At 72.6% G+C, this 57,059-nt stretch carries 48 protein-coding genes (2 of these 48 only partly in view); 30 read left to right on the top strand and 18 right to left on the bottom strand.

Translation table 11 applies throughout. The features are described from left to right. Positions 1-1,005: the 3' portion of a glycosyltransferase 87 family protein gene (locus tag ACIHEJ_RS19590; RefSeq protein WP_400137040.1), read on the top strand. 138 nt of this gene lie to the left of the window's left edge; 1,005 of the gene's 1,143 nt are visible here — the last part of the coding sequence; the start codon falls outside the window, past its left edge; its stop codon occupies positions 1,003-1,005. On the opposite strand, the gene ACIHEJ_RS19585 is transcribed toward ACIHEJ_RS19590, so the two are convergent. Beyond that, the gene (locus tag ACIHEJ_RS19585; RefSeq protein WP_400137038.1) at positions 957-2,606 is read right to left on the bottom strand and encodes a DNA repair helicase XPB; all 1,650 of its coding nucleotides are present in this window, start codon (positions 2,604-2,606) and stop codon (positions 957-959) included. The genes ACIHEJ_RS19590 and ACIHEJ_RS19585 overlap by 49 nt on opposite strands. A 72-nt stretch (positions 2,607-2,678) precedes the next feature. Continuing rightward, positions 2,679-5,234 (bottom strand): helicase-associated domain-containing protein, encoded by a 2,556-nt coding sequence (locus ACIHEJ_RS19580; RefSeq protein WP_400137036.1) that lies wholly within the window; start codon positions 5,232-5,234, stop codon positions 2,679-2,681. Positions 5,235-5,384: 150 nt separating this feature from the next. On the opposite strand from ACIHEJ_RS19580, the gene ACIHEJ_RS19575 reads away from it, so the two are divergent. Further along, on the top strand, positions 5,385-6,383 hold the full coding sequence (locus ACIHEJ_RS19575; protein ID WP_400137033.1) for a hypothetical protein: 999 nt from the start codon (positions 5,385-5,387) through the stop codon (positions 6,381-6,383). Between the two features lie 202 nt (positions 6,384-6,585). Next, entirely contained in the window at positions 6,586-7,203 is a 618-nt protein-coding gene (locus ACIHEJ_RS19570; RefSeq protein ID WP_400137031.1) for an HAD family hydrolase, read from the top strand. On the opposite strand, the gene ACIHEJ_RS19565 is transcribed toward ACIHEJ_RS19570, so the two are convergent. After that, complete coding sequence (locus ACIHEJ_RS19565) at positions 7,179-7,430, bottom strand: hypothetical protein (RefSeq protein ID WP_400137028.1); 252 nt, start codon at positions 7,428-7,430, stop codon at positions 7,179-7,181. The two genes, ACIHEJ_RS19570 and ACIHEJ_RS19565, sit on opposite strands and share 25 nt — an antisense overlap. A gap of 166 nt (positions 7,431-7,596) precedes the next feature. Here ACIHEJ_RS19565 and ACIHEJ_RS19560 point away from each other — a divergent pair, with 166 nt between their 5' ends. After that, a complete protein-coding gene (locus tag ACIHEJ_RS19560) occupies positions 7,597-7,980 on the top strand; it encodes a cold-shock protein (RefSeq protein ID WP_400137025.1) in 384 nt (127 codons plus the stop codon). Between the two features lie 3 nt (positions 7,981-7,983). Here the strand turns inward: ACIHEJ_RS19560 and ACIHEJ_RS19555 are convergent, their stop codons facing one another. From ACIHEJ_RS19555 to ACIHEJ_RS19540, 4 genes are all read right to left on the bottom strand, one after another. Next, a complete protein-coding gene (locus tag ACIHEJ_RS19555; protein ID WP_400137023.1) occupies positions 7,984-8,895 on the bottom strand; it encodes a 1,4-dihydroxy-6-naphthoate synthase in 912 nt (303 codons plus the stop codon). Continuing rightward, positions 8,882-9,631: a futalosine hydrolase gene (locus ACIHEJ_RS19550; protein ID WP_400137020.1), complete on the bottom strand. Its 750-nt coding sequence runs from the start codon at positions 9,629-9,631 to the stop codon at positions 8,882-8,884. The genes ACIHEJ_RS19555 and ACIHEJ_RS19550 overlap by 14 nt, the downstream gene beginning before the upstream one ends. Then, complete coding sequence (locus tag ACIHEJ_RS19545) at positions 9,604-10,101, bottom strand: DUF2771 domain-containing protein (protein ID WP_400137017.1); 498 nt, start codon at positions 10,099-10,101, stop codon at positions 9,604-9,606. Before ACIHEJ_RS19545 ends, ACIHEJ_RS19550 begins: the two co-directional genes overlap by 28 nt. Positions 10,102-10,830: 729 nt before the next feature. Next, positions 10,831-12,225 carry an MFS transporter gene (locus tag ACIHEJ_RS19540; protein ID WP_400137014.1) on the bottom strand — a complete coding sequence of 465 codons (1,395 nt, stop codon included), beginning with the start codon at positions 12,223-12,225 and terminating at the stop codon, positions 10,831-10,833. Positions 12,226-13,178: 953 nt separating this feature from the next. On the opposite strand from ACIHEJ_RS19540, the gene ACIHEJ_RS19535 reads away from it, so the two are divergent. From ACIHEJ_RS19535 to ACIHEJ_RS19515, 5 genes are all read left to right on the top strand, one after another. Then, positions 13,179-14,105 carry a DUF3027 domain-containing protein gene (locus ACIHEJ_RS19535; RefSeq protein WP_400137011.1) on the top strand — a complete coding sequence of 309 codons (927 nt, stop codon included), beginning with the start codon at positions 13,179-13,181 and terminating at the stop codon, positions 14,103-14,105. Between the two features lie 283 nt (positions 14,106-14,388). After that, complete coding sequence (locus tag ACIHEJ_RS19530; protein ID WP_400137009.1) at positions 14,389-17,517, top strand: sacsin N-terminal ATP-binding-like domain-containing protein; 3,129 nt, start codon at positions 14,389-14,391, stop codon at positions 17,515-17,517. Between the two features lie 113 nt (positions 17,518-17,630). Continuing rightward, complete coding sequence (locus ACIHEJ_RS19525) at positions 17,631-17,753, top strand: hypothetical protein (RefSeq protein ID WP_400137006.1); 123 nt, start codon at positions 17,631-17,633, stop codon at positions 17,751-17,753. Between the two features lie 41 nt (positions 17,754-17,794). Beyond that, complete coding sequence (locus ACIHEJ_RS19520) at positions 17,795-18,703, top strand: hypothetical protein (RefSeq protein ID WP_400137003.1); 909 nt, start codon at positions 17,795-17,797, stop codon at positions 18,701-18,703. Between the two features lie 205 nt (positions 18,704-18,908). Beyond that, entirely contained in the window at positions 18,909-19,739 is an 831-nt protein-coding gene (locus ACIHEJ_RS19515; protein WP_400137000.1) for a hypothetical protein, read from the top strand. Here ACIHEJ_RS19515 and ACIHEJ_RS19510 read toward each other — a convergent pair. Both ACIHEJ_RS19510 and ACIHEJ_RS19505 read right to left on the bottom strand, forming a co-directional pair. Next, positions 19,705-22,143: an HAD-IC family P-type ATPase gene (locus tag ACIHEJ_RS19510; RefSeq protein ID WP_400136997.1), complete on the bottom strand. Its 2,439-nt coding sequence runs from the start codon at positions 22,141-22,143 to the stop codon at positions 19,705-19,707. The genes ACIHEJ_RS19515 and ACIHEJ_RS19510 overlap by 35 nt on opposite strands. A gap of 81 nt (positions 22,144-22,224) precedes the next feature. Beyond that, on the bottom strand, positions 22,225-22,488 hold the full coding sequence (locus ACIHEJ_RS19505) for a DUF2530 domain-containing protein (protein ID WP_400136994.1): 264 nt from the start codon (positions 22,486-22,488) through the stop codon (positions 22,225-22,227). A gap of 162 nt (positions 22,489-22,650) precedes the next feature. On the opposite strand from ACIHEJ_RS19505, the gene ACIHEJ_RS19500 reads away from it, so the two are divergent. Then, entirely contained in the window at positions 22,651-24,102 is a 1,452-nt protein-coding gene (locus ACIHEJ_RS19500) for an NCS2 family permease (protein ID WP_400136991.1), read from the top strand. Between the two features lie 19 nt (positions 24,103-24,121). On the opposite strand, the gene ACIHEJ_RS19495 is transcribed toward ACIHEJ_RS19500, so the two are convergent. Continuing rightward, positions 24,122-24,304, bottom strand: a complete 183-nt coding sequence (locus ACIHEJ_RS19495; protein WP_356942591.1) for a ribbon-helix-helix protein, CopG family — start codon at positions 24,302-24,304, stop codon at positions 24,122-24,124. Between the two features lie 154 nt (positions 24,305-24,458). On the opposite strand from ACIHEJ_RS19495, the gene ACIHEJ_RS19490 reads away from it, so the two are divergent. Continuing rightward, the gene (locus tag ACIHEJ_RS19490) at positions 24,459-24,896 is read left to right on the top strand and encodes a MarR family winged helix-turn-helix transcriptional regulator (RefSeq protein ID WP_400136988.1); all 438 of its coding nucleotides are present in this window, start codon (positions 24,459-24,461) and stop codon (positions 24,894-24,896) included. A 101-nt stretch (positions 24,897-24,997) separates the two neighbouring features. Next, positions 24,998-26,269, top strand: coding sequence for an MFS transporter (locus ACIHEJ_RS19485; protein ID WP_400136985.1), 1,272 nt, complete (start codon positions 24,998-25,000; stop codon positions 26,267-26,269). Between the two features lie 54 nt (positions 26,270-26,323). Here the strand turns inward: ACIHEJ_RS19485 and ACIHEJ_RS19480 are convergent, their stop codons facing one another. Then, a complete protein-coding gene (locus ACIHEJ_RS19480; protein ID WP_400136982.1) occupies positions 26,324-26,839 on the bottom strand; it encodes a GNAT family N-acetyltransferase in 516 nt (171 codons plus the stop codon). Between the two features lie 64 nt (positions 26,840-26,903). On the opposite strand from ACIHEJ_RS19480, the gene thpR reads away from it, so the two are divergent. After that, on the top strand, positions 26,904-27,476 hold the full coding sequence (gene thpR / locus ACIHEJ_RS19475; RefSeq protein ID WP_400136979.1) for an RNA 2',3'-cyclic phosphodiesterase: 573 nt from the start codon (positions 26,904-26,906) through the stop codon (positions 27,474-27,476). 227 nt (positions 27,477-27,703) lie between these two features. Here the strand turns inward: thpR and ACIHEJ_RS19470 are convergent, their stop codons facing one another. Next, positions 27,704-28,699, bottom strand: a complete 996-nt coding sequence (locus ACIHEJ_RS19470; protein ID WP_400136976.1) for an aldo/keto reductase — start codon at positions 28,697-28,699, stop codon at positions 27,704-27,706. Between the two features lie 488 nt (positions 28,700-29,187). Between ACIHEJ_RS19470 and ACIHEJ_RS19465 the strand changes: the two genes are divergently transcribed. Further along, positions 29,188-29,928: a hypothetical protein gene (locus ACIHEJ_RS19465; RefSeq protein ID WP_400136974.1), complete on the top strand. Its 741-nt coding sequence runs from the start codon at positions 29,188-29,190 to the stop codon at positions 29,926-29,928. On the opposite strand, the gene ACIHEJ_RS19460 is transcribed toward ACIHEJ_RS19465, so the two are convergent. After that, positions 29,925-30,518, bottom strand: a complete 594-nt coding sequence (locus ACIHEJ_RS19460) for a Uma2 family endonuclease (protein ID WP_400136973.1) — start codon at positions 30,516-30,518, stop codon at positions 29,925-29,927. The genes ACIHEJ_RS19465 and ACIHEJ_RS19460 overlap by 4 nt on opposite strands. An 87-nt stretch (positions 30,519-30,605) precedes the next feature. Continuing rightward, positions 30,606-31,289 carry a GDSL-type esterase/lipase family protein gene (locus ACIHEJ_RS19455; RefSeq protein WP_400136971.1) on the bottom strand — a complete coding sequence of 228 codons (684 nt, stop codon included), beginning with the start codon at positions 31,287-31,289 and terminating at the stop codon, positions 30,606-30,608. Positions 31,290-31,387: 98 nt separating this feature from the next. Between ACIHEJ_RS19455 and ACIHEJ_RS19450 the strand changes: the two genes are divergently transcribed. Beyond that, entirely contained in the window at positions 31,388-32,350 is a 963-nt protein-coding gene (locus tag ACIHEJ_RS19450) for a WD40 repeat domain-containing protein (protein ID WP_400136968.1), read from the top strand. A gap of 67 nt (positions 32,351-32,417) precedes the next feature. Here ACIHEJ_RS19450 and serC read toward each other — a convergent pair whose 3' ends face one another. Beyond that, complete coding sequence (serC, locus tag ACIHEJ_RS19445) at positions 32,418-33,536, bottom strand: phosphoserine transaminase (protein WP_400136965.1); 1,119 nt, start codon at positions 33,534-33,536, stop codon at positions 32,418-32,420. 156 nt (positions 33,537-33,692) lie between these two features. Between serC and ACIHEJ_RS19440 the strand changes: the two genes are divergently transcribed. The 14 genes from ACIHEJ_RS19440 to ACIHEJ_RS19375 all read left to right on the top strand — a co-directional run bounded on the left by ACIHEJ_RS19440 (position 33,693) and on the right by ACIHEJ_RS19375 (position 52,918). Beyond that, positions 33,693-36,593, top strand: coding sequence for an FAD-binding and (Fe-S)-binding domain-containing protein (locus tag ACIHEJ_RS19440; protein ID WP_400136962.1), 2,901 nt, complete (start codon positions 33,693-33,695; stop codon positions 36,591-36,593). Further along, a complete protein-coding gene (locus ACIHEJ_RS19435; RefSeq protein ID WP_400136959.1) occupies positions 36,590-37,354 on the top strand; it encodes a metallophosphoesterase family protein in 765 nt (254 codons plus the stop codon). The genes ACIHEJ_RS19440 and ACIHEJ_RS19435 overlap by 4 nt, the downstream gene beginning before the upstream one ends. Before the next feature lie 209 nt (positions 37,355-37,563). Beyond that, positions 37,564-37,695 (top strand): hypothetical protein, encoded by a 132-nt coding sequence (locus ACIHEJ_RS19430; RefSeq protein WP_400136956.1) that lies wholly within the window; start codon positions 37,564-37,566, stop codon positions 37,693-37,695. A gap of 114 nt (positions 37,696-37,809) precedes the next feature. Continuing rightward, the gene (locus tag ACIHEJ_RS19425; protein ID WP_400136953.1) at positions 37,810-39,810 is read left to right on the top strand and encodes an ABC transporter ATP-binding protein; all 2,001 of its coding nucleotides are present in this window, start codon (positions 37,810-37,812) and stop codon (positions 39,808-39,810) included. Between the two features lie 124 nt (positions 39,811-39,934). Beyond that, a complete protein-coding gene (locus tag ACIHEJ_RS19420) occupies positions 39,935-40,897 on the top strand; it encodes an EamA family transporter (RefSeq protein WP_400136950.1) in 963 nt (320 codons plus the stop codon). A gap of 118 nt (positions 40,898-41,015) precedes the next feature. Beyond that, the gene (locus tag ACIHEJ_RS19415) at positions 41,016-42,734 is read left to right on the top strand and encodes an NAD-dependent malic enzyme (protein ID WP_400136947.1); all 1,719 of its coding nucleotides are present in this window, start codon (positions 41,016-41,018) and stop codon (positions 42,732-42,734) included. A gap of 132 nt (positions 42,735-42,866) precedes the next feature. Next, positions 42,867-43,661: a TIGR03084 family metal-binding protein gene (locus ACIHEJ_RS19410; protein ID WP_400136945.1), complete on the top strand. Its 795-nt coding sequence runs from the start codon at positions 42,867-42,869 to the stop codon at positions 43,659-43,661. Then, positions 43,658-45,334, top strand: a complete 1,677-nt coding sequence (locus tag ACIHEJ_RS19405; RefSeq protein WP_400136942.1) for an acyclic terpene utilization AtuA family protein — start codon at positions 43,658-43,660, stop codon at positions 45,332-45,334. The genes ACIHEJ_RS19410 and ACIHEJ_RS19405 overlap by 4 nt, the downstream gene beginning before the upstream one ends. Further along, the gene (locus tag ACIHEJ_RS19400; RefSeq protein ID WP_400136939.1) at positions 45,331-46,929 is read left to right on the top strand and encodes an acyl-CoA carboxylase subunit beta; all 1,599 of its coding nucleotides are present in this window, start codon (positions 45,331-45,333) and stop codon (positions 46,927-46,929) included. The genes ACIHEJ_RS19405 and ACIHEJ_RS19400 overlap by 4 nt, the downstream gene beginning before the upstream one ends. Positions 46,930-46,937: 8 nt before the next feature. Next, a complete protein-coding gene (locus ACIHEJ_RS19395) occupies positions 46,938-48,791 on the top strand; it encodes a biotin carboxylase N-terminal domain-containing protein (RefSeq protein WP_400136936.1) in 1,854 nt (617 codons plus the stop codon). A gap of 7 nt (positions 48,792-48,798) precedes the next feature. Continuing rightward, positions 48,799-49,989 (top strand): acyl-CoA dehydrogenase family protein, encoded by a 1,191-nt coding sequence (locus tag ACIHEJ_RS19390; RefSeq protein ID WP_400136933.1) that lies wholly within the window; start codon positions 48,799-48,801, stop codon positions 49,987-49,989. 19 nt (positions 49,990-50,008) lie between these two features. Beyond that, a complete protein-coding gene (locus ACIHEJ_RS19385; protein ID WP_400136930.1) occupies positions 50,009-51,580 on the top strand; it encodes a 4-coumarate--CoA ligase family protein in 1,572 nt (523 codons plus the stop codon). Next, positions 51,577-52,314: an enoyl-CoA hydratase family protein gene (locus ACIHEJ_RS19380; protein ID WP_400136927.1), complete on the top strand. Its 738-nt coding sequence runs from the start codon at positions 51,577-51,579 to the stop codon at positions 52,312-52,314. The genes ACIHEJ_RS19385 and ACIHEJ_RS19380 overlap by 4 nt, the downstream gene beginning before the upstream one ends. Positions 52,315-52,318: 4 nt before the next feature. Then, complete coding sequence (locus ACIHEJ_RS19375; RefSeq protein WP_400136924.1) at positions 52,319-52,918, top strand: TetR/AcrR family transcriptional regulator; 600 nt, start codon at positions 52,319-52,321, stop codon at positions 52,916-52,918. A gap of 378 nt (positions 52,919-53,296) precedes the next feature. Here ACIHEJ_RS19375 and pdxH read toward each other — a convergent pair whose 3' ends face one another. Next, complete coding sequence (pdxH, locus tag ACIHEJ_RS19370; protein WP_400136921.1) at positions 53,297-53,983, bottom strand: pyridoxamine 5'-phosphate oxidase; 687 nt, start codon at positions 53,981-53,983, stop codon at positions 53,297-53,299. 184 nt (positions 53,984-54,167) lie between these two features. On the opposite strand from pdxH, the gene ACIHEJ_RS19365 reads away from it, so the two are divergent. Further along, positions 54,168-55,268 carry a citrate synthase 2 gene (locus ACIHEJ_RS19365; protein ID WP_400136918.1) on the top strand — a complete coding sequence of 367 codons (1,101 nt, stop codon included), beginning with the start codon at positions 54,168-54,170 and terminating at the stop codon, positions 55,266-55,268. 82 nt (positions 55,269-55,350) lie between these two features. On the opposite strand, the gene ACIHEJ_RS19360 is transcribed toward ACIHEJ_RS19365, so the two are convergent. Both ACIHEJ_RS19360 and ACIHEJ_RS19355 read right to left on the bottom strand, forming a co-directional pair. Then, positions 55,351-56,385 carry an isopenicillin N synthase family dioxygenase gene (locus tag ACIHEJ_RS19360; RefSeq protein ID WP_400136915.1) on the bottom strand — a complete coding sequence of 345 codons (1,035 nt, stop codon included), beginning with the start codon at positions 56,383-56,385 and terminating at the stop codon, positions 55,351-55,353. 229 nt (positions 56,386-56,614) lie between these two features. Then, positions 56,615-57,059, bottom strand: the 3' portion of a protein-coding gene (locus tag ACIHEJ_RS19355; RefSeq protein WP_400136913.1) for a hypothetical protein. It continues 128 nt past the right edge of the window; the window shows 445 of its 573 coding nt (coding positions 129-573); its start codon lies beyond the right edge, outside the window; its stop codon occupies positions 56,615-56,617.

Below are 57,059 nucleotides of genomic sequence, written 5' to 3'. Positions count from 1 at the left end.
CTGTACGGCTTCACCGTCACCCGCTGGCGGCTCCCCGCCACCTACCCGCCCTTCGCGGCCCTGCTGTTCGTCCCGGCCACCTGGCTGCCCGTCCCGGCACTGAAGGCGGCCTTCCTCGCGGGCAACGCGCTCCTGCTCGCGAGCCTGATCGCCCTCTCGGCCCGTCTCGCGTCCCGCCCCCCGCTGCCACTGCCCCTGCTCACCACGGCCACGGCAGCCGCCCTCTGGCTCGAACCGGTCTTCCAGACGGTCCTGTTCGGCCAGATCAACCTCGCCCTCGCCTGCCTGATCCTGTGGGACCTGACCCGGCCCCCGGGAGCCCGGGGCAAGGGCGCGGCCGTGGGCATCGCGACCGGCATCAAGCTCACGCCGGCCGTCTTCGTGCTCTACCTGTTCCTCAGGGGCCGCGGAAAGGAGGCCTGGACGGCGACGGCGTCCTGCACCGGCACGGTCCTGCTCGGCACCCTGCTGCTGCCCTCGGCGAGCGTCGACTTCTGGACCCGGGAGCTCTATCGGACCGGCCGGGTGGGCAAGGCGTGGATCGTGGACAACCAGTCCCTGCAGGGCCTGGTCGCGAGGGCGCTCGGCACCCCGGCCCCGGGGCTCGCCTGGCTGCTTCCGGCGGCGGCCGTGGGAGCGGCGGGCCTGTATCTGGCGGCGCGCGCCCGCGAGGACCGGCACGGCATCCTGCTCGCCGCGGTCACGGCCCTGCTGGTCTCCCCGATCAGTTGGTCCCACCACTGGGTGTGGTGCGTCCCGCTGCTCGCGGTGCTCCTGACCGAGGGCCGCCTGCGCCTCGCGGCCCTGACGGCGGCGGTCTTCACGGCCCGCACCCTCTGGCTGGTCCCGCACGAGGGCGACCGTGACCTCCACCTGCCCGGCTGGCAGCAGGTGCTGGCCGCGCCGTACCCGCTGCTGGGGCTGGCGCTGGTGGCCGGGGCGGCGCTACGGGCGGCTCAGCCGGTGCCCTCGGACAGGATCTCGTCGGCGTCCACGATGCGGTAGGCGTAGCCCTGTTCGGCCAGGAAGCGCTGGCGGTGGGCGGCGAAGTCCTGGTCGATGGTGTCGCGGGCGACGACCGAGTAGAAGTGGGCCTGGTGGCCGTCGGCCTTGGGCCGCAGGACGCGGCCGAGGCGCTGGGCCTCCTCCTGGCGGGAGCCGAAGGTTCCGGACACCTGGACGGCGACGGTGGCCTCGGGCAGGTCGATGGAGAAGTTCGCCACCTTCGACACCACCAGCACGCTGAGCTCGCCCTCGCGGAAGGCGTCGAAGAGCTTCTCGCGCTGGGCGTTGGAGGTCTCGCCCTTGATCACCGGAGCGTTCAGGTGCTCGCCCAGCTCGTCGAGCTGGTCGATGTACTGGCCGATGACGAGGATCTGCTGCCCGGCGAACCGGCGGACGATCGCCTCGGTGACCTTCCGCTTGGTGTCGGTGGTGGCACAGAAGCGGTACTTCTCCTCCGTCTCGGCGGTCGCGTACGCCAGCCGCTCCGAGTCGGTGAGGTTGACGCGGACCTCGACGCAGTCGGCGGGCGCGATGTAGCCCTGCGCCTCGATCTCCTTCCAGGGCGCGTCGAACCGCTTCGGCCCGATGAGCGAGAACACGTCCGACTCACGGCCGTCCTCACGGACGAGGGTGGCCGTCAGCCCCAGCCGCCGGCGCGCCTGCAGATCGGCGGTGAACTTGAAGACGGGAGCCGGAAGCAGATGCACCTCGTCGTAGACGATCAGACCCCAGTCCCGGGAGTCGAACAGCTCCAGGTGCGGATAGACGCCCTTCCGCTTGGTCGTCAGCACCTGGTAGGTGGCGATGGTGACCGGGCGGATCTCCTTGCGCGTGCCGCTGTACTCGCCGATCTCGTCCTCGGTCAGCGAGGTCCGCTTCACCAGCTCGTGCTTCCACTGCCGGGCGGAGACGGTGTTGGTGACCAGGATCAGGGTGGTGGACTTCGCCTGGGCCATGGACCCGGCGCCCACCAGCGTCTTGCCCGCACCGCAGGGCAGGACGACGACACCGCTGCCGCCGTGCCAGAAGTTCTCCACGGCCTGCTTCTGGTACGGCCTGAGCGCCCAGCCGTCCTCCAGCAGCTCGATCGGGTGCGCCTCACCGTCGACGTACCCGGCGAGGTCCTCGGCCGGCCAGCCCAGCTTCAGCAGCGTCTGCTTGATCTGCCCGCGCTCGGAGGGGTGCACGGCCACGGTGTCCGGGTCGATCCGGGCGCCGACCAGCGGGGCGATCCGCTTGGACTTCAGCACCTCCTCCAGCACCGGCCGGTCGGTGGTGGTGAGGACGAGTCCGTGGGCGGGGTGCTTGCTGAGGGTGAGACGGCCGTAGCGGTCCATCGTCTCGGCGATGTCCACGAGCAGCGCGTGCGGCACGGGGTAGCGGCTGTACTGCACGAGCGCGTCCACGACCTGCTCGGCGTCGTGCCCGGCGGCGCGGGCGTTCCACAGGCCGAGCGGGGTGACCCGGTAGGTGTGGATGTGCTCGGGTGCCCGCTCCAGCTCGGCGAAGGGCGCGATGGCCCGACGGCAGTCGTCCGCCCGCTCGTGGTCGACCTCGAGGAGCAGGGTCTTGTCGGACTGGACGATCAGTGGACCATTCACGCGCGGCACACCCTTTCCACAACGGTCAAACGTCCAGTGTGCCCTATACGGCTCTTTCGCCGCCGATCATGGTCAGTCGTCCGCCAGCTCCGCGACCCCTGTGATCCGGTGCAGCGGGAACGTCCGCACCTCGTCCGCCGTGTGGTCGTACGCCGTGACGAAGCCGCCCTCGACCCGGACGGGGGCGATGACGCGCTGGCTGGCCGCGCCCTCGGCGTTCACGTAGCCGATCCACAGGGATCCGCCGGTCAGCACGGCGGCCTGCATGGTGGCCAGGGTCTCGGCCGAGGAGGTGCGGGGCAGCTCGTCGCCCGCCGGCAGAACCCCGGCCCCGGTGGCCTTGCGCGGGGTGGTGGCGGCCAGGTCACCGGCCCGGATCGCCCGGATCGCCGCCGCGAGGAGCGTGCCGTCGGGCGGCGGTGGGCCGTCCGGCACCGGCTCGGGCGCGGTGCGCGGCGGGGTGCGGTGGGCGTGCGCGCGGGTGATCAGGACATCGCCCTCTGCGGACTCGGCGGCGGGCGCGTAGCCCATCGCGCGCAGCCCCTCCAGCAGTGCGGCCGGGTCGGCCTGGGTGGCCAGCACGGTCGGGGCGAGGCGGCGCAGCCGCAGGGCGGCGGCGCGCTTGTCGGCGAGGATCTCGTTCAACAGGGCGTCGTCGTCGCAGCGGACGTACGCCGAGGCCGCGCCCACCCGCAGATGACCGTGCTTGCGGGCCACGTCGTCGATCAGGTAGGCGAGCGGCTGCGGGACCGGGGTGCGGGAGTGCTGGGCGAGGAAGGCGTGCAGGTCGGCGGCGGTGCGTCCGGCGTCCAGGGCGCGGCGCACCGAGGCCGGCGTGAACCGGTAGACGGTCGCGCCGCCCTTGGACTCCACGTCCGCGAGCACACCCAGCGTCGCGGCGAGCGGGCGCTCGAGGGGGCCGGGCGCCACCGCCGTCAGGTCCGCCTGCAGCAGGACGTGGTCCAGGGGCGCGGGCAGCAGCGGGGCGAGCAGCCGGGTCGCGGCGGCCGTCGCCACGGCCTGCTCGGCCGGGGAGAGCGGGGCGGGGACGGCGGCCGGCCGATGGTGGTGGTGCACGGGGAGCTTGTCGCCGGGACCGGAGGGCTCGGCAGCGGCCGCGGGCTCGGCGGAGGGGGAGGAGACGGGGGCGCCCAGCAGCGCCCGGCCGTGCGCGGACAGCGCGCCCCGCCCGGTCACGCCCAGCTGTTCCGCCTCCGCCACCACCCAGCGGGCGAGCCGGGACCGCAGGTCCTCCTCGCCCTCCCGTTGCGGTCCGCGCAGCGGCCGTTCCCAGCGCAGCCGGGCCAGCACCGACTCGGTGTCCGGGGCGGCACCCTCCGGCAGCCCGGCCAGCAGGGTGAGCACCCGGTGCCGTACCTCCGGCGCGGCGGAGCGGTCGAGCCCCGGGCCCAGCGCGGACAAGGTCCGGTCCTTCGCGTCCCGGCCGCCGACCAGCCCCGGCGTGCGGGTGGCCCCCAGCCATGTCTCCGCGAGCCGGGCCCAGCGTTCGGCGGGGGGCCGTTCCAGCCACTCGTCGTAGGCCGGAGTGGGCGCGTACCGCTCGTCGGCCTCGCCGTCGGAGGCGACCAGACCGGCCGCGTAGGCCAGCTCGATCCAGAAGGCGGCGACCGGCTCGGACACGTCCAGGGCGACGGCGGTCCGCTTCAGGTCGCGGACGCTCAGCCCGCCCGCCCGCAGCACGGCGGGCCCGCCCTCGTCCCACTCCTTCAGCAGTTCCTCGACGGTGGCGAGCGCGGTGTACGCCTGCCCGGCCGCGGTGGCGTCCACGACCTGGGGATCGTGCCTCGCGGCCGGTTCCACGACGGGCGGCAGCGGCTCGGGTGCGCGGTGGGCGCTGCCCTCGCGCAGGTGCAGGGCCACCTCCCGGGGCAGGACCACCGTGCCGGGCGCGGTTGGCAGCAGCAGGCCGCGGTCGAGCAGCCAGCGCAGATGGGCCGCCGGGTCGGCGGTGACCTGCCCGTACGGCGGCCCCCACACCAGCCGGGACAGCACCTCGCGGGCGGGCTCCGGGGCTCCCTCGAGCAGCCGGGCCATCTTCTTCCGGTCACCGAACAGTGTGGTCAGCGCGGCCACGGCGGACACCGAGTCGTGCGTCGAGGGCAGCCCGGCCGTCGTGACGATCTCCTGGATCCGGCCCGGCGACATGCCCGAGGTGGCCTCCTGCACGGTCGGCCCCAGACCGGTCGGAGAGGGGTGCTGGGGGGACGGTGCGAGCAGCTCGCGGGCGGTCCGGACGAGCCGCAGCCGCTCGTCGTCGCCCCACACCAGCGCCTGCTCGCGCAGGGTGCCGAGGGCACGGGGAAGCGCGTCGGCGACCGTCTCGGCCCTGGCGTCCCCGGCCATCAGCCCGAGCAGGGTGGCGTAGGAGGCCGGGTCCGGGGCCACTGCCAGCGCCTCCGCCGTCTGCAGCGCGAACCGGTCCAGCCGCTCCAGGGCCCGCAGCACCGACGCCCGCGTACCGGCGCGGGTGGCCAGCTGGGTGAGGTCGGTCGGCACGGGGGTGATGAGGTCCGGACGGCTGCGCAGCAGCACGGCCAGCGAGGCGTCGTCCCGCGCACGGAGCGCCTCCGCCAGCGAACGGGGGGCTGAGTTGGCCTCAGGGCTCATCCGGCCAACGGTAGCGGGTTACCTCCGGTGCTTCAGCCGATGGGGAGCGGCTCGGCGGGAGTTCCGGGGGAAGACCGTCGGCTCCGGACGACCGGCGAGAAGCGGTACCGTCCTCACGGGGTCTCACAGCCGTCACCCCGGAGGGGTTCCGTGGGGATCGAGAGCGATCAGGTCGTGTACGAGTATCTGAGCCGCGTCGGCGACATCGCCCAGCAGCGTCAGCTGCCGTCGGCCACGCGGATGCGGCTCGTCTCGGAGTTGCGGAACGAGATCGACCGGCGCCGGGCCGCGGCGACCGTGGACTCGCCCGCCGCCGTCCGCCGCATCCTGGACCACCTGGGCACACCGGGCGCGGTCGTGGAGGCCGCGGGCGGTACGACGGACACCGGCCGGTTCCCGCCGCCGCCCGCCGCCGCCGTCCCCGCGCAACCCGCGCCGAGGGAGCCCGGGCAGACCGGCACCGAGCGGCCCAAGGGCCTGCGCCGGGTCGTCCCCCGCCCGCGGCCCGCCGAGCCCGAGCCCCCCGCGCCGCGCGCCGCGCCGGCCCCGCCGCACCTCGCCGCCGCGCACGAGCTGGGGGACAGCGCCGTGCAGCCCGACTGGTGGCGGATCGGCGGCGGGCCGTTCGCCGAGACCGATCCGGTGCCGGGGTTCGTCGGCGGGGTGGAGATCCCCGAGCTGCTGAGGAGGCCACCGCAGGATGCGGGGCCGGACACGGAGAAGGCCGCCGCTCCGGCGACCCCGGCAGCGGAACCCGAGCCCACCGAGGTGGCGCCCACCCCGCGCCGCCGGTTCCTCCCCCGCCCGTCCGCCGGCTGGACCAACCCCCTTCTGCTGCTGGCCGCCGCCGCGCTGGTCGCCGGCGCGGTCCTCGGCAACTGGTTCGCGCTGATCCTCGGCTGGCTGATCGCCTACGGCTCCCGCCGGCTGACGCCCGCGGAGACCAAGTGGGCGGTGATGGTCCTGCCGGGCGCCGCGCTCACGGCCGGTCTGGTGTGGCTGTGGGGCAGACAGGCCGGCCGCTGGGGCGAGCCGATCGCTAAGGGCCACATGAGCGAGGCTGTCGCCGAGACATGGCCGTGGGTGGTGAGGGGGGCGGCGGTGGCGTCGGCGCTGTATGTGGTGTGGCGGTCGCAGCGGGGCAAGTGAGCGGTGCCGCAACCGCGGTGCAGCGCCGTGCGGCCGACGGCGCTGCGGCTCCCCCCTCCCGGGAGGCGCGGGGCTGCCGTCGGCATGCGGCTCCGCCGCGTGGGCGCGAGCAACCACTGCCGACCCGCCCCGGCAGCGGACCCGGACCCCACGGCGCCGACACACCGAACCGCGGGAGGCACCCGCTGACACAATCACCCATATGACTCTCACCGTCGGCTTCGACCTGGACATGACCCTCATCGACTCCCGCCCCGGCATCCGCGCCTGCTACCTGGCTCTGTCGGAGCGGACGGGCACGTACATCGACGCCGACCTGGCGGTGACCCGGCTCGGGCCGCCGCTGGTGGAGGAGTTGGTGAACTGGTTCCCGGCCGACGAGGTGGCCGCGATGGCCGACCTGTACCGGGAGATGTACCCCGTCATCGCCATCACCACGACGCCTGCCATGGACGGCGCCCGGGAGGCGATAGCCGCGGTGCGGGCGGCCGGTGGACGGACGATGGTGGTCACCGCGAAGTACGAGCCGAACGCCAAGCTGCACTTGGCCCACCTCGGCATCGAACCCGACGTCGTCGTCGGCGACCTGTGGGCCGAGCAGAAGGCGGAGGCGCTGAGCGAGTACGGCGCGGGCGTGTACGTCGGCGACCACGTCGGTGACGTGCGGGGTGCCCGTACGGCGGGCGCGCTCTCGGTGGCCGTGGCGACCGGACCCTGCCCCGCGGACGAGCTGCGCGCGGCCGGGGCGGACGTCGTGCTGGACGACCTGTCCGCCTTCCCGGCCTGGCTCGACGGCTACCGCGAGGCGTCCCGCGCCTGACGGCGACCGGCGGCGATCGACCGCAGGACACCCGCGCCTGCGATCAGGAAACCGACGGCCATGAGCATGCTCAATCCGAACATGTAGGTCGGAAATGGTTTCGCCCCGAGGAACAGCGGGGCCACCGTGACGAGGGTGGCCACGGCCCCGAGGAAGAACACGACGACACCGGCGCGGATCAGGCGGTCACCGGGCACGGCGGAATTCGGTTGGGTTTTGTCACGCACCGGACCAGGGTAGTTCCCAGCGCGAGGGAACAACCGGGGGACGTCTTGTCACCCGCCCGAAGACCATTAGCCTTGGTAGCAGCGGGTCACCGACGACCCGCTCTAGTGCTATCAAGAGCCGTTTCAGAAGTAGTTTCCCCAACAAGTACGAGGACGAGGACAGACGGTGCCGACCGGGCGTGTCAAATGGTTCAACAGTGAGAAGGGCTTCGGCTTTCTCTCCCGCGACGACGGCGGTGACGTCTTCGTCCATTCCTCGGTTCTCCCCGCCGGAGTCGATGTACTCAAGCCGGGACAGCGCGTGGAGTTCGGCGTCGTCGCCGGTCAGCGCGGTGACCAGGCGCTCTCCGTGACGGTGCTCGACCCGACCCCGTCGGTCGCCGCGGCCCAGCGCAAGAAGCCGGACGAGCTGGCGTCGATCGTCCAGGATTTGACGACCCTGCTCGAGAACATCACGCCGAATCTGGAGCGGGGTCGTTATCCGGACAAGGCCGCCGGCAAGAAGATCGCGGGCCTGCTGCGCGCGGTCGCCGATCAGCTGGACGTGTGATCCTCAGGGGAAACGCAGTGCATCCGGGCCGAGGGGCGGTACCAGCCCCTCGGCCGCCGCGCGTGTGAGCAGTCCCCGGACCGCCGCATAGCCGTCCTCGCCGAGGGCGGACGTGAACTCGTTGACGTACAGGCCGATGTGCTGGTCGGCGACGGCCGGGTCCATCTCCTGGGCGTGCTCCATGACGTACGGCCGGGAGGCCTCGGGGTCGTCCCAGGCGGCGTGCACGGACGTGCGGACGGCCTCGGCGAGCCGGGTCAGCTCGGCGGCCCCCAGCGCCCGCCTGGCGATGATCGCGCCCAGCGGGATCGGCAGCCCGGTGGTGTGCTCCCAGTGCTCGCCCAAGTCGGCGAGCTTGTGCAGCCCGTAGTTCCGGTAGGTGAAGCGGGCCTCGTGGATGACCAGTCCGGCGTCCACCTTGCCGTCGCGCACGGCCGGCATGATCTCGTGGAACGGCATGACCACGATCTCGCCGACCCCGCCGGGCTGGGTGTCGGCCGCCCAGAGGCGGAAGAGCAGGTAGGCCGTGGACTTCTCGCTCGGGACCGCGACCGTACGCCCGGTCAGTCCCCCACTGCCGAAAGCGGGGGAGGTGCCCCCGGCCTCCGGCTCCCGCGTGAGCACCAGCGGCCCGCAGCCCCGCCCCAGCGCACCCCCGCACGGCAGCAGCGCGTACTCGTCGAGGACGTACGGCAGGACGGCGTACGACACCTTCAGCACGTCGAACTCGCCGCGCTCGGCCATGCCGTTGGTGACGTCGATGTCGGCGAAGGTCACGTCCAGCGCGGGGGCGCCGGGGACGCGGCCGTGGGCGAGGGCGTCGAAGACGAAGGTGTCGTTCGGGCAGGGCGAGTACGCGATCCGAAGGGACCGCTGCTCACCGGTCGTCGCGCCGGTCGTCTCACTGGTCGTCATGGGGGTTCCAACTCTCCAATGCGGGGGTGAGCTTCCCGAAGGCCTCGGTGAGGGCGGCGAGGGCGTCACCGATGCGCCAGGCGGCGCGGTCGCGGGGGCCGACCGGGTTGGAGACCGCGCGGATCTCCAGGACGGGCACCCCGTGCGCGCCGGCCGCCTCGGCCACGCCGAACCCCTCCATGCCCTCGGCGAGCGCACGCGGGTGCCGGGCGCGCAGCTCGGCGGCGCGGGCGGCGGTGCCGGTGACGGTGGAGACGGTGAGGACGGTGCCGGTAAGGGCGCCGGTGGCCTTGGCCGCGACCCGTACGAGTGAGGCGGGCGGGGTGTGGGTGACGGTCCCGAAGCCCAGTTCGGTGACCGGGAGGAAGCCGTCGGCGGTCTCGGCGCCCAGGTCGGCCGCGGTGATCGCGTCGGCCACGACTAGCGAGCCGACGGGCGCCCCGGGCGGGAAGCCGCCGCCGATCCCGGCCGAGACGACCAGGTCGTACGGGGCCGCCCCCAGGGCGGCGGTGGTGAGGGCCGCGGCGGTGGAGGCGCCGGCGAGGGCCGGGCCGACCCCGGCGGCGAGCAGATCGCAGCCCGCGGCCGTACGCCACAGGACCGCGCCCGGCAGCTGCACCTGGGCGCCGTCGCCGGGGAACGCCTGCGCCACCGCGTCCCGCTCGACCGGGACCGCGGTGGCCACGAGGACCCGTACGGAAGACGTGATCAGGCCTTCTTCAGCTTGAACGACCACAGGCCCTTGTTCGCCTTGTCGCCCATCCGGATCGACAGGGTGTTGGTGTTGCCCTGGGTGCCGTACTGGGAGTTGAAGAACGCGCTGCTCGGGATGGTGCGGTACGTCTCCTTGCTGACGTCGGTGAACTGCTGTCCGTTCACCAGCAGGACCCAGCCGGCGTCCGCGACCTTCGGGTCGACACCGATGCGGACCGTCTCGTCCTGGCCCACCTTGATCGACTTGCTGTCGCCGACGTTCTTGACGCACTTCGTCAGCGCCTTGGCGTCCAGCGCATCGCCGTCGTTGTAGCAGAGGGCCTCGGAGCTGACCGAGTCCCGGCCGACGGTGACCGTCGCGACGGGCGTCGGCTTGTCGCAGGCCGACAGGACGAGCAGTCCGGCGGAAACGGCGCCGGCGGCGGCGACGGCGCGGCGGCGTCGCACGACGCGGTGGAGATCAGCGGCTTCGCCGCGGGGCAGCGTGGTCATGCCCGAAGGCTATCGGGCGCCCCGAGCCGTCCGCCCACGTGGGGTGCGGCGTGCCCGGTTCGTTACGCCACTCGCGCCGCCGACGGGACGCGGTGCCGGACACGGCCGGCCGCTCGGGTTCCCGGCGGGGCCGCTTGTCCGCCGGGCCGGGCGGAGGCGGGCTTGTCAGCCGGGCCGGGTGTCGGATCCCCGGTGGGTCGCTGCGGGCTGGGGCGGGGCCCGGAGCGGGCCGCGTGGACCTGGGCCGGGCGTGGTGTCTTCCGGGCCGGGTTACGCACGGCCGCGGTGGGCCGTCTCCGCCTGGAGCAGCGGCTCGCGCGCGGGCTGGGCGCGATGTCCGTCCGAGGGGGAGGCCGTTCGCGTCCTCGGCCGGGCACGGGGGCGGGCGCGGCCGCCGCTCGCGCCTCCGGCCGGGCCGGTGCCCGGTGCGGCAGGCTGCGCGCGCGTCCGGCCGGGTACGGGATCCATGGGTCCGTGTGGGGCGGGCCGTTCGCGCCCCGGGGCAGGCGTGGTGTCCGCCGGGGTGGGCCGTTCGGATCCTCGGCCGGGCACGGGGTCCGCCGGGTCGGGTGGCGTGGGCCCGGGGTGGGGCGTTGTGCTGGGGTGTCTTGGGTGGCGTGGGCCGGGGTCGGGCGTTGTGCTGGGGTGTCTTGGGCGGCGTGGGCCGGGGTCGGGCGTCGTGCCGGGGTGTCTTGGGTGGCGTGGGCCCGGGCGCCGTCTGCGGGTGGGTCAGGCCACGCGGGGGCGGGGGCGGCCGCCGTGTCGGGCCGACGCCAGTAGCCCCTTCAGCGTGGTCAGCCAGCCGACGGCCACGAACGCGGCGCCCACCAGCAGGCCGACGGTGCCGTTGAGCGGCATCACGATGCCCACCGCGCCACCGAACACCCACGCCATCTGCAGCAGCGTCTCCGAGCGCGCGAACGCCGAGGTGCGCACCAGCTCCGGCACGTCCCGCTGGATCAGCGCGTCCAGCGCCAGTTTGGCCAGCGCCTGCGCGAACCCGGCGACGGCGGCGAGACAGGCCACCAGGAAGGCCCCGAAGAACAGGGCCGCCACGATCGCCGTCCCGAGCACCACCGCGACGACGGCCACGACGATGACCTCCGGAGCGCGTGACCTCAGCCAGGCCCCGACGGCCGTCCCCAGCGCGTTCCCCACGCCCGCCGACACTCCCACCATCCCCAGCGACACCGCCGCGCTCTCCCCGGTCAGCGGGTGCTCGCGCAGCAGGAAGGCGAGGAAGAAGATCAGGAAGCCGGAGAGACAGCGCAGGGCGGCGTTGGCGCCGAGCGCGTGGGTGACCGCGGGGCCGACGGTCCGCAGCCCCGGCCGCTTCACCTGCTGCTGCCTGCGCTGTGACCCGTACAGATGCTGCGCGTCGGCCGCGAGCAGCGCCACGTCCTCGCCCTTGGCCGAGTCCACGGTGGGTGGCAGCGAGAACGACAGCAGCGTTCCCGCGACGAAGATCACGAAAGCGCCGTAGAGCGGCCAGGGATCACCGAGCCGGTGCAGCCCCGCCGCGATCGGCGCGGCCACGCCGGTGGCCAGCAGCCCGGCGAGGGTGACCCGGGAGTTGGCCTTCACGAGCGAGAACCGGGGCGGCAGCAGCCGCGGTACGACGGCACTGCGCACCACCCCGTACGCCTTCGACGCCACCAGCACCCCGAGCGCGGCGGGATACAGCTCCAGGCTCCCGGTCGCCACCGCCCCCGAGATGACCAGCGAGAGCAGCGCCCGCGCCAGCATGGCCCCGGCCATCGCGGCCCGCCGTCCGTGCGGCAGCCGGTCGAGGAGGGGGCCGATGACCGGGGCGAGAACGGTGAAGGGCGCCATGGTGATGGCGAGGTAGAGGGCGACGCGCCCGCGCGCCTCGTCGGTCGGCACGGAGAAGAACACCGTCGAGGCGAGCGCCACGGTGACCATGACGTCGCCTGCGCCGTTCACCGCGTGCAGCTCGATCAGCTTGCCGAGGCCCGACTCGCCGGCGCCGTGCGCGTGCGTGGCCCTGCGGATGCCGCGGGCGGCCCCGGTGACGGGAAAGTGCAGGGCACGGCCGACGGCACGGACGGCACCGCCCGCGCCACCCCGACCGCTCACCTTCCCCGAGGCTGCCACGCCGTTCATAGTGCCCCGAGAAGGCGGTGGATAGTGCGGTTGCGACGCGTATGCCGCCGAACAAAGCCATACGGCCCCCGCGGGCGCGGGCTCGCTTCCCGGCCGAGCTCCTTGGCGCCCGTCCTCGCGTCCGTGCCGACACCCCGCCCGCCGCGGACCACACCCACGAGCCGCCGACCCGCCGCCGACCCGCCACCGGCCGGGTCCCACCCGAAGGCACCGCTTCCCGGCCGCGCAAGGCGTGACCCCGGCCGCGTTCCGCCGGGGTCACGCCTTCCCGGACGCCTGAGCTGGCGAGCGACGCCCGCCTCCCGTCCGCCGGGCCGCCACGGGCCCTTCACCGGCCAACGGCCCTCCGTCCCCCCCCGGATCCCCACAACCTCCCCACCGGCCGTAGGCTCCCAGCCGCCCCGGCCCCACCCCTCCCAGGTCACCCCCGCCCCCCGCAGGCCGCCACCGCCATCCCAGGTCACCCCCGCCCCCCGCAGGCCGCCACCGCCATCCCAGGTCACCCCCGCCCCCCGCAGGCCGCCACCGCCCTCCCAGGTCACCCCCGCCCCCCGCAGGCCGCCACCGCCCCCCCGCAGGCCGCCACCGCCACCCCGCAGGCCGCCACCGCCACCCCAGGCCCCCAGGCCACTCCGCCTACCCCCTCACCTCCGCCCACCCCCAGTCGGCCGAGTCCCCGCCGAAGTCGCCGTCTTCCGGTCGTGTGCGCCGTGAGGGGCGCCCGCTCGACGGTTGTCGGGGCGGGTGGAGGGGTGGGAAAAGCTGCCGCGTGGCAGTGACGAATCTCGTTCGGTGTAGCGTGCCTATCTCAGCCATAACGCAGAATGGATGGCAGAGGTGCGCCCGAGCGCGATCGGACGCGGACGTCGATGCGGCCCCCAGGTCCGCTCCGTCCGCTTCACCGCCGGAGGCAGCCGCACTCGACGAGACGGCGTAGGAGAGAAGCGATACCTGTGAGCGCAGCGACAACGCGAAGCCGCACCCCCGACCGCCTGTGCGCCGAGGCCGTCGACCTCGCCCGCGCCGCCGCCGAGGAGGCCGCCGCCCCCGGGGTGGTCGGCGAGCACGTCGGCCTCGTCTCGGAGGGCGACCGCGTTGTCACGCACTTCTTCGAGTGCAAGGAGCTGGGTTACCGCGGCTGGCGCTGGGCCGCCACCGTGGCCCGCGCCTCCCGGGCCAAGATCGTCACGCTCGACGAGGTGGTCCTCCTCCCCGGCCCGGACGCCCTCCTCGCCCCCGAGTGGGTCCCGTGGAGCGAGCGCCTGCGCCCCGGCGACATGGGCCCCGGCGACCTGCTCCCCACCGACCAGGACGACCTGCGCCTGGAACCGGGCTACACGGGCGAGGACCAGCCGGTGCCGAGCTCGCCGGTGTCCGAGGAGATGGCGGAACTCGCCGAGGCCGAGGACGCCGACGTCACCCCCGGCGCCCCCGCCGTCCAGCCCACGACGCCCTCCCGGGGCTCGATCGCGGCCGTCGCCGAGGAACTGGGCCTTCGCCGGGCCCGGGTGCTCTCCCGCTACGGCCTGCATGTCGCGGCCGACCGCTGGGAGGAGGCCTTCGGTCCCAAGACCGCGATGGCCCAGGCGGCCCCGGCCACCTGTATGAGCTGCGGCTTCCTGAGCCCCATCGGCGGCTCCCTGGGCCAGGCCTTCGGTGTCTGCGCCAACGAGTTCTCCCCGGCCGACGGCCGCGTGGTCTCCCTCTCCTACGGCTGCGGCGGCCACTCGGAGGCGGCGGTCATGCCCAAGCCGCCCCAGCCGGCCCCGCCGGTCGTCGACGAGACCCGGGTGGACCCCTTCCCCCTCCGCCCCGCCCGCGACTCGGGCTCGGTCCCGGAGGCGGGCGACGAGGAGACGGCGGAACTCGGCCACTCCTGAGCCCCGGCCGCCCCCGCGCCCGCCCCTCACCGATGGCCGAGCGCAACGTGCCGGTTGAGGAGACGGCAATTGGCAGATCTGTTCCACCTCGGTGGCCGGAGACCTGGCACGACGGCCGGCCGGCCACGGCGGGCGTGGAACGAATCTGCCGTTTGCCCTCTGCTTGCCCGCCCTTCCCACCTCCCGGCAGCGGGCCGCTCGGCCGACGGCGAGCGCGTCTCCCGTGACGAACGCCCCCCGGCCGCGCTGTACCTTCGTGCTCACGGAGATGAGGAGAATGAACGTGAGCAAGTACGTGCGGCCGGCGGCCGAGGGCGCCGATCCCTTCGGGACGGCCCGTCTGCGTCGCGGTGTCCTCGACGCCTGGGCCACCAGCCCCGCCCGGTTCCGTGAGGACGCCAACGCCGAGGAGGACCTGGTTCTCGGCGGCTACCGGGACCGGCTCGTCGTCGAGCTCGCCCAGAACGCCGCCGACGCCGCCGCACGCGCGAAGGTGCCCGGCCGGTTGCGGCTCACCCTCCGTGACGGCGTTCTCGTCGCCGCGAACACCGGTGCCCCGCTGGACGCGACCGGTGTCGAGTCGCTGTCCACGCTGCGGGCCTCGGCCAAACGGGACGCCGAGGCCACCCACGGGGCCGTGGGCCGGTTCGGGGTCGGGTTCGCCGCCGTACTCGCCGTGACCGACGAGCCCGCGATCGTCGGGCGGCACGGGGGCGTCCGCTGGTCCCTCGCCGAGGCGCGGGAGCTCGCCGCCGACGTCGCGCGGCACAGTCCGGGGCTCGGGGACGAGGTCCGGCGGCGGGACGGGCATGTGCCGCTGCTGAGGCTGCCGTTCGCCGCCGAGGGCACCGCTCCGGAGCCGTACGACACCGCCGTCATCCTGCCGCTCAGGGACACCGCCGCCGCCGATCTCGCCGAGCGGCTGCTGGACGCCGTCGACGACGCCCTGCTTCTCGCCCTCCCCGGGCTGGAGGAGGTCGTGATCGAGGTCGACGGCGGTGCGGCCCGCACCCTGCTCCGGCGTGCCGAGGGCGCCGTCACCGTCGTGGAGGACTCGCGCACCGGCACCACCCGGTGGCGCACCGTCTCCGCGCACGGCCCCCTCACCCCCGACCTCCTCGCCGACCGGCCCGTGGAGGAGCGGCTGCGCCCCCACTGGTCGGTGACCTGGGCCGTGCCCGAGGACGCGGAAGGGCGTCCGGGACGGCCCCGTACCAGCCCCGTCGTGCACGCGCCCACCCCGAGCGACGAACCCCTCGGCGTCCCGGCGCTCCTCATCGCCTCCTTCCCCCTCGACACCACCCGTCGGCACACGGCCCCCGGGCCGCTGACCGACTTCCTGGTGCAGCGCGCGGCCGACGCGTACGCCGAACTCCTCGCCGACTGGCGGCCGGTGACGGACGGGATCATCGATCTCGTGCCGGGGCCGCTGGGCCAGGGCGAGCTGGACGGGGCGCTGCGGCAGGCCGTCCTCGCGCGGCTGCCGCGCACGGCGTTCCTGCCCCCGGCCGTCGAGCCCAAGGGGGACGACGACCTTCCGGAGGTGCTGCGGCCCCGGGACGCGGAGATCGTCGAGGGCGCCGGGGCGGGCACCGTACGGGTCCTGGCCGAGGTGCTGCCCACCCTGCTGCCCGCCGGTCTCGAGCGGCGCGTCGAGCTGCGCACCCTCGGTGTCGCCCGGTTGCCGCTGGCCGACGCCGTCGACCGGCTCGCCGGGCTGGAGAAGGACCCGGACTGGTGGTGGCGGCTGTACGACAGTCTCGCCGGGGTCGATCCCGACCGGCTGTCCGGGCTGCCCGTGCCGCTCGCGGACGGACGGACCACGATCGGGCCCCGGCAGGTGCTGCTGCCCACCCCGGACGGGGCGCGGCTCGACGCGGACGTGCTCGGGCGGCTCGGGCTGAAGGTCGCCCACGAGGACGCCGTGCATCCGCTGCTGGAGAAGCTGGGCGCGCTGCCCGCGTCCCCGCGCGCGGTGCTGACGACCCCGCAGGTGCGGGCCGCCGTCGCCGCCTCGCTGGACGAGGACGGCGGGATCGGCTGGGAGGAGGACGCGCCGGACGCCGAGGAGCTGGCCGACACCGTTCTCGGGCTGGTGCGCGACGCGGGGCTGGAGCCGGGGGACGAGCCGTGGCTGGGTGCGCTGGCGCTGCCCGACGAGGACGGCGAGCCGGCCCCCGCCGGTGAGCTGGTCTTCCCCGGCAGCCCCTTCGCCCGGGTCATCCGCGAGGGTGAACTGGCCGCCGTGGACGCCGAGCTGGCCGAGAAGTGGGGCGAGCGGCCGCTGACCGCCTGTGGGGTGCTCGCGGACTTCGCGCTGGTCCGGGCCACCGACGTCGTCCTCGACCCGGACGAGCTGGAGCCCCGCGAGGGCGACTTCGCCGAGCCCGACGACGCCGGGCTGCTGGACGCCGTGGACGTGTGGTGCGAGGACATCCTCGACCGGTTCCCGGACAGCCCCGTGCCGCCGGTCGCCACGGAGCTGGTCGCCGTACGGGACCTGGATCTGGTGGACGACGACCACTGGGCCGAGGCGCTCTCCCTGCTCGCCCGGCCGCCGCTGCGGGACGCCCTCACCCAGCCGGTGCGCGTCCTGCTGCACGACGGCACGCACGAGGTGGTCCGGCCGTACACCGCGTGGTGGCTGCGCGGGCACCCGGTGCTGGACGGCCGTCGCCCGGCCGGTCTCCTCGCGGCCGGCGGGGATCCGCTGCTGCGGGGGCTGTACGACGAGGCCGACGCCAGCGGGTTCGAGGACGAGCAGGTGCTGCGGGCGCTCGGGGTGCGGACCTCGGTCGCCGCTCTGCTGGACGAGCCCGGGGGCGCGGCCGAGCTGCTGGACCGGCTGGCGGATCCCGAGCGGTCGGTGACGTCCGGTCAACTGCACGGGTTGTACGGGGCGTTGGCGGAGCTGGATCCGGAGCAGGTGACGCTGCCGGAGGAGCTGCGGGCCGTGGTCGACGGGCGGGTGGAGGTCGTGGACGCCGCCGAGGCGGTCGTGGTCGACTCGCCGGATCTGCTGCCGTTCACCTCCGGGGTGCCGCTGCTGCCCGTCCGTCCGTCCCGGGCCGCCGAGTTGGCCGAGCTGTTCCAGGTGCGGCGGCTGAGCGAGTCGGTCACCGGTGCGGTGCACTCCGAGGGCACCGAGCACGACGTACCGGAGCCGGTGCGGGTGCTGCTGGGGACCCGGACGCCCGGGACGTACGTCGAGCACGAGGAACTGGTCGTGGACGGCGTGGAGATCGACTGGCGGCTGACCGACGACGGGGTGCTGCACGCGGCCACCCTGGAGGGCGTCGCCGCGGGGCTGGCGTGGGCGGCGGGGCAGTGGCCGCGGCGCTTCGAGGTGGCCGCGCTGCTGGAGGACCCGTCCCGCACGGAGGAGCTGGCCCGGGACCGCTGGTTCGACTAGCTCCGCGCTTCCCTCACAAAACTTTCAACTTCCTTACAACCGTTCCCCTGTGTGCCGAGTCTGATCCGTTGGAGTCAGCCGACTCTTCGATCACTACGCACGCAGGGGAACACATGCGTATCCGAGCCTCCGCCACCGGCGAGACGGCCACCTCCACCTGCGTCGGCACCGTGAAGATCGGCCGGACGACCCTCTCCTTCCAGCGCGCCACGGACGACCTCGTCGACGTGAAGTAAGCGCACCGCCGGTTCATCCCACTACCACTGAGGGAACGTACATGCGCATTCGTGCCACCGTGGCCGCCGTCTCCGGCGCCCTGGCCCTCTCCGCCCTCGCCCTGCCGGCCGCACACGCCGACGGTCAGGCGCGGGTTGCCGCGGAGAGCCCGGCGAGCAAGGCCGCTCACACTCTCCACCACAAGTCCGCCTACACCGGCACCACTTCGGGTACGCCGTACGTCCTCGACGCGAGCTTCTCGGGCGTCAAGGTCAACAGCGGCAAGAACATCGCCGTGGGCACCACCAACGTCGTCAAGGTGCCGGTGTCCTTCACGCTGACGCACGCCGAGGACGTGGACATCCACGCCTCGGACTTCTTCGCGGGCATCGAGCTGTACCGCGGCGCCTCGTTCGAGGACACGGTCTGGTCCTTCGACAGCGACGACGCGAAGTGCACGGACTCCTCCGCGACCGTCGCCTCCTGCAAGGTTACCGTCGCGATCGACCCGGTCGAGCTGCTGAACGAGGACGCCGGTTCCTGGAAGGCCGCGGCCTTCGCCGTCGCCTTCAACGGCGAGGACCCGGAGAACCCGAACCTGGACAACGTCGGCGTGGCCGTGAAGGACCCGACCAACTCCTTCCAGCTCCAGCGCTACTCGAAGCTGACGGTCAACGCCTCCCCGGAGCCGGTGAAGAAGGGCAAGACCATCACGGTCACCGGCAAGCTGTCCCGGGCCAACTGGGACGACGGCAAGTACCACGGCTACACCGGCCAGGCCGTGAAGCTGCAGTTCCGCAAGAAGAGCTCCAGCACCTACACCACGCTGAAGACCATCAAGTCGGACTCCACGGGCTACCTGAAGACGACGACCACGGCCACGGTCGACGGCTACTTCCGCTACTCCTTCGCGGGCACCACGACCACCCCGGCGGTCAACGCCACGGGTGACTTCGTCGACGTGCAGTAAACCGGTCTCCCGGTGACTCTCCGGCCCCGGACGCGCGTGCCGCCTCCGGGGCCGGAACGTTTCTTCTCACTTGTGCCACGGCCTGGCAATCGGCTCCCCAAATCTGGCCGGGAACCGATCTTGCCGTACAACCGCCCGCGTGCCTCGCGGATCTGATCGCGTGAGTCAACCGACTCCACGATCACTTCTCCCTCCAGGGGAACGCATGCGCATCCGTGCCACCGTGGCCGCCGTCTCCGGCGCCCTGGCCCTCTCCGCCCTCGCAGTCCCGGCCGCACAGGCCGTCGGCGACTCGGGCACGCCGTACACGCTGAACGTCAGCTTCTCGAAGGTCTCCGTCGCCACGGCGATCAAGGTTGGTACCACCAACGAGGTCAGCGCCTCGTACTCGTACACGCTGACGCACGGCTCCGAGGTGGACATCACCGCGAAGGACTTCTACACGGACGCCTTCCTCTACCACGGCTCCTACAGCGACTCGTCGCCCGAGCTGTACGGCGACAACCCGGCGACCTGCACCGCCACCTCGTCCACCACGGCCACCTGCAAGGGCACGGTCGACATCTACCCGGCCGACGGCGACCTGCAGAACGCCTGGGCCGGCAGCTGGAACGTGGCCGCCGAGGCCGTCGCCTTCAACGGGCAGGACCAGGACAACCCCGACCTGAGCAAGGTCGGCTACAAGGACCAGAGCGGCCTCGGCACCACCCTGGTGCAGCGGTACTCCAAGCTGACGGCCGACGCGGGCCCCGAGCCGGTCGCCAAGGGCAAGACCCTCACCATCACCGGCAAGCTCTCCCGGGCCAACTGGGAGGACCACCAGTACCACGGCTACACCGGCCAGCCGGTCAAGCTCCAGTTCCGCAAGGCGGGCACGAGCACCTACACCACGATCAAGACGGTGACCACGGACTCGTCCGGCAACCTGAAGACCACCACCACCGCCGGCTACGACGGCTACTGGCGCTTCAGCTTCGCGGGCACCTCGACCACCCCGGCGGTCAACGCCACGGGCGACTACGTGGACGTGAAGTAGGCACCGACTGGTCCGAGAAGCGGCGGCCGGCCCACTTCCACAGGAACTCCAGGGCGGCCGCCGCCACGACCGCGATCCCGACCGCCGTCCACGGCATCGTGACGCCCACGAGCTGCAGCGCGAAGAAGTCCTGCAACGCCGGGACGGCGAGGACCAGCAGGAAGGCCACACCCATCGCGGCCACCAGGGTCACCCGCCACCAGGTGTAGGGCCGGGCGATGATCGCCAGGATCCACAGGGAGACCAGGAAGAGGGTCAGGGTGGCCGCGCTGGTCTCCGCGTCCAGCCCGCCCGGCCCGGTGTAGTAGTGGCGGGCGACGAGGTACGTCACGAAGGTCGCGGCTCCGGCCACCGCTCCGCCGGGGATCGCGTACCGCATCACCCGGCGCACGAAGTGCGGTCTGGCCCGCTCCTTGTTGGGCGCGAGGGCCAGGAAGAAGGCCGGGACGCCGATGGTGAGGGTGGAGAGCAGGGTCAGGTGCCGGGGCAGGAAGGGGTATTCCACCTGCCAGCACACCACCAGCACCGCCAGCAGCACCGAGTAGACCGTCTTCACCAGGAACAGGGTCGCCACGCGCGTGATGTTGCCGATCACCCGGCGGCCCTCGGCGACCACCGCGGGCAGGCCGGCGAAGCTGTTGTTCATCAGCACGATCTGGGCCACCGCGCGGGTCGCCTCCGAGCCCGAGCCCATGGCCACACCGATGTCGGCGTCCTTCAGCGCCAGCACGTCGTTCACGCCGTCACCGGTCATCGCGACCGTGTGCCCGTGCGACTGCAGCGCGCCGACCATCTCCCGCTTCTGCCGCGGGGTGACCCGCCCGAACACGGTCCCCTCGTCCAGCGCCTGCGCCATGCCGGCCCGGTCGCCGGGCAGGTGCCGCGCGTCCGCCGCCGTACCGTCCAGCCCGAGCTTGGCGGCGACCGCGCCGACCGAGACCGCGTTGTCACCGGAGATGACCTTGGCGCGGACGTCCTGCTCGGCGAAGTAGCGCAGGGTGTCCGCCGCGTCCGGCCGCAGCCGCTGCTCCAGGACCACGAGGGCGGTGGGCGTGGCGTTCCGGGCCGGCTCGGCGGCGTCCAGGTCGCGGGTCGCGCGGGCCAGCAGCAGGACGCGCAGCCCCTGCTGGTTCAGCCGCTCGGTCTCGGCCAGGGCCGGGTCCTCGGGGGCGAGCAGGACGTCGGGGGCGCCCAGCAGCCAGGTGCTGGTCTCGCCGTCGCCCTCGCTGAACGCGGCCCCGCTGTACTTGCGGGCCGAGGAGAAGGGCAGCGACTCGACGCAGCGCCACTCCTCGCTGTCGGGGTAGGCGGCGATGATCGCCTGGAGGGAGGCGTTCGGGCAGGGGTCGGACTCGCCGAGGGAGCCGAGCACCTTGCGTACGTACGTCTCGTCGGCCCCGTCCAGCGTGCGCAGCTCGGTGACGTCCATGCCGCCCTCGGTGAGCGTGCCGGTCTTGTCCAGGCAGACGGTGTCGACACGGGCCAGCCCCTCGATCGCGGGCAGCTCCTGCACCAGGCACTGCTTGCGGCCCAGCCGGATGACGCCGATGGCGAAGGCGACGGAGGTGAGGAGCACCAGCCCCTCCGGGACCATCGGGACGATGCCGCCGACCGTACGGGCGACGGCGTCCTTGAAGCCGTTGTTCTTCACCACGAGCTGGGTGACGACCAGACCGATCGCGGCCGGGACCATCATCCAGGTGACGTACTTCAGGATCGTGGAGATGCCGGTGCGCAGCTCGGAGTGGGCCAGGGTGAAGCGGGACGCCTCCTCGGCGAGCTGGGCCGCGTAGGCCTCCCGACCGACCTTGGTCGCGGTGAAGGCGCCGCCGCCCGCGACGACGAAGCTGCCGGAGAGCACCGGGTCGCCGGGGCGTTTGACGACGGGGTCGGCCTCGCCGGTGAGCAGCGACTCGTCGATCTCGAGACCCTCGGCCTCGGCACACACCCCGTCGACGACGATCTTGTCGCCGGGGCCGATCTCGATGAGGTCGTCCAGCACGATCTCGTGGGTGGCGACCTCGGTGGCTCTGCCGCCCCGGCGCACGGTCGGCCGGGCCTCCCCGATCACTGCGAGCGAGTCCAGGGTCTGCTTGGCCCGCCACTCCTGGACGATGCCGATGCCGGTGTTGGCGAGGATCACGAAGCCGAACAGGCTGTCCTGGATCGGCGCGACGCACAGCATGATCAGCCACAGCACGCCGATGATCGCGTTGAACCGGGTGAGGACGTTCGCCCGGACGATCTCCCCCAGCGACCGGCTGCTGCGCACCGGCACGTCGTTGACCTGGCCCCGCGCGACGCGTTCCGCGACCTCGGCCGGGCTGAGTCCGGCCACCGGTGACCTGGGCAGAGCCACAGGATGCACAGGGTCGAGTTCGGCGCCCGCGTCTATGTGGGTCATGTCATCGACGGTACGTTCCGATGTGCTCACCCGCCCACCGGCGCCCGCGGAGCCCCCAGGGGGCCGGCCGGGCCGGTGCAGCTACTCGGCCGCCGCCCGCGGCGCGGCGTCCCGCTTGATGGCCGCGTCCCGCTTGCGGACGTACCAGACGCCGATCAGCCCCAGCCCGCCCCCGGCGAGGCAGGTCCACAGCCACCACAGGTGGTGGTGGTCCCGGAACCAGCCGTAGAAGGGCAGCTGGACCAGGAAGAGCACGAACCACACGATCGTGCCGCCGGTGATGGTGGCGACCACGGGCCCCTCCAGGGGTTCCGGCGCCTCGTGCTTCGGGGTCCATTTGGCCATGCGGCACAGCTTACGAGGCGATCGGCCGAGTGTTCGTTCTACGCGCGGAGATAGCGATCTAGCACTCATACGTTCATACTGAAACCGTTTGTCTTTGACCACTTCTGCTCGTATGAAACTCCAACGGGGCTCGGGGGAACCCCGTCGGTGATGAGGTCTTCCATGTCCACCTCGGCACCCGCCAAGGCCCCCACCCCCGAAAAGCCGGGCGGTGCGCCCGCCCAGGGCGCCCTCGACCGCTACTTCAAGATCTCCGAGCGCGGCAGTTCCGTCGCCCGTGAGATCCGCGGCGGTCTCGCCACCTTCTTCGCGATGGCGTACATCATCGTGCTGAACCCGATCATCCTCAGCAGCGCGAAGGACATGTACGGGCACCACCTGGACAACGGCCAGCTGGTGACCGCGACCGCGCTGACGGCCGCCTTCACCACCCTCCTGATGGGTGTCATCGGCAACGTCCCGATCGCGCTCGCCGCGGGCCTCGGCGTGAACTCCGTCGTCGCGCTCCAGCTGGCGCCCCGGATGTCCTGGCCGGACGCCATGGGCATGGTCGTGCTGGCCGGTTTCGTGGTGATGCTGCTGGTCGCCACGGGGCTGCGCGAGCGCGTGATGAACGCGGTGCCGTTCGGGCTGCGCAAGGCGATCTCGATCGGTATCGGCCTGTTCATCATGCTGATCGGCCTGGTCGACTCCGGCTTCGTCACCCGGATGCCGGACGCCGCCCAGACCACCGTCCCGCTCCAGCTCGGCGTGGGCGGCCACCTGCACGGCTGGCCGGTGCTGATCTTCATCCTGGGCGCGCTGCTGACCTTCGCGCTGATCGTCCGCAAGACGCCGGGCGCGATCCTGATCTCGATCGTCGGCATGACGGTCCTCGCGGTGATCGTCAACTCGGTCGCGCACGTCTCCACCTGGGGCCTGACCGTCCCGAAGTGGCCCGGCAACCCGGTCTCCACACCCGACTTCGGCCTGGTCGGCCAGGTCAGCCTGTTCGGCGGTTTCTCCAAGGTCGGCGTGCTGACCGGCATCCTGTTCGTCTTCACGGTCCTGCTGTCGTGCTTCTTCGACGCGATGGGCACGATCATGGGCGTCAGCGACGAGGCCAAGCTGACCGACGCCGAGGGCTACATGCCGGGCATCAACAAGGTCCTGTTCGTGGACGGCCTCGCGGTCGCGGCGGGCGGTGCCAGCTCCTCCTCGGCCACCACCGCCTTCGTGGAGTCCACGGCCGGTGTCGGCGAGGGTGCCCGCACGGGCCTCGCGAACATCGTCACCGGCGGCCTCTTCGCCGTGGCGCTGTTCCTCACCCCGGTCGCCACGATGGTCCCGTCCCAGGCGGCCACCCCGGCTCTGGTGGCGGTGGGCTTCCTGATCCTGTCGAACTCCATCAAGGAGATCGACTGGGCGGACTACACGATCGCGATCCCGGCCTTCGTGACGATGCTGATGATGCCGTTCACCTACTCGATCACCAACGGCATCGGCATGGGGTTCATCACGTTCACGGTGCTGCGCCTGGCCGCCGGCCGGGCCCGGGAGATCCCGGTGGCGATGTACGTCGTCTCGGCGGTCTTCGCCTTCTACTACCTGATGCCGGCCCTGGGCCTGACCTGATCCCCGCCCCGGCGCGGCGTCATGTGACGCCGTAGAACCTCTCCGTCTCCTCGACGGCGGTCTGGAACCGCTCGTCGAAGTCGTCCCGAATGAGCGTGCGGACCACATAGTCCTGCACGCTCATTCCTCTTTTGGCCGCGTGGTGGCGGAGCCTTTCGAGCAGCTCCCCGTCCATCCGCAGGCTGAGCACACTGGTCCCCATGCGTACGAGGGTCGCCACACGCGGCCGCCCGGTGCGTCACTTTCCGGCAGCGGCTCACCCAAATGGGTGATCAATGGGTTCAGTGGCGGGCATCACGGGAAAACGGGCGTGTCGCGGTGGTCTTTAGAGAGGGTAATGAGTTACTCTAAAGAACATGCCGGACCTCACCCATGGCGACGACGCTGCCGCCGTGAACGCACTCCGCTCCGCCGTGATGCGGCTGTCCCGTCGGCTCAAGCACCAGCGGGTCGACGAGTCGCTGAGCCCCACCGAGATGTCGGTGCTCGGCACCCTCTTCCGCTGCGGCTCGGCCACCCCGGGCGAGCTGGCCCGCAAGGAGCACGTCCAGCCGCCGTCGATGACCCGCATCGTGGCGCTGCTCGAGGCCAAGGGACTGGTCCGGCTGGAGCCGCACCCCGAGGACCGGCGCCAGAAGGTCGTCACCCAGACCGAACAGGCCGAGGCCATGCTCGAGGAGAGCCGCCGCAAGCGGAACGCCTTCCTGGCGGGCCTGGTCGAGGACCTGGACGAGGACGAGTGGGCCAAGCTGCGCGCCGCCGCTCCCGTGCTGGAGAAGCTCGCACACCTGTAAGCAAGCCCCCGGAGGAGGCGAACCTTTTGAGTACGGGATCCGGAGCACCTTCCGCCCCCGCACCGACCGTCACTACTACCCCCACCTCCCGCCCGTCCTCGATGTTCAGCTCGCTGAAGATCAGGAACTACCGCCTCTTCTTCATCGGCCAGGTCGTCTCCAACACCGGCACCTGGATGCAGCGCATCGCCCAGGACTGGCTCGTGCTCAGTCTCACCGGCTCCTCCGCGGCCGTGGGCATCACCACCGCCCTGCAGTTCCTGCCGATGCTGCTCTTCGGCCTCTACGGCGGAGTCCTGGTCGACCGCCTGCCCAAGCGCCCCGCGCTGCTGGTCACCCAGTCCTCGATGGCCCTCACCGGCCTCGCCCTGGCCTTCCTGACCCTCACCGGCCACGTCCAGGTCTGGCACGTGTACGTCGCCGCCTTCGCCGTCGGTCTCGCCACGGTCGTGGACAACCCGGCCCGGCAGTCCTTCGTCTCCGAGATGGTCGGCCCCGACCAGCTGCAGAACGCGGTCAGCCTGAACTCGGCGAACTTCCAGTCCGCCCGTCTGGTCGGCCCCGCCGTAGCCGGTCTCATGATCACCGGCGTGGGCACCGGCTGGGCGTTCCTCGCCAACGGCCTGTCCTTCGCCGCGCCCGTCGCGGGCCTGCTGCTGATGCGCGCCCGTGAGCTGCACGCGGTCCAGCGCGCGCCGCGCGGCAAGGGCCAGCTGCGGGAGGGCCTGCGCCACGTGGCCAAGCGGCCGGAGCTGATCTGGCCCATCGTCCTCGTCGGCTTCATCGGCACCTTCGGCTTCAACTTCCCGGTGTGGCTGTCGGCCTACGCGAACGGCGTCTTCCACGCCGGCGCCGGCGCCTACAGCCTCTTCAACACCCTGATGGCCGTCGGCTCCCTGTGCGGCGCCCTGCTCGCCGCCCGGCGCGGCACGGCCCGGCTGCGCCTGCTGATCGCCGCCGCGGTGGCCTTCGGCGCGCTGGAGATCGTGGCCGCGCTGGTCCCGGAGTACTGGGTGTTCGCGCTGCTCATGGTCCCGATCGGGGTGTGCGGCCTGACGGTGAACGTCACCGCGAACACCGCGGTGCAGATGGCCACCGACCCGGCCATGCGCGGCCGGGTGATGGCCCTGTTCATGATGGTCTTCATGGGCGGCACCCCGCTGGGCGCACCGATCGTCGGATGGATCACGGACACCTACGGCGCCCGGGTCGGCTTCGCCCTGGGCGGCGTCATCTCCGCGGCGGCGGCGGGTGCGATCGGCCTGGTGCTGGCCCGCATCGGCGGCCTGCGCCTGTCGGTGGGCTGGAACCACGGGCATCCGCGGGTCCGCTTCGTACCGAGGGAGCGGGAGGAACTGGCGACAGCGGCGTAGGCCTGCCGGCGGGGGTGCGGGGTTGCGGTGCCGTCGGCTTCCGGCGGCCTGCTCCTACAGCACCCTCCGGGCCAGCACCTGGCCCGGCCACTCGTCCTCGCCGACGGTGAAGGGCTCGGTGCGGATGAAGCCGTTGCTCTCGTAGTAGGCGACCAGCTTGCCGTCGTCGCCCGCGTAGCAGTCCACCCGGAGCAGGGAGATCCCGGCCCGCCGGGTCTCCTCGGCCGCGTGGGCGAGCAGGGCGGCACCGGCGCCCAGGCCCTTGAAGCGGCGGTCGGTGGCGAAGAGGTGGATGTACCGCTCGGGTTCGTCCGCGGGCTCCAGGTAGGAGCCGGGGCCCTCGCTGAGCGTGAGCGTGGCCGCCGGGGTGCCCGCTATCTCGGCGATGTACGGGGTGCCCGCGGCGGCGTAGCCGTGCACCAGCTCCACGGCCCGCTCGTTGGTCGACCACGGCTCGGTGCCCCACTGTCCGGTGCGGCCCTGTGAGACCAGCCACTCCACCGCGCTGTCGAGCATGCCGAGGATCAGGGGGGCGTCGGCGGGGCCGCCTTCTCGGATGGTGATCGTCATGGGCTCATCCTGCCCGCCGCCCGTCCGGCGGGGCGACGGCATTTCCGTCTGGGAAGGTGAGGGCATGAGACTCTTCGCCGCGGTGCTGCCTCCGGAGCAAGTCGTCCATGAACTCGCCGCCGAGGTGGCCAAGTTGCAGACGTTGCCCGGAGCGGAGAGGCTGCGCTGGACCAACCGGCCCGGCTGGCACTTCACCCTCGCCTTCTACGGCGAGGTCGCCGACGATCTCGTACCGGACCTGTCGGACCGCCTGGCCCGCGCCGCCCACCGCACGGCCCCCTTCCCGCTGGCCCTCTCCGGCGGCGGTCAGTTCGGGCGCGGCAAGGCCCTGTGGACGGGCGCCTCGGGCGACGTGGAGGCGCTCGGACTGCTGGCCGACCGGGCGGAGTCGGCAGCACGGAAGGCGGGCGTGCCGATGGGGGAGCACCGGCGGTACAAGGCCCACCTGACGGTGGCGCGGAGCCGGGACTCGGTGGACGTGCGGCCCTACGTCGAGCTGCTCCACGAGTTCACCGGCCGCACCTGGACGGTGGGCGAGCTGGCGCTGGTGCGCAGCAATCTGCCGCGGTCCGGGGTGCCGGGGGAGCAGCCGCGGTACGAGGCGGTTGGCCGCTGGCAGTTTGGCGGGGTTCGTTAGGCTCGTTCACGTGGACCCGAAAACCCGGAACCGGATCATGGCCGGTGTGCTTGTGCTGATGTTCGTCGTGGTGGCCCTGGGGGCGGCCGTCAGGTAGCGGTCGGTTCGGCCGCCTCAGGGGCGGGGGAGTGCGCGGCTCCCGGCGGCTGCGAGCCGTGTCCTGGCCGGTCGCGCCCCGCGGCGGGGCCGCGTACCGAATGCGGCCCCGCGTCCCTGTGCGGCGCCCGCTACCAGGCGAAGGCCTCCGGAGACGGTCCCGGGCCGGGGAAGATCTCGTCCAGGCCGGTCAGCAGTTCCTCGCTCAGCTCCAGCTCGGCCGCCCTGAGGGCCGACTCCAGCTGCTCGGCGGTGCGCGGGCCGACGATCGGGCCGGTCACGCCGGGCCGGGTCAGCAGCCAGGCCAGCGCCGCCTCGCCGGGCTCCACGCCGTGCTTGTCGAGCAGGTCCTCGTACGACTGGATCTGCGCGCGCCTGGCCGGGTCGGCGAGGGTGTCGGCGGCCCGGCCGGAGGCCCGGCGCCCGCCCTGGACCTCCTTCTTGATCACGCCGCCCAGCAGACCGCCGTGCAGCGGCGACCACGGGATGACCCCGAGGCCGTAGTCCTGCGCGGCCGGGATCACCTCCATCTCGGCGCGGCGCTCGAAGAGGTTGTACAGGCACTGCTCGCTGACCAGGCCGATCGTGCCGCCTCGGCGGGCGGCGGCCTCGTTGGCCTGGGCGATCTTGTAGCCGGGGAAGTTGGAGGAGCCGACGTAGAGGATCTTGCCCTGCTGGACGAGGGTGTCGATCGCCTGCCAGATCTCCTCGAAGGGGGTGTTCCGGTCGATGTGGTGGAACTGGTACAGGTCGATGTGGTCGGTCTGCAGCCGCTTCAGGCTGGCGTCGACGGCCCGCCGGATGTTGAGGGCGGAGAGCTTGTCGTGGTTGGGCCAGGGGGCCTCGCCGTCGAGGGCCATGTTGCCGTACACCTTGGTGGCGATGACGACCTTGTCACGCCGTCCGCCGCCCTGGGCGAACCAGTTTCCGATGATGGTCTCGGTCCGGCCCTTGTTCTCGCCCCACCCGTAGACGTTGGCGGTGTCGAAGAAGTTGATGCCCGCGTCCAGCGCCGCGTCCATGATCGCGTGGCTGTCGGCTTCGTCGGTCTGCGGCCCGAAGTTCATCGTCCCGAGGACGAGTCGGCTGACCTTGAGTCCCGTGCGTCCAAGCTGCGTGTACTTCATGGCCTCCAGCCAACGTCTTGAAGTGCGCTCCAAGCAAGCCGTGTTGGCCCGGGTCGCGGGAGGAAGGTGCTGTCGGTGCCTGGCGTAGGGTGCGCGGAACTGATCGTTCCAAGGAGACCGCGTGTCCGCTCGTGCCCGGTTGCATGCCACCGTTCCCGCGCTTCTGCCGTCGTCGGAGGGCGACTTCCCCGAGCTGCTCGGGGAGCCGGGGCGCCGGCTGCTCGCCCAGCGCGGTGAGGACGTGCTCGTGGTGCGGGCCCTGGACGACGCCTTCGTGCCGTCGGGCGAGAGCGTGCGGGTGCCGGCGCCCTGGCCGCGGCGGCGCGGGACGTGGGCGCTGGCACCGGACGCGAGTCTGGCCGTCTTCGCGGGGGTGCACGCGGTGCGCGCGGTGGAGCCGTCGGGTGCGCTGCGGTGGGAGGTCCGGCACGGCTGCTGGTACGGCGCGTGCCGGGAGACGCACGCGTGCTACGCCGAGTACGCCGACAGTGGGGACCATCGCCGTCCGGGGGGGCGGCTCGGCCGGGTTCTCGGTGGACGGAACCTTCGTGTGGGCGCATGTGCGCGGCCCGTTGGCCGTGGGGGAGGCGACTGCGGACACGGTCGACGAGTGGCTGCTCCTCGACGCCGCGGACGGGAGCGTGCTGGCGCGGGCCGACGCACAGGCCGCGGCGGCCGGCAGTTTCCATCTGCCGCATCCGACGGATCCGGGGCAGATGGGCCTGAGCATCGGGGAAGGGCAGGACGGGGCGCCGTTGCGGTGGGGCCGGTGGGACGGGCGGGCCCTGGCGGTCGAGTACGTCGAGGGCGACCTGGCCCTGCTGGGCGTGAGCCCCTCGGGGGAGCGGCTGATGACCGTGACCCACGACCAGGACGCGCTGGCCGTCCGCGACACCGGCGGTCGCGTGCTGCGGGGCCTGGAGTGGGACGCGGAGACCACCGTGCCCCGGCATCCGGAGGCCGAGCCCGACAACGACGAGGCGCTGCCCTACTGGGACTGGTCGGGCGGCTTCCTGGACGAGATGACCCTGATCGGCTCGACCGTCGAGGGCGACGAGGAGTGGGGAGAGGGGCGGCACTGGATCATCGACACCGCGGGCGCCCGTACGCCCGTCGAGGTCGGCTACCCGGTCCCGGTCGGCACCCGGCCGCCGACCGCACTGGGTGACGGCCTGTGGATGACGGCGTCGGAGTCGGGTGACGCGCTGTACGTGTGGGGGCTGGACTAGTCGCGGGGGAAGGCGTCGGTCCCGAGGACGAGGTCGACCACGGTACCGGTCAGGTCGATGTCGGTGCCGAAGTCCACCGGGGTCCTGCTCTCGTAGTCGCCGTCCTTGGGGTCGGTGTACACGTAGCAGCGGCCCTGGTACGGGTCGGCGACGACGTAGAGGGGGACCTCGGCCTCCGCGTAGGCGGTCTTCTTGGGCCCGTAGTCGTTCTGGGCCGTCCCCTGGGAGATGACCTCGGCGACGAAGTCGACGTCCTGGTACCGCCAGTGACCCTTGTCGTCCTTCTTCGCCGAGTCCTTGAGCAGGGCGATGTCCGGGCAGAAGCCGTTCTGGTAGCCCGGGAAGTCGATACGGACGTCCGAGAACACCCTGACTTTCCTGCCGAACCGGTCCTCGATGGCGAAGAGGAACTCGCGGATGATCTCCCAGTGAGTGTCCCGCTGTGGCGTCATGAAAACACTGCCCCCGACGATCTCGACCCTGAAGCCTTCGGGGACGGGCATGCGCTCGAGCCGGTCGAACCACTCGTCCAGATCCACGGTGTTGGCGTCGGCGTCGGCCATCTCGGTCCTGTCTTCGAGGACGGTCATCGTGGCGCTCCTCCCGGCTGTCCCGTCGTTCGGTCCAGCCGCGCGGTTCAACGATACGCACGGTGGCCTGGAGACGCCGGAATCCGGTCAATCCGTTCCAGCCGCGTACGCCTGTCCGATCCCCCACGCCTCCCACATCGCCGCCGCGAACGCACCCGCGATCCGGTGCTCCCCGCTCGCGTTCGGATGCGTGCCGTCGTAGGTGTCGCCGTCCAGTTCGTACCCTGCCGGCGGCGAGGCCAGCAGCAGCGGTGAGCGGGGCTCGTCCAGGTCGGCCACCGTCTTGGCCAGCAGGACGTTGAAGAGGTCGACCTGGGCGGCGAACGGCACGTCCGACACCGTACGGATGTTCGGTATGACCGGGAGCAGCACCATGCGGATGCGCGGCCGGGCCTCGCGGGCGGCCGCTATGAAGGCCCGTACGTTCTCGGTCGTCTGCTCGGCGTTCGTGTAGAAGCCCAGGTCGATCAGGCCCAGCGACACCAGCAGCACGTCCGCCCGGTGCTCCCGCACCGCCCCGCCGATCAGCGGGGCCATGTGCAGCCAGCCCTCGCCCCAGCCGGCCAGGTGGGCGCGGGGGAAGCGGGGGTCGGCGTAGGCCAGGGACGTCGGTTCCCCGGCCGCCTTGTCATACAGCTCCTCCCGCGGGCCGACGAAGGTGAACGGGCCGCCGTACGACTCGCACAGGTGCTGCCACAGGCGGTAGCGCCAGGTGTGCTCGCCCGCACTCCCGATCGTCATGGAGTCGCCTACGGGCATGAATCTGAGCATCCGCTCATGATGGACGATCACGGTCGGCCTTGGGGTGCGGGGACGTGTGAGGACCACCACGTCCGGCGAACCGCCGCGGGCAATGGCAGGCTTGGTGCATGCAACGATCGTTCGCCGTTCTCGCCGGGGTACTGCTCGCAGGCGCCTGCGCGCTGCCCGCCTCCGCCGCCGACGGCGACCAGGGGTTCACGATCAAGGATCCGCGGATCACCGAGTCCAGCGGGCTCGCCGCCTCGCACCAGCACCCCGGCATCTACTGGACGCACAACGACAGCGGTGACGGACCGCGCATCTACGCCGTCGACAGCAGGACCGGGAAGACCGTCGCCACCGTCACCCTGCGCGGGATCGGTTCGCCGCGCGACGTCGAGGCCATCTCCATCGGACCGCACAACGAGATCTACGTCGGCGACATCGGGGACAACTACGGCGGCCGGTGGCCGTACGTCTGGATCTACCGGCTGCCCGAGCCCAAGGTGCTCAAGGACCAGACGGTCACGGCCAAGCAGTACGTGGTGAAGTACACGAACGGTCCACGGGACGCCGAGTCGCTCCTGGTCCACCCGGAGACCGGGCGCGTCTACATCATCGACAAGCAGGAGGACGGCGGTCACCTGTACGAGGGACCGGCGACCCTCTCCACCTCCGGCACCAACATGTTCCGGCCCGTGGCCCCCGTCGACCTCTGGGCGACCGACGCCGCCCTCTCGCCGGACGGCCGACAGCTCGTCGTACGGGGCTACTTCGGCGGGATCTACTACGACTGGAACGGCGGGGACATCAAGCGCAAGGGGCGGCTCGACGTGCCCCTGCAGGGGCAGGGGGAGGCCGTCACGTACTCCCCGGACGGGACCGAGCTGATGTTCGGCAGCGAGGGCGCGGACAGCCAGGTGCAGGCGCAGGACGCACCGGGCCGCACCGCGAGCAAGTCGCCGTCTGCGTCAGGGAGTTCCGGATCCGGTGCCGGCATGGACGGCGGGAGCGTCAAGATCGGCGCCGTCGTCCTCGCCGTGGGCGCGGCCGCCCTCCTCGGTCTGCGGCGGCTGCGACGGGGCAGGTGAGGGGCGCGGAAGCGAGCGAAGGGCGCCCGGTGTTCACCGGGCGCCCTTCAGCGAGGTGCCGGAGCCGTCAGAGCTGCTCGATCACGTAGTCGACGCACTTCGTCAGCGCCTCGACGTCCGCCGGGTCGATCGCCGGGAACATCGCGACGCGCAGCTGGTTGCGGCCCAGCTTGCGGTACGGCTCGGTGTCCACGATGCCGTTGGCGCGCAGCACCTTGGCGACGGCCGCCGCGTCGATGTCGTCGGAGAAGTCGATCGTGCCGATGACCTGCGAGCGCTTGGCCGGGTCGGTGACGAAGGGGCTGGCGAACTTGACGTCCTCCGCCCAGTTGTAGAGCGTGCGCGCGGACGTCGCCGTGCGGCGGACCGCCCAGTCCAGGCCGCCCTGCCCGTTGAGCCACTCCAGCTGCTCGTTGAGCAGGAAGAGGGTGGAGAGGGCGGGGGTGTTGTACGTCTGGTTCTTGCGGGAGTTGTCGATCGCCGTGGGCAGGCTGAAGAACTCCGGGACGTGCCGGCCGCTCGCGTGGATGCGCTCGGCGCGCTCGAGCGCGGCCGGGGAGAAGACGCCGATCCACAGACCGCCGTCGGAGGCGAAGGACTTCTGCGGGGCGAAGTAGTAGACGTCGGTCTCGGCGACGTCGACCGGGAGGCCGCCCGCGCCGGAGGTGGCGTCCACGAGGACGAGGGCGCCCTCGTCGGCACCGGCCACGCGCTGGATCGGCATGGCGACACCGGTGGAGGTCTCGTTGTGGGTGAAGGCGTAGACGTCGACGCCCGCCTCGGCCTGCGGCTCGGGGTGGGTGCCCGGGTCGGAGGCGATCACGGTGGGTTCGGCCAGCCAGGGAGCGAGCTTGGCGGCCTTGGCGAACTTGGACGAGAACTCGCCGAAGTTCAGGTGCTGCGACTTGTTGTCGATCAGGCCGTGGGTGGCGATGTCCCAGAAGGCGGTCGAGCCGCCGTTGCCGAGGATCACCTCGTAGCCCTCGGGGAGGGAGAACAGCTCGGAGATGCCCTCGCGGACCTTGCCGACCAGGTTCTTGACGGGCGCCTGGCGGTGGGAGGTGCCGAGCAGGGACGATCCGGTGGCGGCGAGGGCGTCCAGCGCCTCGGTGCGCACCTTGGAGGGGCCCGCGCCGAATCGTCCGTCGGCGGGCTTGATGTCAGCGGGAATCTGGATGTCGGCCACGAGTCGGAGGGTATCCGCTGGGCGAAACGGGACGGAACCGTGTCCGTCCGATGAGACGAGATCGCCGAGCACTGGACTTGTGAGGTTGTACGACGATACGCGCGAGGCTGTGGAAAACTCACGGTGACTGTCCGTGAGCGGATGCATCCTGGACGCATGACGGATCACTCGGGTCTCGAAGCGGAGCTGCGCGGTGCCGTCCGGGGCGAGGTCGGCTTCGACGTCACCTCCCGGGCGCTGGTCACCATGGACGCGTCCAACTACCGGCGGGTCCCGCTGGGGGTGGTCGCCCCCCGGGACGCCGACGACGTGACGGCCGTGCTGGAGGTGTGCCGGGCGCGCGGGGTGCCGGTGGTGGCGCGCGGCGGGGGCACGTCGATCGCCGGGCAGGCCACGGGCACCGGCGTGGTGCTGGACTTCACCCGGCACATGCACGGTCTGCTGGAGCTGGATCCGATCACCCGCACGGCCGTCGTCCAGCCGGGGCTCGTCCTGGACCGTCTGCAGGAGGCCGCCGCGCCGCACGGGCTCCGCTTCGGACCCGACCCGTCGACCCACAGCCGCTGCACGCTCGGCGGAATGATCGGGAACAACGCGTGCGGTTCCCACTCGGTCGCCTGGGGGACGACCGCGGACAGCGTGCGGGAGCTGTCCGTCGTCACCGCGCGCGGACAGCGACTGCGGCTCGGGCCGGGCTGGGCGGGGGCGCCCGAGGGGCTGCGGGAGCTGGCGGAGGGAGAGTCGGCCCGGCTGCGGACGGGTTTCCCGGCGCTGCCCCGGCGCATCTCCGGGTATGCGCTGGACGCGCTGCTGCCCGAGAAGGGAGCGGACGTCGCCCGCTCCTTCTGCGGCTCCGAGGGCACGCTCGGCATCCTCACCGAGGCGGTCGTGCGACTGGTGGAGGCCCCACGCGCACGTGCGCTGGCCGTGCTGGCGTACGGCGACGAGAGCGCCGCGGCCGAGGCCGCCGCCGGGCTGCTGCCGCTCGGCCCGCTGACGGTGGAGGGCATGGCGGCCGACCTGGTGCGCTCGCCGGCCGGGCTGCCCCAGGGGGGTGCCTGGCTGTTCGTGGAGACCGGCGGGGAGTCGGCGGCCGAGGCCCGCGCGCAGGCGGAGGCGATCGTCCGCGCGGCCGACGTGATCGACTCCCTGGTGGTGACCGACCCCGCGGCCCAGCGGACCTTGTGGCGCATCCGCGAGGACGCGAGCGGTACGGCCACCCGGATGCCGGATGGCACCGAGGCGTGGCCCGGCTGGGAGGACTGCGCGGTGCCGCCCGCCCGGCTCGGCGCCTATCTGCGCGACTTCCGCGCCCTGCTGTCGGCCCACGGGCTGCGCGGCACGCCGTACGGCCACTTCGGCGACGGCTGCATCCACGTCCGCATCGACTTCGACCTGCTCACCGAGGCCGGCGTCCGCCGCTTCCGCCGCTTCTCCGAGGAGCTGGCCGACCTGGTGGTGTCCCACGGCGGCTCGCTGTCCGGGGAGCACGGTGACGGACAGGCCCGCGCGGAGCTGCTGCCGCGCATGTACGGCGAGGAGACGGTGGCCCTGTTCGAGCGGGCCAAGGCGGTCTGGGACCCCGACGACCTGCTCAACCCGGGCATGCTGGTCCGCCCGGCGCCGCTCGACGGCGACCTCCGCTTCTCCGTCCTGCCGAGCCGCCCGGTCGACGTGGCCTTCGGCTATCCGGCCGACGGCGGCGACTTCCGCGCGGCCGTCCGCCGCTGCGTGGGCGTGGCCAAGTGCCGTACGACGACGTCGACCGGGCCCGCCGTGATGTGCCCGTCCTTCCGGGCGACCGGCGAGGAGGAGCACTCCACCCGCGGCCGGGCCCGCCTGCTGCACGAGATGCTGGCGGGCGAACTCGTGACGGACGGCTGGCGGTCCACGGAGGTCAGGGACGCCCTCGACCTCTGTCTGTCCTGCAAGGGCTGCCGCTCGGACTGCCCGGTCGGCGTCGACATGGCCACCTACAAGGCGGAGTTCCTGCACCACCACTACGCCGGCCGCCGCCGCCCCGCCGCCCACCACAGCATGGGCCGCCTGCCCCAGTGGCTGCGCTGGGCGGCCCGGACGCGCTCGGCCGCGCTGCTCAACGCGCTCGCCTCGGTCCGGCCGCTGGCGCGAGTGGCCAAGCGCCTGGGCGGGATCACGCCGGAGCGGGAGATCCCCCGGCTGGCGACGGACACGTTCAGCGGGTGGTGGCGCAGGAGGAAGCCCGCACGAGGTGCCGGGGAGCTGGTGATGGTGTGGCCGGACACCTTCACCGAGCATCTGTCGCCCTCCGTCGGCCGGGCCGCCGTACGGGTGCTGGAGGCCGCGGGACTGCGTGTGGCGCTCCCGCCGACGCTGGTCCCGCGCGGGGGCGCGATCGGTGACGGCAGGACTCGGTCGGCCACCGCCCTGCTGACGGCCCGCCGCGGCCGGGTCTGCTGCGGCCTGACCTATGTCTCCACCGGTCAACTGGACCGCGCCCGCGCGGTACTGCGCCGCACCCTGGACCTGATGGAGCCGGTGCTGCGGGCCGGGGTGCCGGTGGTCGTCCTGGAGCCGAGCTGTGCCGCGGCCCTCCGCTCCGACCTTCCCGAACTCCTGCCGGAGGACCCGCGTGCCGCCCGGCTGGCCTCATCCGTGCTCACCTTCGCCGAGGCCCTGGAGCGGCACGCCCCGCACTGGTCGCCGCCCACCGTCGACCGCCCGGTCACCGGCCAGACCCACTGCCACCAGCACGCGGTGCTCGGTGACAGCGCCGACCGCCGACTGCGGGAGTCGGCGGGCCTGACCGGCGAGTTGAGCGGAGGGTGCTGCGGTCTCGCGGGCAACTTCGGTTTCGAACAGGGCCACTTCGAGGTGTCCCGGGCCTGCGCGGAGGAACAGCTCCTGCCGGCGGTGCGGGAGGCCCCCGAGGGCACGCTGGTCCTGGCGGACGGCTTCTCCTGCCGGACCCAGCTGGAGCAGCTGGCCGGGGTGCGGGGCCGGCACCTGGCGGAGGTGCTCGCGGAGGCACTGGACCGGTCGGCAGCGGGGGAACAGCGGCCGGGGGAGACGAAGTGACCGAGGAACACGAGCGCCTGGCGGTCCTCTCCGACATCCACGGTGTGCTGCCCGCCCTGGAGGCGGTACTGGCGGAGCCCGAGGTGGCCGCCGCCGACCGGATCGTCCTCACCGGGGACATCGCGGCGGGCCCGCAGCCGGCCGAGGTGCTGGACGCGCTGCGCGCACAGGGCGACCGGGTGCTGTGGCTCGCCGGGAACGCCGACCGGGAGCTGGTGGAGTACCGGCGCGGGGAGCGCACGGAGATCCCCGACCCCATCGGCCCGTTCGCCGCGCGGGCGCTCCGTGCGGAGCAGGTCGACTTCCTCGCCGCGCTGCCCCCGACGCTCACCCTGCGCGTCCGCGGCCTCGGCACGGTGCTGTTCTGCCACGCCACCCCGCGCGACGACGAGGAACTGGTGCTGGTGGACTCCCGCCCCGACCGCTGGGCGGAGGTCCTCACCGGCCTCGACCCGTCCATCGGCACCGTCGTCTGCGGCCACACCCACATGCCCTACGTCCGCCTCGCCCACGGCCGCCTGGTGGTCAACCCCGGCAGCGTCGGCATGCCCTACGGCCGCCCGGGCGCCCACTGGTGCCTCCTCGGCCCCGGAACCGACCTGCGGGTGACGCCGTACGACATACCGGCGGCGCGGGGCCGGCTGCTCCGGGAGTGCGCCTACCCGGACATCGCGGCGTGGTCCGACTACTTCCTGCACGCCCGCGCGACGGACACGGAGGTCCTGGCGGCCTGGGGGCCCAAGGACGGCCGGGACGCATGAGGGGGAACGGCCGGGATCGGTAAGGAGACTCTCAGCTTCATAAGGGAATTCTCAGCTTCGTGCGGGTCTCTCAGGAACCGCCCAGGTATTCACAGCGGACCTTTGCCGATTTTACCGTTCCGGCTGCTGGTCGGTGTGTAGCTTTTTGGATGTCGGGTTCCGGACGCGGAATTCGGCATCACACATACAGTGCGACCCAAGGAGTCGGAATGAGCCTCAAGAAGCTCGCCCCGCTGCCCCCGAAGCCGAAGAAGCAGCTGCCGCCCCCGCCCCCGGCGAAGCCCAGGAAGAAGCACGCGCCGAAGCCGCTCCCCAAGCCGCTGCCCGGCCAGGACCGCTGAACCGGCTGAGCGAGCCGTGAAGTGAAGGAGGCCGATGGTGCACCGTCGGCCTCCCTTTCTCTTTTCCCGGAGCGAAAAGCCGGCGACATGTGACGGAAAGCGGAGGGAATGCGCATGGAATTCGACGAGGGTGAGGAAGAGGCCGAGGAGGTCGAATACGAGGACGCCCCGAACATTCCGGCGCGCACCGCGTTCCGGCGTTTCTGGCCGCTGACCCGGGGACTGCGCCGCTGGCTGCTGCTGGTCTGGCTGTGCACGGTGCTGGCCGCGCTCGCCGAGACCGAGGCCATCCTGCTGTTCAGCGATCTCACCGACCACGCCCTGGAGAAGGGTTCGCCGGCCGCCTTCTGGGCCCCGGCGGCGAAGTGGCTGGGTGTCGCGGTGCTCGGTGCCGCCGTCGGCTACGCGGGCAACTCGCTGGCCGCCTGGGCCACCGAGCGGTTCGTGATGCGCCTGCGCGAGCACGTCTTCGACCATGTGCAGCAGCTGCCGCCGCACTTCTTCCAGCGGCACCGGCAGGGCGATCTGCTGTCCCGGCTGACCAGTGACGTCGAGGCGATCGAGACGATGGTCGTCTCGGGACTGGTCGGCGCCGCCTCGGCCGCCTTCTCCGCCCTCTTCTACGCCGCTGCCGCGTTCTGGCTGCGCTGGGACCTGGCCGCCGCGACCTTCGTACTCGCCCCTCTGTTCTGGCTGGCGGCCCGCCGCTTCTCCGGTTCCATCAAGGACGTCTCCCGCGAGGGCCGGGTCGCCGACGGCGCGATCACCTCCGTGGTGGAGGAGTCCCTCGGCAACATCGTCCTGACCCAGGCCTACGGCCGCCGGGACGCCGAGCGCCGGCGACTGCACGTGGAGGCGACGGCCTGGTTCCGCGCCTCCGTCCGCTCCGCCCGCCTGAACGAGGCCTACGAGCAGCTCGTGCAGGTCATCGAGACGGTCTGCGTGCTCGCGGTGATCGGCATCGGCGCCTGGGAGATATCCACCGGCCGGATGACCCTCGGCCGGCTCCTCGCCTTCGCCGCCTTCCTCGGCTACCTCTACCCGCCGGTGCGCGGCCTCGCCCAGCTGGGTCTCACGGTCACCGCGGCCACGGCGGGCGCCGAGCGGCTCATGGAGATCCTGGACGTCCGGCCGTCGGTCACCGACCCCCGCCGGGGCACGGAGACCGGCCGCCCCGACGGCGCCGTGGAGGTCCGGGGCGTCGCCTTCCGCTACCCGGGCGCGGACAGGACCGCGCTGGAAGACCTCTCGTTCACGGTCAGTCCCGGCGAGCTGGTGATCGTCACCGGCCCGAGCGGCGCGGGCAAGTCCACGGTCGCCAAGCTGCTGCTGCGCTTCTACGACCCGGACGCGGGCGACGTCCTCCTGGACGGCGTGCCGCTGCGCGACTTCCCGCTCGCCCGTCTCCGTGAGTACGTCACCCTGCTGCCGCAGCAGACCCTCGTCCTGCACGACACCGTCCGCGCCAACATCGCGTGCGGCCGGCCCGGCGCGAGCGACCAGGCGATCGAGGAGGCGGCCCGGGCGGCCGACGCGCACGACTTCATCGTCCGGCTCCCCGACGGCTACGACACCCGGGTCGACCCCAACTCGGCCCGGCTGTCCGGCGGCCAGCTCCAGCGCCTGGCCATCGCCCGCGCCATCCTGCGCGACACCCCGGTCCTGGTCCTCGACGAGCCGACCACCGGCCTGGACGCGATGGCCGCCCGCCGGGTGGTCACACCGCTGCGCCGGCTGATGACGGGCCGTACGACGATCATGATCACGCACGATCTCAACCTCGCCCCCGACGCCGACCGCATCCTCGTCGTGGGCGGGGGCCGGATCGTCGAGTCCGGCCGGCACGAGGAACTGCTCGCCCGGGGCGGGGCGTACGCACGACTGCACCGCTCGCAGAACAACGCGGTGACGGACACCGGCGAGCTGCGCATGCCGCTGTGGGAGGAGGAGATCCCGGCTCCCGCCCAGGCCCAGGCGTACCCCCCGGTCGACGTGTACGGGCAGGGGTACGCGGTGTACCAGCAGCCGTACGGACACGTGCCGTCGTGCCTCCCCGACGGCCGCCCCCTGTTCCCTGTCGAGTTCCCTGACGAGTCCCGTGGCGAGTTCCCGTGAGGGGGAGGTCCGGCCTGGTGGGTGAGGGCAGGGCCGGGTGTCCGGTTCCAGCATCCGGGACAGTTCCTAAGAGGGTTCACACACCTGTCGAAGTCCATTACCCTGGACTCGGTAGTACATCGCGATGGACGAACTCGATCAAGAACCTGGAACGCCCGTGACCGCCACGCCCAGCACCGCCACGCCGACCTCGGTCACTCCCGTGGGAGCTCCGCGCCGCCTCGGCTCGCTCGGGCCCGTCGGGCTGGTGCTGGCCGGCGGGATCTCGGTGCAGTTCGGCGGCGCCCTGGCGGTGACCCTGATGCCGAGGGCCGGTGCGGCGGGCGTGGTCGCCCTGCGCCTGCTGGCGGCGGCGACCGTCCTCCTGCTGGTGTGCCGCCCCCGGCTGCGCGGCCACTCGCGCACCGACTGGGGCACGGTGCTCGTGTTCGGCATCGCCATGGGCGCGATGAACGGCCTCTTCTACGAGGCGGTCGCCCGTATCCCGCTGGGCCCGGCCGTCACCCTCGAGGTGCTCGGGCCGCTGACCCTGTCCGTCCTGGCGTCCCGGCGCGCCATCAACGTGCTGTGGGCGGGCCTGGCCCTGCTCGGTGTCTTCCTGCTCGGCCGTGGGGGCTTCGGCGACCTCGACGTCACAGGTGTCGCCTTCGCGCTGGGGGCCGGCGCCATGTGGGCGGCGTACATCGTCTTCAGTGCCCGTACCGGCCGCCGCTTCCCGCAGGCGGACGGCCTGGCGCTCGCCATGGCCGTGGCCGCCCTCCTCTTCCTCCCCATCGGCATCGCCTCGGCCGGCACCCGCCTGCTCGACCCCACCACCGTCGCCCTCGGCTCGGCGGTGGCCCTGCTCTCCTCGGTCCTGCCCTACACCCTCGAACTCCTGGCCCTGCGCCGCCTGCCGGCCTCCACCTTCGCCGTCCTGATGAGCCTGGAGCCGGCCATCGCGGCCACGGCCGGCTTCCTGATCCTCGGCCAGTCCCTGTCCGCCGCGGAGGCAGCCGCGATCGCCCTGGTCATCGCCGCCAGCATCGGCGCGATCCGCACCCAGGTGGGCCGCGGCAGGCCCCGCGAGGTCACGCCGGACCGCTGAGCGCGGACGAAGACGCCCGGGCCCCGACCGACGCTCCGCCCTGCGGATCCCCACCGCCTCCGTCACACTCCTGAAGGGGGCGGACGAGTGGGACGAAGCCGGACGGAGGGCGGATCTCATGACCGACGCGCACGACAGGGCCACCACCCCCCGTCCCCTGAAGATCACCGCACGCGGCCGCGCCGTCCTCGCCGACCCCCGGATCAACCGCGGTACCGCCTTCACCGAGCACGAACGCCGGGCCCTGGACCTGGTCGGCCTGGTCCCGCCCCATGTGCTCACGCAGGACGAACAGGTGGAGCGCGCCTATGCGCAGTACCGGGAGCAGCCCAGCGACCTGGCGAAGAACGTCAATCTGGCCGCCCTGCACGACCGCAACGAGACGCTGTTCTACCGGCTCGTCGGCGACCACCTCGAAGAGATGCTCCCCATCGTCTACACCCCCACCGTGGGCACGGCCATCCGCCGTTACAGCAACGAGTACCGCCGCCCACGCGGCGTCTACCTCTCCGTGGACGCCTCCGACGACATCGAGCGCTCGCTGCGCGCGAGCGGCCTCGGCGCCGACGACGTCGACCTGATCGTGGCCACCGACGGCGAGGGCATCCTCGGCATCGGCGACTGGGGCGTCGGCGGCATCGACATCGCCGTCGGCAAGCTCGCCGTCTACACGGCCGCCGCCGGCATCGACCCGCGCCGCACCCTGCCCGTGATGCTCGACGTGGGCACCAACCGCCAGGACCTCCTCGACAACCCGCTCTACCTGGGCAACCGGCACCCCCGCGCCGACCGCGCCACCTACGACGCCTTCATCGACGCCTACGTCACCACCGCGACCAAGCTCTTCCCGGGCGCCCTGCTGCACTGGGAGGACTTCGGCACCGCCAACGCCCGCCGCATCCTCGACCGCTACCGCGACCAGGTGTGCACCTTCAACGACGACATCCAGGGCACGGGTGCCGTCAACCTCGCCGCCGTCCTGTCCGGTGTGCGGGCCGCCGGGGTGCCCCTGCCCGAGCACCGGATCGTGGTCTTCGGCGCCGGTACGGCGGGCATCGGCGTCGCCGACCAGCTGCGCGACGCCCTGGTGGCCGAGGGGCTGTCCGAGGCCGAGGCCACCGCGCGGTTCTGGTGCGTCGACCGGTACGGCCTGCTCACCACCGACCAGGGTGACAAGCTCCGCGACTTCCAGCAGCCCTACGCCCGCCCCGCCGACGACACCGACGGCTGGCGGCGCGACCACAGCCTGCCCGGCATCCCCCTGGACGAGGTGGTCCGGCGGGTCCGCCCGACCGTCCTCATCGGCACCTCCGGCCAGAGCGGCGCCTTCACCGAGGACATCGTCCGCGAGCTGGCAGGGCACACCGAACGCCCGATCATCCTGCCCATGTCCAACCCCACCGACCTGGCCGAGGCCACCCCCGGCGACCTGCTCGACTGGACCGACGGCCGGGCCCTGGTCGCCACCGGCAGCCCCTTCGTCCCGGTCGAGCGGGACGGGACGACGTACGAGATCGGCCAGGCCAACAACGCCCTGGTCTTCCCCGGGCTCGGCCTCGGCGCGATTGTCGTGCGTGCCTCCCGGGTCACCGACGGCATGCTGCGCGCGGCGGCGGACGCGGTGGCCCGCCGGACCGACGACTCGGACGTCGCCCGGCTGGGCGCCCCGGTCCTCCCGCCGATCCGCGACCTGCGCGGCACTTCGGAGGCGGTCGCCGTGGCCGTGGCGCGGGCGGCCGTCGAGGCCGGGGTCGCCAGGGCCGTCCCGGACGACATCGAGGCGGCGGTGCGCGCGGCCCGCTGGGAGCCGGTGTACCCACCGGTGGAAGCGGTCTGAGCCCGCTTCCGGCGGGACCCCGGCCCGCCTGGGTCCCGCCCGCCGCGGCACGCCCAAGTCCCGCCTCCTCGCGGCCCATAAATTCATGCAAGCACGCTTGATTGTTTCTGGCTCCGCTGCCATGCTCCCCCCATGGCCGACCCGACGCCCGTCATCGACGACCTGCGTGCCGAGAGCGACGAACTGGAGCGACTCGTCGCCGAGTCGGCACCGGAGCAGTGGACACTCGCCACCCCCGCCCCCGGCTGGACCGTCGCCCACCAGATCGCCCACCTCGCCTGGACCGACCGCTCGGCCCTGCTCGCCGTCACCGACCCCGACGCCTTCCACGCGCTGGTCGAGAAGGCGCTCGCCGCTCCCGACTCGTTCGTGGACCAGGGCGCGGAGGACGGCGCCCGGCTCCCGCCCGCCGAGCTGCTGGCAGGGTGGCGCGCGGGACGCGACGCGCTCGACCGGGCGCTGCGCGCCGCCCCGCCCGGCTCCCGGTTCCCCTGGTACGGCCCGCCGATGTCGGCCGCCTCCATGGCCACGGCGCGTCTCATGGAGACCTGGGCCCACGGGCTGGACATCGCCGACGCCCTGGGTGTGGTCCGCCCACCCACCGACCGGCTCCGCCATGTGGCGCGGCTCGGCGTGCGGACACGCGACTTCGCCTACACCGTCCACGGACTCACCCCGCCCGGCGAGGAGTTCCGCATCGAACTCCGCGCTCCCTCCGGCGAGTCGTGGGTCCACGGCCCCGAAGACGCCACGCAGCGCGTCACCGGTCCCGCCCTCGACTTCTGTCTCCTCGTCACCCAGCGCGCCCACCGCGCCGACCTCGCCCTGACCGCGGCGGGCCCGGACGCCGACCGCTGGCTGGACATCGCCCAGGCCTTCGCGGGCCCGCCCGGAACCGGTCGCCCGCCGCAGGGGGACGAGCGGTGAACGCCCTGCGCATCGGCAACTTCTCCGGCTTCTACGGCGACCGCGCGGACGCCCTGCGCGAGATGCTCACCGGCGGTGAGATCGACGTCCTCACCGGCGACTACCTCGCCGAACTCACCATGCTCATCCTGGCCCGCGACCGGCTGAAGGACCCCTCCGCCGGGTACGCCCGTACCTTCCTGCGCCAGTTGGAGGACTGCCTCGGCCTCGCCCAGGAGCGCGGGGTGCGGATCGTCGCCAACGCGGGCGGCCTCAACCCTGCCGGACTCGCCGAGGCGGTACGGGAGTTGGCCGACCGGCTCGGACTGCCCGTCCGGGTCGCGCACGTCGAGGGCGACGACCTCACTGCCGACCACCCCGGCACCCTCGCCGCCCACGCCTACCTCGGCGGCTTCGGCATCGCGGAGTGCCTGCGGGCCGGCGCGGACGTGGTCGTCACCGGGCGGGTCACGGACGCCGCGCTCGTCACCGGGCCCGCCGCCGCCCACTTCGGCTGGCAGCCGGGGGAGTACGACCGGCTCGCGGGCGCAGTCGTCGCCGGGCATGTGCTGGAGTGCGGCACGCAGGCCACCGGCGGGAACTACGCCTTCTTCCGGGAGGCGGACGTCCGCCGGCCCGGCTTCCCGCTCGCCGAGATCCACTCCGACGGCAGCAGCGTCATCACCAAACACCCCGGTACCGGCGGCCTGGTGGACACCGGCACCGTCACCGCCCAGCTGTTGTACGAGACGGGCGGCGGCCGGTACGCCGGGCCCGACGTCACCGCCCGGCTGGACACCGTACTGCTGAGCCAGGACGGTCCTGACCGGGTGCGGATCGAGGGCGTGCGCGGCGAGGCACCACCGCCCACGCTCAAGGTCGGGCTCAATCGGCTCGGCGGCTTCCGCAACGAGGTCGTCTTCGTCCTCACCGGACTCGACATCGAGGCCAAGGCGGATCTGGTGCGCGCACAGCTCGCCGACGCGCTCACCGAGTCACCGCCCGCCGAGATCCGCTGGGACCTGGTCCGCACCGACCGCGCCGACGCCGCCACCGAGGAGACCGCGAGCGCCCTGCTCCGGCTCGTCGTCCGGGACCCGGACCAGCGGGTCGTCGGCCGGGCACTGAGCGGGGCCGCCATCGAGCTGGCACTCGCCAGCTACCCCGGCTTCCATGTGCTCGCCCCGCCCGGAAAGGGCGCCCCCTACGGCGTCTTCGAGGACGAGGCCGTACCCCAGGACGCCGTCGGGCACACGGCCGTCCTGCCCGACGGACGCCGTGTCCCGGTGCCGCCGCCCCAGGACACCCGCCCTCTGCACGCCGTACCGCAACCGCCGCTGCCCCGGCCGCTGCCCGTCGGACCCACCCGGCGTGCCCCGCTCGGTCTCGTCGCCGGGGCCCGCAGCGGGGACAAGGGCGGCAGCGCCAACGTGGGCGTGTGGGCACGGTCGAAGGAGGCCTGGCGGTGGCTCGCCCACGAACTGACCGCCGACCGGTTCCGCGAACTGATCCCGGAGAGCCGGGACCTGCCCGTCACCCGGCACCTGCTGCCGAATCTACGCGCGCTCAACTTCGTCGTCGACGGCATCCTCGGCGCCGGCGTCGCCGCGCAGGCCCGCTTCGACCCGCAGGCCAAGGCCCTCGGCGAATGGCTGCGCTCCCGCCACCTGGACATACCGGAGGCCCTGCTGTGACCGTGCTCGAGACGGCCCTGGACACCCACGGCCCCGACTACCGGGCCCACCGCGAGGCCATGCTCGCCAAGCTCGCCGACCTGGACGCCGAGCACGCCAAGGCGCTCGCGGGCGGCGGCGACAAGTACGTCGCCCGGCACCGGGGGCGCGGCAAGCTGCTCGCGCGGGAGCGGATCGAGCTGCTCCTCGACCCGGACACGCCCTTCCTGGAGCTGTCCCCGCTCGCCGCCTGGGGCAGCGAGTACCCGGTCGGCGCCTCCCTGGTGACCGGCATCGGGGTCGTCGCCGGCGTGGAGTGCCTGATCACCGCCAACGACCCGACCGTTCGCGGCGGAGCCAGCAACCCCTGGAGCCTGAAGAAGGCCCTGCGTGCCAACGACATCGCCCTCGCCAACCGGCTGCCCTGCATCAGCCTGGTCGAGTCCGGCGGTGCCGACCTGCCCTCCCAGAAGGAGATCTTCATCCCGGGCGGAGCCGTCTTCCGCGACCTCACCCGGCTCTCGGCCGCCGGCATCCCGACCGTCGCCGTCGTCTTCGGCAACTCCACCGCCGGCGGCGCCTACATCCCCGGCATGTCCGATCACGTGATCATGGTCAAGGAACGCGCGAAGGTGTTCCTCGGCGGCCCGCCCCTGGTGAAGATGGCCACCGGCGAGGAGAGCGACGACGAGTCCCTGGGCGGCGCCGAGATGCACGCGCGCGTGTCCGGTCTCGCCGACTACTTCGCCGTCGACGAACAGGACGCGCTCCGCCAGGCGCGCCGGGTCGTCGCCCGGCTCAACCACCGCAAGGCCCACCCCGATCCCCCCGTCGCCGAACCACCCAAATACGACAACGAGGAGCTTCTCGGGATCGTTCCCGGCGACCTGAAGGTCCCCTTCGACCCCCGCGAGGTGATCGCCCGGATCGTCGACGCCTCCGACTTCGACGAGTTCAAACCGCTGTACGGCACGAGCCTGGTCACCGGCTGGGCCGCCCTGCACGGCTACCCGGTCGGCATCCTCGCCAACGCCCAGGGCGTCCTGTTCAGCGCCGAGTCGCAGAAGGCCGCCCAGTTCATCCAGCTCGCCAACCAGCGCGACATCCCGCTGCTGTTCCTGCACAACACCACCGGCTACATGGTCGGCAAGGAGTACGAACAGGGCGGCATCATCAAACACGGCGCGATGATGATCAACGCGGTCAGCAACAGCCGCGTGCCCCACCTGTCCGTGCTCATGGGGGCGTCGTACGGCGCCGGGCACTACGGCATGTGCGGGCGCGCCTACGACCCGCGGTTCCTTTTCGCCTGGCCCAGCGCCAAGTCCGCCGTCATGGGCCCGCAGCAGCTCGCCGGCGTGCTGTCGATCGTCGCCCGCCAGTCGGCCGCGGCGAAGGGGCAGCCGTACGACGAGGACGCCGACGCCGCCCTGCGCGCCATGGTGGAGCAGCAGATCGAGGCCGAGTCGCTGCCGATGTTCCTGTCCGGGCGGCTGTACGACGACGGAGTCATCGACCCGCGCGACACCCGCACCGTCCTCGGCCTGTGCCTGTCCGCGCTGCACACCGCGCCCTACGAGGGCGCGCGCGGCGGCTTCGGCGTCTTCCGGATGTGAGGGACCACGTGATTTCCACTGTGCTCGTCGCCAACCGCGGCGAGATCGCCTGCCGGATCTTCCGCACCTGCACGGCTCTCGGCATCCGCACGGTCGCCGTGCACTCGGACGCCGACGCCGGCGCGCTGCACACGCGCGTGGCCGACACGACCGTACGGCTGCCGGGAGCCGCACCCGCCGACACCTATCTGCGCGGCGACCTGATCGTGAAAGCGGCCCTGGCCGCCGGCGCCGACGCCGTGCACCCCGGCTACGGCTTCCTCTCCGAGAACCCCGGCTTCGCCCGCGCCGTCCTCGACGCCGGTCTCACCTGGATCGGCCCGCCCCCGGACGCCATCGAGGCCATGGCGTCCAAGACACGGGCGAAGCGGCTGATGGGCCTGCGCCCCCTCGACGAGGCCGCCCTCACCGACGCCGACCTGCCGGTGCTGGTGAAGGCCGCCGCGGGCGGCGGCGGACGTGGCATGCGGATCGTGCGCCACCTGCGGGAGCTGCGGGCCGCGCTGGAGGCCGCGCGCACCGAGGCCGCGAGCGCCTTCGGCGACGGCGAGGTCTTCGTGGAGCCCTACCTCGAACACGGCCGCCACGTCGAGGTGCAGATCCTCGCCGACACCCACGGCACCGTCTGGCCGCTCGGCACCCGCGACTGCTCCCTGCAGCGCCGCCACCAGAAGGTGATCGAGGAAGCCCCGGCACCGGCCCTGCCCGACGCCCTTATCGAGGAACTGCACACCCTGGCCGTACGGGCCGCACGCGCCGTCTCCTACGTCGGCGCAGGCACCGTCGAGTTCCTCGTCGCCGACGGCCGCGCCCACTTCCTGGAGATGAACACCCGCCTGCAGGTGGAACACCCGGTGACGGAGGAGGTGTTCGGCCTCGACCTGGTCGCCGAGCAGATCCGCGTCGCCGAGGGCCACGCCCTGGACATCACCCCGCCCCCCGCGCGCGGCCACGCGATCGAGGCCCGCCTCTACGCCGAGGACCCCGCGCACGACTGGGCCCCGCAGACCGGCACCCTGCACCACCTCGCCGTACCGGCCGGCGTCCGCCTCGACACCGGCTACACCGACGGCGACCCCATCGGCGTCCACTACGACCCGATGCTCGCCAAGGTCGTCGCCCACGCGCCCACGCGCGCGGAGGCGATCCGCAAGCTCGCCGGGGCCCTGGAGCGGGCCGCGATCCACGGCCCGGTCACCAACCGCGACCTGCTCGTCCGCTCACTGCGGCACGAGGAGTTCACGGCGGCCCGCGCGGACACCGGCTTCTACGACCGCCACCTGCCCGAACTGACCGCCCCGGACGCCGACCCGCACGCCCCGCTGGCCGCCGCCCTCGCCGACGCCCACGGCCGCTCCCGCTTCGGCGGCTGGCGCAACGTCCCCGCACAGCCGCAGGTCAAGCGGTACGCCATGGCGGGCGAGGAGCACGAGGTCCGCTACCGGCACACCCGGCAGGGCCTCACCGCCGACGGGGTACGGGTCGTGCACGCCGACGCCCGGACAGTCGTCCTCGAAGCCGACGGAGTGCAGCGGACCTTCGAGGTCGCACGGTACGGCGACGAGGTGTACGTCAACGCCACCCGCCTCACCGCCCTGCCCCGTTTCCCCGACCCGACCGCACAGCTCGCCCCGGGTTCCCTGCTCGCCCCGATGCCGGGAACGGTCGTACGCGTCGCCGAAGGCCTCACGGAAGGGGCGGCCGTCGAAGCAGGCCGGCCCCTGATCTGGCTGGAGGCGATGAAGATGCAGCACCAGATCACGGCACCGGTCACCGGAACGCTGACCGCCCTGCACGCCACCACCGGTCAGCAGGTGGAACCAGGGACTTTGCTCGCCGTGGTGCAGGAAACCTCTTCTTAGGAGCCGCATGTCTCCCGTCGTCGAAACCGAAGAGCACAAAGCCCTCCGCTCGGCAGTCGCCGCCCTCGGCAAGCGGTACGGCCGCGACTACCTCGTCCGCACCGTCGCCGCGGGCAAACCCCTCACCGAACTCTGGTCCGAGGCCGGCAAACTCGGCTACCTGGGCGTCAACCTCCCCGAGGAGCACGGGGGCGGTGGCGGCGGCATCACCGAACTCTCCATCGTGCTCGAGGAGCTGGGCGCCGCGGGTTCCCCCCTTCTCATGCTCGTGGTCTCACCCGCCATCTGCGGCACCGTGATCTCCCGCTTCGGCACCGAGGCGCAGAAGCGGGCCTGGCTCCCCGGACTCGCCGACGGCACCCGCCTGATGGCCTTCGGCATCACCGAACCCGACGCCGGCTCCAACTCCCACCGCATCACCACCACCGCCCGCCGCGACGGCGCCGACTGGCTCCTCACCGGCCGGAAGGTCTTCATCTCCGGCGTCGACATGGCCGACGCGGTCCTCATCGTCGGCCGCACCGAGGACGCCCGCACCGGACGCCTCAAGCCCTGCCTGTTCATCGTCCCGACGGACGCCGAGGGCTTCCAGAAACACCCCATCGACATGGAACTCAGCGCCGCCGAGAAGCAGTTCGAACTGGTCCTCGACGACGTACGGCTGCCCGCCGACGCGCTCGTCGGTGGGGGCCCCTCCCACGCTTTCGGCAGTGGGGGAGAGGACGCCGGCCTGCTGCAGCTCTTCGCCGGACTGAACCCCGAACGGATCATGACGGCCGCGTTCGCGATCGGCATGGGCCGGTACGCCCTGGCCAAGGCGATCGAGTACGCCCGCGACCGCACCGTCTGGAAGACCCCCATCGGCGCCCACCAGGCCATCGCCCACCCCCTCGCCCAGGCGCACATCGACCTGGAGCTGGCCCGCCTGATGATGCAGAAAGCCGCCCGTCTCTACGACGCCGGTGACGACATCGGCGCGGGCGAGGCCGCCAACATGGCCAAGTACGCGGCCGGAGAGGCCTGCGTGAAGGCCGTCGACCAGGCCGTGCACACCCTCGGCGGCAACGGACTCACCCGCGAATTCGGACTCGCCTCGTTGATAACGGCCGCGCGCGTGGCTCGTATTGCTCCGGTGAGCCGGGAGATGATTCTGAACTACGTCTCCCACCAGACCCTGGGCCTGCCCAAGTCGTACTAGCGACCGCACTGGAGGAACCGTGTTCCGCAGCGAGTACGCAGACGTCCCGCCCGTAGCACTCCCCATCCACGAGGCCGTCCTCGGCCGGGCCGCCGACTTCGGCGAGCAGCCCGCGCTCATCGACGGCACGGACGGCACCACCCTCACGTACGAGCAGGTGGACCGGTTCCACCGGCGCCTCGCGGCCGCGTTCGCCGAGGCCGGCGTCCGCAAGGGCGACGTCCTCGCCCTGCACAGCCCCAACACCATCGCCTTCCCGACCGCCTTCTACGCAGCCACGCGCGCGGGTGCCGCCGTCACCACGGTGCACCCGCTCGCCACCCCCGAGGAGTTCGCCAAACAGCTCCGCGACAGCGCCGCCCGCTGGATCGTCACCGTCTCCCCGCTGCTTCGGACCGCCCGCCGCGCCGCCGAACTCGCGGGTGGCACACGGGAGATATTCGTCTGCGACAGCGCACCCGGACATCGCTCGCTCATCGACATGCTCGGCTCCGCCGCCCCCGAGCCCCGCGTCGGCATCGACCCCGCCGAGGACATCGCCGCCCTGCCGTACTCCTCCGGCACCACCGGCGTCCCCAAGGGCGTCATGCTCACCCACCGCCAGATCGCCACCAACCTCGCCCAGCTGGAGCCCGCCGTACCGGCCGGACCCGGTGACCGCATCCTCGCCGTCCTGCCGTTCTTCCACATCTACGGCCTCACCGCCCTGATGAACGCCCCCCTCCGCAAGGGCGCCACGGTCGTCGTCCTGCCCCGCTTCGACCTGGAGACCTTCCTCGCCGCGATCGAGACCCACCGCATCACCGGCCTCTACGTCGCGCCGCCGATCGTCCTCGCCCTCGCCAAGCACCCCGCGGTCACGCGCTACGACCTGTCGTCCCTGAAATACGTCCTCAGCGCCGCCGCCCCCCTCGACGCCCAGCTCTCCCAGGCCTGCTCCGAACGCCTCGGCCTGCCCCCGATCGGCCAGGCCTACGGCATGACGGAGCTGTCCCCCGGCACCCACGTGGTCCCCCTCGACCGCCTCCACCAGGCACCCGCCGGCACCGTCGGCAAGCTCGTCGCCGGCACCGAGATGCGGATCGTCTCCCTCGACGACCCCGGCAAGGACCTCGGCACCGGCGAACCCGGCGAGATCCTCATCCGCGGTCCCCAGGTGATGAAGGGCTACCTCGGCCGCCCCGACGCCACCGCCGACATGATCGACCCCGACGGCTGGCTGCACACCGGAGACGTCGGACACGTCGATCCCGACGGCTGGCTCTTCGTCGTCGACCGGGTCAAGGAACTCATCAAGTACAAGGGCTTCCAGGTGGCACCCGCCGAACTGGAGGCCCTCCTCCTCACCCACCCCGGCATCGCCGACGCCGCCGTCATCGGCACCCGCGACGACGACGGCAACGAGATCCCGCACGCCTTCGTCGTCCCCCGCCCCACCGGCGCCGACGACCTGACCGAGAACGAGATCATGCTCTACGTCGCCGAACGCGTCGCCCCCTACAAACGCATCCGCCACGTCACCTTCCTCGACACCGTCCCCCGCGCCGCCTCCGGCAAGATCCTGCGCAGGGAACTCAGGGAGCGCGCATGACCGCACCGATCAGCCGTACACGCACGCGCGGCGTCGAAACCCTCAGCCTCGACGCCACCGACACCCGCAACGCCCTCTCCGCCGGCCTCGTCACCGCCCTCGCCGAGGCCCTCACCGACTGCGGCAAGGACCCCGACGTCCGCGCCGTCGTCCTCACCCACACCGGCACCACCTTCAGCGCCGGCGCCGACCTGCGCGACCCGCCCCACCCCGACGCACTGACCGGCCTCCTCCGGCAGATCGTCGAACTCCCCAAACCGGTCGTCGCCCGCGTCACCGGCCACGCCCGCGCCGGGGGACTCGGCCTCCTCGCCGCCTGCGACCTGGCAGCCGCCGCCGGCACGGCCACCTTCGCCTTCACCGAGGTCCGCATCGGCGTCGCCCCCGCGGTGATCTCCCTGCCGGTGATCCCCCGCACCGACCCACGCGCGCTGGCCCGCTACTACCTCACCGGCGAACGCTTCGACCCGGCGGAGGCCGTACGCCTGGGCCTGCTGACGACGACCGCCGACGACGTCGACGAAGCCCTCGCCCCCGTCCTCGACGGCCTGCGCCGCTCCTCCCCCCAGGCCCTGGCCGAGACGAAACGGCTGCTCACGGCTAGGGTGCTGGAGACATTCGACCGGGACGCGGCCGACCTGACCGAGCTGTCGGCCCGGCTGTTCTCCTCCGAGCAGGCCCGGGAGGGGATGACGGCCTTCCTGGAAAGACGGGACGCGGCATGGGTGGTGTGAACACGTGAGCACGACGGCGGAACGCGACCGCCTGCCCAAACAGGACCGAAGCCGGGCCACCCGGCAACGGCTCCTGGAAGCCGCCGTGGCCTGCCTCGCCGAACACGGCTGGGCAGGCTCCACGGTCGCCGTGGTCGCCGAACGCGCCGGCGTCTCCCGGGGCGCCGCCCAGCACCACTTCCCCACCCGCGAGGACCTCTTCACCGCCGCCGTCGAGTACGTCGCCGAAGAACGCTCCACCGCGCTGCGAGCCCTCTTCCCCGACGGCCCCGCCGACCGCCGCGCCGTCGTCGCCGCCCTCGTCGACCTCTACACAGGCCCCCTCTTCCGCGCCGCCCTGCACCTGTGGGTCGCCGCGTCCAACGAGGACCAGCTCCGCACGCGCGTGACCGAACTGGAGGCCCGCGTCGGCCGCGAGACCCACCGCATCGCCGTCGACCTCCTCGCCGCCGACGAGACCCGGCCCGGCGTCCGCGAAACCGTCCAGGGCTTCCTCGACATGGCCCGCGGCCTCGGCCTGGCCAACCTCCTCACCGACGACACCGCCCGCCGCGAACGGGTCGTGTCGCAGTGGGCGGAGCTGCTGGGGCAGTCGCTGGGCTGAGCCATGCATTCGATCCAGTGCCGGCTCACAAGGGCACTGGAGACGCTCGGCAAGCCCGTGCACAAGGTGACCGACGCACAGGGCGGCCAGCGTGTGAGCCTCTTGGTCAGCCTCCCCGAAAAACAGTTGAGCCATCGCCGACCGCTTCTTAGGCTGTGGCCTACGTAGGAGAGGAGGTGATCGGGTAAATGAGTGAAACCCGGACGCGCGAGGTGGCTGCGGGCTAGCGGCCCGCCACCACACTCTGTGCGGTGCCGGACCAGCGTGTGCGAGAACACGCAGCCGGCCCAATCCAACGCAGTCACCCGACCCGCGGGCTGCCGGTACGTCCGGCCGGCTCCTCCCTGGAGGAACCCAGTCCGCGGGTCGTCTGCGTTTTCAGGGGCAGAGCCGGTCCACCGACCAGGTGCCGTCGGGCCGGGCCGTGTAGCGCAGGCGGTCGTGGAGGCGGTTCTCGCGGCCCTGCCAGAACTCGATCACCTCCGGGGCGATGCGGAAGCCGCCCCAGTGCGGGGGCACCGGCACCTGTTCGTCCTCGGGGTAGCGGGCCTCGAGGTCGGCGTAGGCGGTGTCCAGTTCGGTGCGGGAGGCGATCACCTTCGACTGGGCACTGGCCCAGGCGCCGAGCTGGGAGCCGTGCGGGCGGGTGCGGAAGTAGGCGGCGGTCTCGTCGCGGCCGGTGCGGTGGGCGGTGCCGGTGACGATGACCTGGCGGGCGAGCGGGTGCCAGGGGAACAACAGCGACACGTGCGGGTTCTGCGCGAGGTCGCGGCCCTTGCGGGAGTCGTAGTTGGTGAAGAAGACGAAGCCGTCGGTGTCGTACTGCTTCATCAGGACCGTGCGGGAGCTGGGGCGGCCCGTCGCGTCCGCCGTGGAGACGATCATCGCGTTGGGTTCGTAGATCGTGCCGTGCAGGGCCGCGCGTGCCGCGTCCTCGAACCAGCGGGCGAACTGGTCCATCGGGTGTGTGGCGAGGTCCTGTTCGGAGAGGCCCTCGGCCCGGTACTGCTTGCGCATGGCGGCGGGGTCGAGGACGGGGTCCAGGAGGGGTTCGCGGTCGGTCACCCGGTCATCTTGCCGTACTTGCCCGGCCGAACGGGTGTGGCACTGAGTGTCGTACGGGCTCCCCAAGTGTGGCACCGGAGGCTATCGTGCTGGTTCCCTTGCGGTACGGGTGACCACGGGTGACCACCGGCCGATCGGGGCATCACCGAGGTGACCACCGCCGACACACACGAGGAGCCGCCTGATGTCCGACTTCGTACCCGGGCTCGAAGGAGTCGTCGCGTTCGAGACGGAGATCGCCGAGCCGGACAAGGAGGGCGGCGCCCTGCGGTACCGGGGCGTCGACATCGAGGACCTGGTCGGCCACGTCTCGTTCGGGAACGTGTGGGGGCTGCTGGTCGACGGTGCTTTCAACCCCGGTCTGCCGCCCGCCGAGCCGTTCCCGATCCCGGTGCACTCCGGTGACATCCGCGTGGACGTGCAGTCGGCGCTGGCGATGCTCGCCCCGGTGTGGGGCCTGAAACCGCTGCTCGACATCGACGAGCGGCAGGCGCGGGACGACCTCGCGCGGGCCGCCGTCATGGCGCTGTCCTACGTCGCCCAGTCCGCGCGCGGCCAGGGGCTGCCGATGGTGCCGCAGCGGGAGATCGACAAGGCGAAGTCCGTCGTCGAGCGGTTCATGATCCGCTGGCGGGGTGAGCCGGACCCGAAGCACGTCGCGGCCGTGGACGCGTACTGGACCTCCGCGGCGGAGCACGGCATGAACGCGTCCACGTTCACCGCGCGGGTCATCGCCTCCACGGGTGCGGACGTCGCCGCCGCGCTGTCGGGTGCGGTGGGCGCGATGTCCGGGCCGCTGCACGGGGGTGCGCCCTCACGGGTGCTCGGGATGATCGAGGAGATCGAGCGGACCGGGGACGCGGAGGCCTACGTCAAGCGGGCCCTGGACCGCGGTGAGCGGCTGATGGGGTTCGGGCACCGCGTGTACCGGGCCGAGGACCCGCGGGCGCGGGTGCTGCGGCGGACGGCGCGGGAACTGGGCGCTCCGCGGTTCGAGATCGCGGAGGCGCTGGAGAAGGCCGCGCTGGAGGAGCTGCACAACCGGCGGCCGGACCGGGTGCTGGCGACCAACGTCGAGTTCTGGGCCGCGATCATGCTGGACTTCGCGCAGGTGCCGGCGCACATGTTCACGTCGATGTTCACGTGCGCCAGGACTGCCGGCTGGTCGGCGCACATTCTGGAGCAGAAGCGCACGGGGCGGCTGGTGCGGCCGTCCGCTCGGTATGTGGGGCCGGGGGCGCGGCGGCCCGAGGACATCGAGGGGTACGCGGACATCGCCCACTGAGAGGGGCGCTCGGGGCGCGTGGCCGGCTGCGGTCGCCTGATGGCTGCTCGCGCAGTGCCCCGCGCCCCTCGAGGCCGGCTGCTCACGCCGGTGTCAGGAGGCTCTGGTGGTACCTCTCCGCCACCAGCGGGTGCGCCCTCAGCTTGCCCTTGAGTTCGTTGTAGCCGTACTCCGCGAACAGAGGGTTCGACGGGTCGGTCGTGATGCCCGGGGCCTGCGAGGCGTGGGGGAAGGGGAGCGGTTCGACCCTCGCGTCGAGGCGGGGGTTGTAGAAGAACGGGACGGAGAAGCGTTCCGTCGCTCCGGGCGGGCTCACCACACGGTGGTTGGTGGCCACGAGGTAGCCGTCGGTGGCCACCTCCAGGAGCTCGCCGAGGTTGACGACGAAGGCGCCCTCGATGGGCGGGACGTCGTGGAAGAGGCCGTCCTCGCGCTGGACCTGGAGGCCGCCGACCGTGTCCTGCAGGAGCAGGGTGAGGAAGCCGTAGTCCTTGTGCGCGCCGACGCCCTGGTCGGTGCCGTCGCCCGCGCTGCCGGGGTAGCGGACGAGCTTGAGGTGCGGGTGGGCACGGTCGCCGAAGATCGGGTCGTAGAAGTCGGCCGGGGCGCCGATGGCGGTCAGCAGTTCGTGCAGGAGGCGGTCGGCGACCGCGCTGAGCCTGTCGATCCAGGCGAGGGCCGCCGAGCGCAGTTCGGGCAGGGCGGCCGGCCACTGGTTGGGGCCCTGCAGCCACCAGTACGGGGGCTCGCCGGGGCCGGGCACGTGGGCGGGGCGTTCGGCGCCGATGTCGAGCTGGTCGCGCCAGTCGCGGGAGCCGCCGGTGCGCTCGTCGCCGGTGCGGGTGTAGCCGCGGAAGTGCGGGGAGCCCACGTTGTCCAGGGCGAGCCGGTCGGCCTCGGGAAGGGCGAAGAAGGCGCGCATGGCGGTGAGCAGCGCGTCGGTCTCGGCCGGGGTCACGCCGTGTCCGACGAGCTGGAAGAAGCCGACGTCATGGGCGGCGCTGTGCAACTGGGCGTGGAGCAGGGCGCGGGCCTGGGGGCCGCGTTCGGCGGCCGACAGGTCGATGATGGGGAGTTGGTCGTACGACGAGGTCGTCGCCGCGGTGTGCGTCGTCATGGGTGCGTCCACAGGGGTGTGTGGGCCACGGGCAGGCCGCCGAGGGTAGGGGGCGGCGCCCAGGATGCCGTAAGAAGGGGAAGAAAAAAGGGGCTGAATCAGGCCGAACGGCGACAGCCCATGCTCGTGACGCGCACGTAGTCCACGTGGCGGCGGCGAACGAGCATCGGAAGCATGCGGGAAAGAGTACTGCGCGACACCGGATAGGGGTGTGGCCCGCCTCACTGGCTCAGAACTTGCCCCAGACACGCACCGTGCGGTGGCCGCCCAGCGTCTCGGCGATCAGCGCGGGGAACTCGTCGGTGAACTCCGGCCAGTTCCAGAACTCGAAGCCCAGGTGGGCGAAGGCGAAGTGGTCGTGTGCCCAGGCCCAGTCGGGCAGGGGGACGGGGACGGCGCAGGCGGGGCAGGTGACGTCGGCCGTGCCCGTCGTGTGCCAGAGGCCGATGGCCCGGGCGTACGGCTCCCAGGACGCGTCGATCAGGTCGTGGTCGTCGGTGTACAGGCGGGTCGTGGCCGTGCAGCGGGGGCAACGGGCCCACTCGGGGCCGTCCTGGCCGCCGTGGAAGACGGTGCGGCCGATGTGCACGGTCAGGCCGTCGCACGGCTGCCGGTCGGCGTCCAGCGGGTCGACCGCCCGGTCCCAGTGCGGGCCGGGCAGGTGGTGTCCGAAG

This window comes from Streptomyces sp. NPDC052301, from assembly GCF_044593395.1.
In the GTDB taxonomy this organism is placed as follows: Bacteria; Actinomycetota; Actinomycetes; order Streptomycetales; family Streptomycetaceae; genus Streptomyces.
The sequence above is the reverse complement of the archived record's forward strand: the minus strand, read 5'-3'. Positions and strand labels throughout refer to the sequence as shown.

Excerpts from the sequence above, each read along its gene's own strand:
- ACIHEJ_RS19580 (WP_400137036.1), bottom strand. The coding sequence starts at position 5,234 with ATGAGCCCTGAGGCCAACTCAGCCCCCCGTTCGCTGGCGGAGGCGCTC.
- ACIHEJ_RS19570 (WP_400137031.1), top strand. The coding sequence starts at position 6,586 with ATGACTCTCACCGTCGGCTTCGACCTGGACATGACCCTCATCGACTCC.
- ACIHEJ_RS19555 (WP_400137023.1), bottom strand. The coding sequence starts at position 8,895 with ATGACGACCAGTGAGACGACCGGCGCGACGACCGGTGAGCAGCGGTCC.
- ACIHEJ_RS19545 (WP_400137017.1), bottom strand. The coding sequence starts at position 10,101 with ATGACCACGCTGCCCCGCGGCGAAGCCGCTGATCTCCACCGCGTCGTG.
- ACIHEJ_RS19540 (WP_400137014.1), bottom strand. The coding sequence starts at position 12,225 with ATGAACGGCGTGGCAGCCTCGGGGAAGGTGAGCGGTCGGGGTGGCGCG.
- ACIHEJ_RS19525 (WP_400137006.1), top strand. The coding sequence starts at position 17,631 with ATGCGTATCCGAGCCTCCGCCACCGGCGAGACGGCCACCTCCACCTGC.
- ACIHEJ_RS19520 (WP_400137003.1), top strand. The coding sequence starts at position 17,795 with ATGCGCATTCGTGCCACCGTGGCCGCCGTCTCCGGCGCCCTGGCCCTC.
- ACIHEJ_RS19515 (WP_400137000.1), top strand. The coding sequence starts at position 18,909 with ATGCGCATCCGTGCCACCGTGGCCGCCGTCTCCGGCGCCCTGGCCCTC.
- ACIHEJ_RS19510 (WP_400136997.1), bottom strand. The coding sequence starts at position 22,143 with ATGACCCACATAGACGCGGGCGCCGAACTCGACCCTGTGCATCCTGTG.
- ACIHEJ_RS19505 (WP_400136994.1), bottom strand. The coding sequence starts at position 22,488 with ATGGCCAAATGGACCCCGAAGCACGAGGCGCCGGAACCCCTGGAGGGG.
- ACIHEJ_RS19500 (WP_400136991.1), top strand. The coding sequence starts at position 22,651 with ATGTCCACCTCGGCACCCGCCAAGGCCCCCACCCCCGAAAAGCCGGGC.
- ACIHEJ_RS19495 (WP_356942591.1), bottom strand. The coding sequence starts at position 24,304 with ATGGGGACCAGTGTGCTCAGCCTGCGGATGGACGGGGAGCTGCTCGAA.
- ACIHEJ_RS19490 (WP_400136988.1), top strand. The coding sequence starts at position 24,459 with ATGCCGGACCTCACCCATGGCGACGACGCTGCCGCCGTGAACGCACTC.
- ACIHEJ_RS19485 (WP_400136985.1), top strand. The coding sequence starts at position 24,998 with ATGTTCAGCTCGCTGAAGATCAGGAACTACCGCCTCTTCTTCATCGGC.
- ACIHEJ_RS19480 (WP_400136982.1), bottom strand. The coding sequence starts at position 26,839 with ATGACGATCACCATCCGAGAAGGCGGCCCCGCCGACGCCCCCCTGATC.
- thpR (WP_400136979.1), top strand. The coding sequence starts at position 26,904 with ATGAGACTCTTCGCCGCGGTGCTGCCTCCGGAGCAAGTCGTCCATGAA.
- ACIHEJ_RS19470 (WP_400136976.1), bottom strand. The coding sequence starts at position 28,699 with ATGAAGTACACGCAGCTTGGACGCACGGGACTCAAGGTCAGCCGACTC.
- ACIHEJ_RS19460 (WP_400136973.1), bottom strand. The coding sequence starts at position 30,518 with ATGACCGTCCTCGAAGACAGGACCGAGATGGCCGACGCCGACGCCAAC.
- ACIHEJ_RS19455 (WP_400136971.1), bottom strand. The coding sequence starts at position 31,289 with ATGCTCAGATTCATGCCCGTAGGCGACTCCATGACGATCGGGAGTGCG.
- ACIHEJ_RS19450 (WP_400136968.1), top strand. The coding sequence starts at position 31,388 with ATGCAACGATCGTTCGCCGTTCTCGCCGGGGTACTGCTCGCAGGCGCC.
- ACIHEJ_RS19440 (WP_400136962.1), top strand. The coding sequence starts at position 33,693 with ATGACGGATCACTCGGGTCTCGAAGCGGAGCTGCGCGGTGCCGTCCGG.
- ACIHEJ_RS19430 (WP_400136956.1), top strand. The coding sequence starts at position 37,564 with ATGAGCCTCAAGAAGCTCGCCCCGCTGCCCCCGAAGCCGAAGAAGCAG.
- ACIHEJ_RS19425 (WP_400136953.1), top strand. The coding sequence starts at position 37,810 with ATGGAATTCGACGAGGGTGAGGAAGAGGCCGAGGAGGTCGAATACGAG.
- ACIHEJ_RS19420 (WP_400136950.1), top strand. The coding sequence starts at position 39,935 with ATGGACGAACTCGATCAAGAACCTGGAACGCCCGTGACCGCCACGCCC.
- ACIHEJ_RS19415 (WP_400136947.1), top strand. The coding sequence starts at position 41,016 with ATGACCGACGCGCACGACAGGGCCACCACCCCCCGTCCCCTGAAGATC.
- ACIHEJ_RS19410 (WP_400136945.1), top strand. The coding sequence starts at position 42,867 with ATGGCCGACCCGACGCCCGTCATCGACGACCTGCGTGCCGAGAGCGAC.
- ACIHEJ_RS19390 (WP_400136933.1), top strand. The coding sequence starts at position 48,799 with ATGTCTCCCGTCGTCGAAACCGAAGAGCACAAAGCCCTCCGCTCGGCA.
- ACIHEJ_RS19380 (WP_400136927.1), top strand. The coding sequence starts at position 51,577 with ATGACCGCACCGATCAGCCGTACACGCACGCGCGGCGTCGAAACCCTC.
- ACIHEJ_RS19365 (WP_400136918.1), top strand. The coding sequence starts at position 54,168 with ATGTCCGACTTCGTACCCGGGCTCGAAGGAGTCGTCGCGTTCGAGACG.
- ACIHEJ_RS19360 (WP_400136915.1), bottom strand. The coding sequence starts at position 56,385 with ATGACGACGCACACCGCGGCGACGACCTCGTCGTACGACCAACTCCCC.